This window comes from Curtobacterium sp. C2H10 (genome assembly GCF_025407985.1).
Taxonomy (GTDB): domain Bacteria; phylum Actinomycetota; class Actinomycetes; order Actinomycetales; family Microbacteriaceae; genus Curtobacterium.
Map to the genome: position 1 here is coordinate 1 of NZ_JABXGF010000013.1, position 55,897 is coordinate 55,897.

The window sequence follows — 55,897 nt, forward strand, 5'->3', positions numbered from 1 at the left end:
GGGCGCCGCCGGCGGCGGGCCGCTGCACCGAACCACGAATCCGACGTGGAACCGGGCGCGGGGGCTGGTTCGATGTCGCATCCGTGGTTCGACGCGGCTCGTCCGGTGCGGCCGACGCCGCGCGCCGCCGCCGCCGGGCGGCTCGAGCTGCCGCCGCACAAGCAAAGTCCGTCGGAACCACGCATCTGCGTGGTTCCGACGGACTTTGGTTGTGCGAGCGCGCGCGCCGAGCGCGCCGAGCGCGCGCCGCGCGCCTACGCCGCGTCGAGCGCCAGGCGCTCGCGCACCACGGCTGCGAGCTCCTCGGCGATCCGCTCGGCATCGGCCTGGGAGGCCGCCTCGACCATGACCCGCACGACGGGCTCGGTGCCGGACGGCCGGAGCAGCACGCGCCCCGCGTCGCCGAGTGCGGCGGTCGCAGCGGCGACGGCGTCCTGCACGCCCTGGTCGGCCAGGCCGTGCCGGTCCACCCCGCGCACGTTCACGAGCACCTGCGGGAACACCGTCATGCACGACGCGAGCTGCTCGAGCGTCTTGCCCGTCCGGGCCATCTCGGCGACGAGGTGCAACCCGGTGAGGATGCCGTCGCCCGTGGTCGCGAACTCGTTGAAGATGATGTGGCCGGACTGCTCGCCGCCAAGCGAGTACCCGCCCTCGGTCATCTTCTCGAGGACGTAGCGGTCGCCGACACCGGTCTCGAGCATCGTGATGCCCGCGTCCGCCATGGCCCGCTTCAGCCCGAGGTTCGACATCACCGTCGCGACGAGGGTGTCGGACGCCAGGCGCCCGCGCTCCTGCAGCGACAGCGCGAGGATCGCCATGATCTGGTCGCCGTCGATCGCGTTGCCGGCGGCGTCGACCGCGAGGCAGCGGTCCGCGTCACCGTCGTGGGCGATGCCGACGTCCGCACCGTGCGAGAGCACCGCGCGGGCGAGGTTGTCGATGTGGGTGGACCCGACACCGTCGTTGATGTTCATGCCGTCCGGGTCGGCACCGATCAGGGTCACGCGGGCCCCGGCGTTGACGAACACCTCGGGCGAGACACCCGCGGCGGCGCCGTTCGCGCAGTCGAGCACGACGTGGATGCCGTCGAGCCGGTGCGGCAGCGTGCCGAGCAGGTGGACGACGTAGCGGTCCTCGGCGTCGGCGAACCGGGTGATCCGGCCGACGTCGCCACCGGTGGGGGTCGGTGCGGAGTGGTCGTGCATGGCCGCTTCGATGCGGTCCTCGACCTCGTCCGGGAGCTTCCGGCCGCCCGTGGCGAAGAACTTGATCCCGTTGTCGGGAGCGGGGTTGTGCGACGCGGAGATCATCACGCCGAAGTCGGCGTCGATGTCCGCGACGAGGAACGCCGCAGCGGGGGTGGGGATGACCCCGGCGTCGAGCACGTCGACGCCGGCGGAGGCGAGCCCGGCCGCGACCGCGGCACCGAGGAACTCGCCGGAGACGCGCGGGTCGCGCGCGAGGACCGCACGAGGGCGCGGTCGACCGGACGCCCGGCGGGCGTCCGCGTGGTGTCCGTGTGTGAGGACGGCCGCGCTCGCCTGGGCAAGACCCAGTGCGAGCGCGGCCGTCAGCTCGCCGTTGGCGAGACCACGAACCCCGTCGGTACCGAACAGACGCGGCATTGCGATCTTCAGCCGGTGACGACTAGCGCTTCGAGAACTGCGAAGCCTTGCGGGCCTTCTTGAGACCGGCCTTCTTGCGCTCGATGACGCGGGCGTCACGGGTGAGGAAGCCGGCCTTCTTGAGGGTGGCGCGGTTGTTCTCGCGGTCGATCTCGTTCAGCGAACGGGCGATGGCGAGACGGAGCGCACCAGCCTGACCCGAGGGGCCACCACCGGTGATGCGGGCGACGACGTCGTAGGCGCCGAGCAGCTCGAGCACCTTGAACGGGTCGTTGATGAGCTGCTGGTGCAGCTTGTTCGGGAAGTAGTCCTCGAGCGAGCGGCCGTTCACGACGAACGAGCCGGAGCCCGGGACGAGACGGACGCGTGCGATGGCCTCCTTGCGGCGCCCGACGGCACCGCCCGAGACGTTGAGGATCTGACGGGGAGCGGCCTCGGAAGCGGCGGGTGCGCTCTCCGTGGTGAAGCTCTCCGGGGTCTGGTCGAGGGAGTCAGCGATCTGAGCCATGAGTTTTACCTAGTCCTTGGAAGTCGTCGTGGCCGGAACTACTGTGCGACCTGGTCGAAGGTGTACGCCTTGGGCTGCTGCGCCGAGTGCGGGTGCTCCGCGCCGGCGTAGACCTTCAGCTTCTTGAGCTGCTCGCGACCGAGGGTGTTCTTCGGGAGCATGCCGCGGATCGCCTTCTCGACGGCGCGGGTCGGGTGCTTCTCGAGCATCTCCGGGTAGGAGGTCGCCGTGAGGCCGCCCGGGTACCCCGAGTGGCGGTAGTAGACCTTCTTCGCGAGCTTCGAACCGGTCAGGGCGACCTTGTCGGCGTTCACGATGATGACGTAGTCACCCATGTCCATGTGCTGGGCGAAGGTGGCCTTGTGCTTGCCGCGCAGGAGCGCCGCGGCGTGGGTGGCGAGGCGGCCGAGGACGACGTCGGTCGCGTCGATGACGATCCAGTCGTGCTGGACGTCTGCCGGCTTCGGGGAGAACGTACGAGTCACAGTGGTGCTGCTTTCGTGTCGAGGTGAGGAGTCCGTGAATCCCGCTCCGGTGGGTGTTCACGTGGGAGAACCCGTGTGAACGGCCCGGTGGAGGGCTCATCTGACTGTCCGGCGCACAGAGCGCGCAGACCAAGGTGAGAGCCTACCCGACGCACGTGACGGCGGTCAAACGGAGACAGGACGGACGGGAGGCGCGGTGCCGGCTGGCACCGCGCCTCCCGTCCGGTGCAGCGAACGTCAGCCGAAGAGGCTCCGCAACCACGCGAGCAGGGCGGCGAGCGCCGCCAGCGCGTCCGCGACCGGACCGCCGTGGCCCGGGTTCCCGCCGTGTCCGGGGTCGCCGCCGTGGCCGGGGTCCCCGCCTCCCGGGGTGCCGACGCCCGGCAGGTCGATGCCGACCACGACCGGGTCGTGGTCGCTCGCCCGGTACACGTCGTCCTGGTACAGGTCCGTGACGTTGTAGTCGTACCGGCTGTACTCGAGGCCCACCGACTCGACCGAGTTGATGTTCCAGATGTCCACGCCGGTGACGGTCTCCAGCGCAGCAGGGGACGCGAACACGTGGTCGAGCGAGCCGCTCAGTCCGCTGAAGACGTACGACCACTCGGATGCGTCCTCGGTCGGGCCGAGGTCCGTGTAGCCGGCGTCCTCGAGGGCGACGACCGGGTCCTCCTCGCTGTAGGCGTTGAAGTCGCCGAGCATGAACACCTTGTCGGTCCGCGCCTGGCGCTGCATCGCGGTCGAGAACGTCACGAGCGCCTTCGCCTGCTCGACGCGCGAGTGGTTCGACGCACCCTGCCCGTCGCCCTGGTCGGCGTCGACGCCCTCGCCGGAGCCCTTCGACTTGAAGTGGTTCGCGATGACCAGGAAGGTGTCCTTGGCACTCGGCTTCTGCGCGCCCTTGCCCTTGCCGGGCTTCGCGACGACCGGGGCGAAGGCCTGCGCGAGCGGCTGGCGGGCGTTCGTGAACGCCGTCGAGTCGGTGAGGATCGTCGACGAGCCGACCGGCTGCACGCGGTCCTTCTTGTAGATGAGCGCGAGGCGGATGACGTCCTCGCTCGACGGGAGCTTCGACGGGGACTTCGCGTACGCCCAGGTGTCCTTGCCGGTCGCGGCGTTGAGCGCGGCCACGAGGGTCGCCACGGCCGCGTCACGGTCCTGGCCGAAGCGCGCCGAGTTCTCGATCTCCTCGAGGGAGACGACGTCGGCGCCGAGGCCGTTGATCGCCTTGACGATCTTCACCTGCTGGCGGGCGAGGTCGTCGGCGTTCGCGGCACCGCGGGCGTCGCAGCCGCCCCGGACGGTCACGGGGTCGCCGTCGCGGTCGGTGTAGTACGTGCACCCGGTGAGCTGGTCGCCGGTCGTCGGGAAGTAGTTCAGGACGTTGAACCCGGCGAGGCGGATGTCACCGCCGACGTTCTCCGGGGCTGCGGTGCGGACGTCCGAGAACGACGCCGGCAGGTCGGCAGCCGGGGTGGCGCCGGTGATCGGCGACGTCGGCTGGAACTTCCACGAGTCGTTCCGGTAGTCGAGGACGACCGGCTCGTGGAAGGTCGCCGCGGCGCCGACCGTGACCGGGCCCTGCGTGAGCCACGACACCGGGATCGACTGGTTCGCCGCGCTGAGGAAGTTCGTGCTGGCACCGTCGTCGAGGACGACCTTGCGCGCCGCGTTGTCCGCGGTCACGGCGGCGGCCTCGGCACTGCCCGGACGGGCGACCTCGGTCGGCTGGAGCAGGCGCTGCTTCCCCGATGCGAGCACGACCTCGCCGTACTGGTTCGTCGTGTAGTTGTCCGCGACGGTGTAGTCGCCCTGCGGCGCCACGAGCATGCTCTCGAGGGACTCGCGCTGTGCGTCGGTGCGCGGGAAGGTCAGCGTGGCCGGGACCGGCTGGACGACCCCCGCGGCGGGGAGCTTCGTCAGGCCGGACGCGGTGGGCACGGTCAGCTCGGTCAGGCCGTTGAACTCGGACACCGTGCCGGTGAGACGCACCGCGTCCCCGATCGCCACGCTGCCGACGGTCGCCGACGAGTAGACGAAGACGGCGTCGGAGGCGGTGTGCTTCCCGAGGTCGAGCGCGCCGCCGGTGCCGGCGGTCTGGACCGTGTAGCCGTTGAAGCCGCCGGTGGCGTACACCGCGGTGACGACGCCGTCGGTCGTGACGGTCTTCCCGGCGTACGGCGAGGCGTCGCCGGTGCCCTGCAGCTGCGCGATCGTGACCCGTTCGGCCGGGGTCGTACCGCCGTCACCGGGGTCGGTGGGGTCCGTGGGGTCGGTCGGGTCCGTCGGCTGCGTGGTCTCGCCCGCGGCGTTCTCCGGCGAGACGGTCGTCGTCACCCGGAAGTCGGCGGCGTTCGAGTCGGTGTCGGTCGTGCCCTGACGGGTGAGCGCGTCCGGGACGGCGTTCGCCGTGCCGGTCGGTGCGACCGCGGTCTCGAAGGTGTTCGACGTGCCGTAGCCGAGCAGGTCGACGACGCCGGGGGTGCCCGCCGTCACGGCGCCGGCGGGGAGTGTCAGCGCCGTCGCCTGGTCGGCGAGGACGAGGGTGCCGGTCGACCCGGAGGGGTTCAGCCCGGTGACGGCGTCCGGCTCGGGCAGCGCCTCGCCGTTCGTGCCGTTCGAGCCCATCTGCACGAGGTAGGTGCCGTGCGCGGGCACGGAGCCGGCGAGCTTGCCGACCGAGGGCGCTCCGGTACCGGTCGCCGCGCGGTACTGCACCGACCAGCCGTCGACGCTGACGGGGCTGTCGGTGGGGTTGCCGAGTTCGACGAACTTGTTCGTGAAGGGCTGGTTCGCGCTGCCGCCCTTGAGGTATGCCTCGGCGATGACGAGCCCGGAGCCCTGGGGGTTCGCGGTGGCCGTGGAGACGGAGACGAGCGGAGCGGCGACGAGCGCGGCTGCAGCGGTGGCGCACAGCAGAGTGCGCCCGACGGATCTGTGCATGGTCGCACGGTACCGACCTGCGGGGCCCCTCAGGTTTCCGGCGGGTGAACGATCCGTTCCACCCCTGATCGGGGTGCAGGCGGCGGCGGTGCGCGGTGCCCGGGGATCAGGACCCGATCGGCCGCCAGGTGGACCCGACGCGGTGCACGGCCGGCCCGTGTCCGGGGAGCAGGACGTCCGGGATCGGCAGCGCCCGCGCGGACTCGAGCGCTCGTTCCTGGTCGGCCGTGAAGAACGACGTGATCATGCGCGGCCGCGGCTCCCACGACGACGGCTGCGTGTCGTGCCGGCTGACGACGGCGTCCCCGGTGACGATCGCGTTCGCGGCGGGCAGCAGGTAGGCCGTGGACCCGTCGGTGTGCCCGGTGGCCGGCAGCGGCGCGATCGCCCGGCCGACGAAGTCCGCACCCGTGAACGCGCGGGCGGTCGGCACCGCGGTGGGTCGCAGCGCGTCGGAGCGCACTGCGCGGGCGAGCCACCGGAGGACCCGGGGCGCGGCCAGTCGTCCGCCGATCTCGGCCGGCGTCACCTGCTGCCGCGCGGGCCCGCGCACGTTGTCGAGCTCGTCGGCGTGGGCGAGCACCTCGACGTGCGGGTAGCGCTCGAGGATGCCGGGGATGCCGCCGACGTGGTCGACGTGCCCGTGCGTGACGTACACCCGGCGCAGGTCGTCGAGCTCGTGGCCGGCGTACCGCACGGTGTCGAGCACGAGGTCGGTGTCGGCCGGGTAGCCGGCGTCGATCAGTGCGACACCGTCCTCCTCGGCGAGGACCACCCAGTTCGAGACGGGCCCCTCGACGAACACCACCCCGGGTGCGACGGACACGACGGAGCGGGGTTCGCGGGAGGTCATCCCCCGACGGTACCGCCGTCGTCGGGCCCTCCGCGTCGCGCACGGGTCTGCGACGCCCGCGCCGCGAGGTCGTCGTCCGCCGGGTACCCGACCTCGGTCAGGGTGAGGCCCTTCGCCGGCGCGACCTTGAACTCGCTCGTCCGAGCCTCGGCGACCCGCAGCTCCTCGAGCCGGTCGGCGCCGAACCGGCCCTCGCCGACGGCGATCGTCGCCCCCACCATCGCGCGCACCATGGAGTGGCAGAAGGCGTCGGCCTGGAGGCGCGCCACCAGCACGCCGTCCGGCTCGCGGTCCCAGCGGAACTCCTGCAACGTCCGGATGGTCGTCGCCCCCTCGCGCGGCTTGCAGAACGTCGCGAAGTCGTGCAGCCCCAGCAGCCGCAGCGCACCGCGCTCCATGGCCGCCGGGTCCAACCGCGTCGGGTGCCAGACCGTGTGCCCCCGTCGACGTGGATCGCGCGGGGCGTCGGCGTCCGCGATCCGGTACGAGTAGCGGCGCCACAGCGGCGAGAACCGGGCGTCGAACCCCTCCGGCGCGACCGAGGCCCGGGTGACGACGACGTCCCCCTCCGGCGCCGCGATGCCGTTCACGCGCTTGACGAGCCCGTCCAGCGGCGAGCGCCCCGACCCCCGCTTGGCGGCCAGCGCGTCCCACTGCGCCGGTGTGAGGTCGAGGTGGGCGACCTGCCCGGTGGCGTGCACGCCCGCGTCGGTGCGCCCGGCCACGGTGAGCAGCGGCGGCTCGCCCCACCGGGTGAAGACGGTGGCGAGCGCGGCCTCGAGCGCGCCCTGCACGGTCCGGAGACCCGGCTGCCGGGCCCACCCGGAGAACGCGGCACCGTCGTACGCGATGTCCAGCCGCAGCCGCACGCCGCCACCGTCACCGCCGCCCTGCGGGCCTGCCGTCTCGTCCACCAGGCCACCGTACCGGGGCCGGACCGCGCCTCCTGGCCCCCGTGCTGACACGCGCCCCGCCCCGGTGTCAGTGCCACGTCAGTGCCGCGTGAGCGGGCCGCGGCACCATCGTCCTCGACATCGACGAACCACGTCGAGTCACCACGAAAGGACCTGCGCGAATGACCACCACACCGCTCGCGGTCGAGGCCACCGGCCTCGTGAAGACCTTCGGGACGAACCGCGCAGTGGACGGTGTCGACCTCCGCGTGGAGGCCGGCACGGTCTACGGCGTGCTCGGCCCCAACGGCGCCGGCAAGACCACCACCATCTCCATGCTCGCGACGCTGCTCAAGGCGGACGCCGGCGAGGCCCGCATCTTCGGGCGGGACGTCCGCCGCGAGGCGCAGGCCGTCCGCTCCCTCATCGGCGTGACCGGCCAGTACGCGAGCGTCGACGAGACGCTCAGCGCGACCGAGAACCTCGTCATCTTCTCGCGCCTGCTCGGCCTGGGCCGCGCCGAGTCGAAGCGGAAGGCCGCCGAGCTGCTCGAGCGCTTCGGGCTGACCGAGGCTGCGTCGCGTCCGTTGAAGAACTTCTCCGGCGGCATGCGTCGGCGTCTCGACCTCGCCGCGAGCCTCATCGCACAGCCGCCGCTGCTGTTCCTCGACGAGCCCACGACGGGTCTCGACCCCCGCACCCGCGCCCAGATGTGGGACACGATCCGGGAGCTCGTCGCGACCGGCTCCACCGTCCTGCTGACGACGCAGTACCTCGACGAGGCCGACCAGCTGGCCGACCGCATCGCCGTGATCGACCACGGCCGCGTCGTCGCCGAGGGCACGGGCGACGAGCTGAAGGCGTCCATCGGGTCGAGCTCGCTCCAGCTCCGGCTGGCCGACCCGCTCCGACTCGACGCTGCCCGCACCATCGTGCGGAACAGCCTCGGCGTCGACGCGGTGGCCAGCCCCGAGGGCTCGCGCCTCACCGCGCCGATGTCCGACCCGGACCGCGTGACCGACCTGCTCGTGTCGTTCCGCGACGCCGGCATCTCCCTCGCCGAGATGAGCGTGCAGAAGCCCACGCTCGACGAGGTGTTCCTGACCATCACGGGTGCCCCGGCCACCACCGACGACGACACCTCGCGCGAGCTCGAAGGGAGCATCGCATGACCACCATCGCCCCCACCCCCACATCGGCGCCGCGGGTCGCCCCTCGCCCCGGCATCGGCGGCTCCGGACTCGGCGCGACCGTCCGGCAGTCCTTCACGATGGCGTACCGCGGCCTGGTGAAGGTCCGTCGCACGCCCGAGCAGCTGTTCGACGTGACGCTCATGCCGATCGTCTTCACCGTGATGTTCACGTACATCTTCGGCGGCGCGATCGCCGGCGACGTCTCCAGCTACCTGCCCGTCATCATCCCCGGCATCCTCGTGCAGACGAACATCACGTCCTCGATCGTCACCGGTGTCCAGCTCCGCGAGGACATGGACAAGGGCGTGTTCGACCGCTTCAAGTCCCTGCCGATCGCCCGCATCGCGCCGCTCGCCGGTGCGCTGCTCGCCGACACGGTCCGGTACGCGATCGCCACCGCCATCACGTTCACGGTCGGGATCATCATGGGCCTGCGTCCCGAGGGCGGTGCCGCGGCGGTCGTGCTGGCCGGCGTGCTCGTGATCGTCGTCGCCTGGTCGATCAGCTGGATCTTCGCCTACTTCGGCGTGATCGCCCGCACCGCGTCGAGCGTCTCCGGCATCGCCAACCTGGTGCTCTTCCCGCTGACGTTCCTGTCGAACGCGTTCGTCCCCACGGACACCCTGCCCGGCTGGCTGCGCTGGTTCACCGAGGTCAACCCGATCTCGCACCTCATCACCGCCGTCCGCGAGCTGATCAACCACGGCGCCGTCACCGGTGACCTCTGGATCAGCCTGCTCGGTGCCGCCGTGGTGGTCGCCGTGTTCGCGCCGCTGACGGTCCGCGCCTACATGCGGAAGGCGTAGCGGAGGTCCTCCAGCAGCGTCCTCGCCCGCGCGACGGCCTCGGTCCGGTCCCATCCGGCCGAGACCGTCTCGGCGTCCGCGACGCGGGCCGCGCCGAGCGCGTCGACGAGGAGCGGTCGGAGCCGTCCGTGGGCGAGCACCGCGAAGTCCTGCCGGGTGCCGAACCGCATCGCGGCACCCCAGCACCGGGCCGCCTCGGCCGGACGGTCGCTGCGCGCCGCCGCGACCGCGAGTCCCGCCAGCGTCGTGCCGATGACGGGCAGGTCGAGCCACCACGGGTGGACGCGGATCATCACGAGTGCGGCCTTCCGGATGCGGCGAGCGACCGCGCGTTCGTCGGCCTGGAGGCGCGGTGCGGCTCCGTCGGGCGCGCCGAGCGCCGCCTCGTCGACCGCTGCGATCCGCGCCGCGCCCGCCATCACGGTCCAGTGCGGAGTCGCCTTCCGGTGCGGCAACACCCAGTCCCACGCCGCCGTGTACTGCGCTGCAGCGGCGTCGAGGTCGCCCTCGAACCGGAGGCACTCCGCGCCGATCGCGACGGCGAGCACGCCGATCTGGGAGCGGTCGCCGTCGAAGCCGCCCCGCCCCGCGACCGGTCGGTGCTGCAGCTCGGCGGCGATCGACCGGGCGGTGTCCACGGCGCCGGTCGCGGCCGAGCAGAGCCCGACGGTCCAGCCGATCTCGTACAGGTCGTCCTCGGCGCCGAAGCGCTCGAGCTGCTCACGGGCGCGGTCGGCGTTCGCGAGGGCGTCCGCGTACCGGCCGGTCTGGGCGAGGAGCTGCGTCATGGTGACGGCCACGGTGCCGATCGTCCACGCGTCGGCGGTGCGCTCCGCGAGGGTCTGCGCCCGGGTGGCGTACCGGAGGGCCGCCGCGAACTCGCCGTCGTTCTCGGCGAGGGGCGCGCTGAGCATGTTGGCGGTGCCGGCCACGCCCTCGTCGGGATCGTCGCGGAGGCGCGCGAGGAGCGCGGTGCCCGCCGCCGGACGCCCGAGCGTCAGGAGCAGGGCCGCCTGTGCGTCGAGCACCGGGAACCCCGTCGTCCCGACACGGCGGAGGCGCCGGAGCGTGGAGATCGCCCAGGCGGCGGTCCGGCGGTCGTCGAACGCCGAGGACGCCCCGGCGACGACGAGTCCGACGTGCACCGCGGCGACGTCCTCGGCCGCGGGCGGACCCGAGCGCAGCACCGCGACCACGTCGGACGCGATCGCGGTGACCTCGCCGTGGGCACCCCGGAGCGTCCAGTAGGCCCCGAGGGCGGCGAAGACGTGCGCGGTCGCCGAGGCGTCGTCGGCGCGGAGGCTCCAGCGGAGCAGGGTCACGAGGTTGTCGGCCTCGCGCTGGACCTCGTGGAAGCGGTCGAGCTGCTCCGGACCGGTGAGCGTGAAGAGGTTCCTGGCGGCGGCGAAGTCCCGCCCCCAGCGGATCATCGCCGTGCGCACCGCCTCGGTGGCGCCGCGTTCGTCGAGCCGTGCGGCCCCGAACTCGCGGACGGTCTCGAGCAGGCGGTAGCGGACCGGCTCCCCCTCGACCTCGACGAGCTGCACGAGGGACTGCTCGACGAGTTCGGCGAGGTCGTCGAGCGCATCGTCCCGGCGGTCCGGCGCGGCCACGGCCTCGACGGCGTCGACCGCCAGGCCGTCCGGGAACAGTGCCAGGCGGGTCAGGAGGTCCTGCGCGCCCGCGTCGAGCAGGCGCCAGCTCCACTCGATGACCGCCAGGAGCGTGCGGTGCCGCTCCGGGGCGCTGCGGTCGCCGCCGCGGAGCAGGGCGAACCGGTCGTCGAGCCGGCGCTCGATCTCGTCGACGCTCATCCCCCGGATCCGCGCCGCGGCGAGCTCGATCGCGAGCGGCGACCCGTCGAGCCGCGTGCAGATGCGGCGGACGGTGTCCACGGGCAGCACGGCCCCGGGTCGGGCGGCCCGGGCGCGCTCGGTGAACAGCCGGACCGCGGCGCCGTCGGCCTCGACCGGGAGGGGCGCGAGGGGCGCCACGACCTCGCCGGCGATCGCGAGCGGTGCGCGCGACGTCGTGAGGATCCGGAGGTCGGGGATGCTCGCGAGCAGGTCGGCGGCGAACCCGGCGACGTCGCCGACGAGGTGCTCGCAGTTGTCCAGGACGAGGACCGTCGGGGCCTCCCCGAGCGCCCGCCCCACCCGCGCACGCAGGTCGGCGACGACGACCTCCCGCAGCGCCCGGGCGGAGCGGAACTCGGCCACCCCGAGCAGGGCACCGAGCGCGGGGACGACGTCCTCGGCGGTGGCGATCGGTGCGAGCTCGAACACCACCACGCCGGTGGTCGGCGGCACACCGGCGGCGACGGCCTGCGCGAGGCGGGTCTTGCCGAGCCCACCCGCACCGAGGATCGTGACCAGCCGGTTGCGGGACAGGAGGTCCGTGACGGCGGCGAGGTCCTCCTGCCGCCCGACGAGCGTGTTCGGCGCGGCCCGCAGCCCGACCCGACGAGCACGACCGGAGTCGGCGGCGGACCGGCGGAGCAGATCGGCGTTCAGCCGCACCAGGTCGGCCGAGGGGTCCGCGCCGAGCTCGTCCGCGAGGCGGTCGCGGTGCGTCGCGAACGCGGCGAGCGCCTCGGCGTTCCGGCCGGCGGCGACCAGCGCGCGCATGCACCCGGCGACGGCGACCTCGTCGAACGGGTTCGCCTCGGACTCGGCGAGCCACAGCGCGGCCGCCTCGGCCGCGTCCCCGCGGTCGAGGAGGAGTTCGCCGAGCCGGCGTCGGAGCGCACGGCGGGCAGTTGCCGCGCGGTCGGCGAGCGCGGCGCCGAGGTCCCCGTCGACGTCCGCGCCGGGGTCGCCCCGCCAGCCGTCGAGTGCTGCCCGGACCACCGCGACGTCCTCGCTGGCAGCCGCGCGCTCGGCGGCCGTCAGGTCGACCGAGCCGGGGTCGACCCCGAGTGCGTACCCGGTGCTGGTCGACACGACGACGCCGTCGGCCGTGCTGCGCCGGAGCCGGGAGACGAGGGTCTGCAGCGCTGCCCGGGCACCCCGCGGCTGGTCGTCGCCCCAGAGCTCGTCGATGAGCGCCTCGGTCGTCACGGCGTGTCCACGCGCGAGCACGAGCGCGACGAGGAACCCGCGTGCCAGGGCACCGGGCACCGCCGTCGGCGCTCCCGTCGGATCCGCGACGGTCACTGGCCCGAGGACGGCGACGCGCGGCAGTTCGGACACGGTACGAGTCTACGGACGACCGCACGCGTCCGGCCCGGGATCACGTGACCGGGTACCGCCGCCGGAGTTCGGCGTAGCGCGCGTCCCAGTCGAAGGCCGCGATGCCGTCGAGCTCCCCGGCGAGGTCGAGTTCGAGCAGCTCGAGGTACGTGTGCCACCCCGGTGCGTAGTCCCGGCCGCCGACACGGTCGTGCTCGAGCCGGAGGGCGGCACCGTCCTCGACCGGCTCGACCGTGACGGTGATCGTCGTCTCGTGCTCGTCGCGGGCGTGCCAGGTGGTCGTGAACGTGCGCGGAGCGTCGCACGCCGTGACGGTCCCCTCGGTGAAGACCGTGCCGTCGTCGTACCGCGCGAGCCAGCGGCCGCCGAGGTGGAAGTCGCCCTCGTACGGGGCCATCCAGCGCGAGAGCCGTTCGGGGTCGGTGATGGCGTCCCAGAGGTCCTCGACGGTCGTCGGGTAGGTCTGGGCGAAGCGGATGAGGTACCCGCCGGAGGGCGAGTCCTCGACGGTGCCGTCGGTGGTGCGCATGTCAGTGCTCCTCGGGGTGGACGTCGGCGGGGGTACCCGGAGCACGTCGGCCCCGGGCGATCTCGGTCGTGAGGGCGTCGAGCCGCTGCCGCCAGAGGGCGCGGTACCGTTCGACGGCGCGGTCGAGTTCCTCGACGGCGCGGGGTTCCAGTCGGTAGACGCGTGCGGTCCCCCGCGGTGCCGCCGTGGCGAACCCGGCGTCGCGCAGGACGCGCAGGTGCCTGGAGACCGCGGGTTGGGAGATGCCGAACTCGGCCCTGATGACGTCGGTCAGCGCACCGGCCGTCCGGTCCCCCTCGGCGAGGAGTTCCGTGAGCCGGCGTCGGACGGGGTCACCGAGGACGTCGAACGCGTGCACGTCGACACTCTATAACTGCAGTGTTATGAAGTCGAGGGTCAGCCGCGGGCATTCCGGAAGGCGGACGGCCCCGTGCGGGTGTCCAGGTCGTTCGTCGCCCGGCGCTCGGACTCCACGATGCCGCGCATCGCCACGAGTGCGGCGGACGTGACCGCGACGTGCGACGGGTTCTCGCGCGATGCGTCCAGCGCCCGCTCGACCTCGGCGATCGCGTCGTCGCCCGCTTCTTCGGGGCACTCGCCGCGGACCATGCACGCGAGCTCACGGAGGGCCGTCGCGAGCGGCTCGGCGAACTCGGGGTCCGGTCGCCCGAGCCCCTCCGACACCGGACCCGACCGGGCGACGAGCTCGGTGAGGTCCGTCGTGTACCAGGCGACCCGCTCGAGGGCGCGGAAGCGGGCACCGTCCTGCTCGAGCCGTGCCCGGGACCCACGGAGTGCCCCGCGCGGGTTCAGTCGGCGGCTCTCGTGCGCGATCGACACCCGGGAGCGGACGTCGGCGATGGCACGGTCCAGTCGGTCCTGCTGACGGTCCCAGGCCTTCTCGTCGCGCTCGCCCCCTGCGAGGACCTCGGCGAGCCCGTCCAGGTGGTCTGCGAGCACCTGGTTGACCGCGTCGATCCGGTGCTCGGCGTCCCAGAAGCGCAGGGGCGGGAAGACGAGGAAGTTCACCAGGAGGCCCACCACGACCCCGACGGCCATCTGCACGAGGTACCCGAGCGAGTACCCCTCGGCGTGGGCGCCACCGACGAGCAGGACGAAGAGCGCGGCGGTGGACACCCAGGAGCTGCCCTCGCCGAGGACGCGGAACCCGCCCACGAGCACCCCGATGCCCACCGCCAGCGCGATCGCCAGGAAACCAGGGTCACCGACCCACATCGTGAACCCGGCGATGACGATGCCGAGCGCGATGCCGACGAGCGTCTGGACCCCGCTCCGGATGCCCGCGAACACCGTCGTCTGCATCGCCACGACGGCACCGAGCGGTGCGTAGTACGGGTACTCCGCCGCGACCCCGGGCATGTGTCGCGCGATGAACCACGCGAGCACGGCTGCGACGGCGGCCTTCGCGGCGTGGAGCAGGCGCGGTTGCGTCCCGGAGGTCCGGCTCCACCGCCAGACCCGGGTCCCCACACCCGCGATGTGCTCGAACTGCATCGGTCCCTCTCGTCGTGTCGGCCGGTCACGATACGGTGCCGCGCCTGTGAGACGGAGCCGGTCCGCGTTCTGCGGCTCGGCCGCCTGCGGGCCAGGAGGAACGTGGCGGGCCCGCACCGCGCCTCCAGGCCGCCCCCAGGACGCGACGAAGCCCCCGCAACGCGTGTTGCGGGGGCTTCGTCGTGGTGGGGCTGTGACTACTTGTCGTCCGACTTCTCGGCGGCGTCGGCCTCGACCTCGGCAGCTGCCTCGGTCTCGGTCTCCTCGGCGACGGGAGCGGACTCCTCGGTGGTCTCGGTCTCCTCGACCGGGGCCTCGTCGGTGGTGTCCTCGGCGGCGGGCTCCTCGACCGGAGCAGCAGCGGCCGGGGCCGCGTCGCGCTTGACCGGGGCCGGCGTGCTCGACACCGGCTCGAGGACGAGCTCGATCGACGCGAGGGGAGCGTTGTCGCCCTTGCGGAAACCGAGCTTCGTGATGCGGGTGTAGCCGCCCTGACGGTCCTCGACCTGCGGGGCGATCTCGGTGAACAGCGTGTGCACGACGGACTTGTCGCGCAGGATGCTGATCACGCGACGACGCGCGTGCAGGTCGCCACGCTTCGCGAACGTGATGAGACGCTCGGCGACGGGACGGAGGCGCTTGGCCTTCGTCTCGGTGGTCGTGATGCGACCGTGCGTGAAGAGGGCGTTGGCGAGGTTGCTCAGGAGCAGGCGCTCGTGGGCGGGGCCGCCACCGAGGCGGGGGCCCTTGGTGGGCTTCGGCATGTCAGTTCTCCAGTGGTGAAAGTGTTGCGCGCTGCGTCAGCGGCGCGCGTGCGCGTCAGCGCGAGGTCAGTTGTTGGACTCGTCCTCGTCGTACCCGCTGTAGAAGTGGGCGCCGTCGAATCCGGGGACGGTGTCCTTGAGGGACAGGCCGAGCTCGGTGAGCTTGTCCTTGACCTCGTCCACCGACTTCTGACCGAAGTTGCGGATGTTCATGAGCTGCGTCTCCGACAGGGCGACGAGCTCGGACACCGTGTTGATGCCCTCCCGCTTGAGGCAGTTGTAGCTGCGGACCGACAGGTCCAGGTCCTCGATCGGGGTCTGCAGCTCGTTCGAGAGCACGGCGTCGACCGGTGCGGGGCCGATCTCGATGCCCTCGGCCGCGGTGTTGAGCTCGCGGGCGAGCCCGAACAGCTCGACGAGCGTCCGACCTGCCGACGCGATGGCGTCGCGCGGCGTGATGGCCGGCTTCGACTCGACGTCGACGACCAGGCGGTCGAAGTCCGTGCGCTCACCGGCACGCGTCGCCTCGACGCGGTAGGTGACCTTGAGGACCGGCGAGTAGATCGAGTCGATCGGGATCTGACCGGCCTCGCTGAACTCCGAACGGTTCTGCGTCGCCGAGACGTAGCCACGGCCACGCTCGATCGTCAGCTCGAGCTCGAAGCGCGCGGTGTCGTTCAGGGTCGCGATGACGAGGTCCGGGTTGTGGATCTCGACGCCGGCCGGAGCGGAGATGTCCGCTGCGGTGACCTGACCGGCACCCTGCTTGCGCAGGTACGCCGTGATCGGCTCGTCGTGCTCGCTGGAGACGACCAGGCTCTTGATGTTGAGGATGATCTCGGTGACGTCTTCCTTGACACCGGGAACGGTGCTGAACTCGTGGAGGACGCCGTCGATGCGGATGCTGGTGACAGCCGCGCCGGGGATCGAGGAGAGGAGCGTGCGGCGCAGCGAGTTGCCGAGGGTGTAACCGAAGCCCGGCTCGAGCGGCTCGATGACGAAGCGCGAGCGGAACTCGGAGATCGTCTCCTCGGTCAGGGTGGGGCGCTGTGCAATGAGCACTGTGGGATTCCTTTCGGCGGAGTGTCCGCTATATGACACTCGGCGGTACGACGGGGCCGACCGGGCCCCGACGGGTCTGTTGAGTTGTGATCACGCGCACGCGCTTGCCAGGACGGCACGGCCTGCGCGATCGAACGACCAGGAATGGCCGCGGGCCCTGCTCGCTCCCGTCAGGGGACGAGCAGGGCGCGGCCGGTTGCTCCTCGCGTCAGACGCGACGGCGCTTGGGCGGGCGGCACCCGTTGTGCGCCTGCGGCGTGACGTCGTTGATCGAACCCACCTCGAGGCCAGCGGCCTGGAGCGAGCGGATCGCGGTCTCGCGGCCCGAACCCGGACCCTTCACGAAGACGTCGACCTTCTTGACGCCGTGCTCCTGCGCCTGACGCGCAGCGGACTCGGCGGCGAGCTGCGCCGCGAACGGCGTCGACTTGCGCGAACCCTTGAAGCCCACGGCACCCGAGGACGCCCAGCTGAGGACGGCACCCGACGGGTCGGTGATGCTGACGATCGTGTTGTTGAACGTGCTCTTGATGTGGGCCTGGCCCACGGCGACGTTCTTCTTCTCCTTGCGGCGCGGCTTGCGCGCGGCAGTCTTGGGGGTAGCCATCGGGGTCTCCTATCGAGCCTTCTTCTTGCCTGCCACGGTGCGCTTCGGTCCCTTGCGGGTACGCGCGTTGGTCTTGGTGCGCTGACCGCGCACCGGGAGACCACGACGGTGGCGAAGACCCTCGTAGCTACCGATCTCGACCTTGCGGCGGATGTCGGCTGCGACCTCACGGCGGAGGTCACCCTCCACCTTGAAGTTGCCCTCGATGAAGTCACGGAGGGCGACGAGCTGGTCGTCGGTCAGGTCCTTGACGCGGATGTCACCGGAGATACCGGTCTCGGCGAGTGCCTGGACCGCGCGGGTACGGCCGACGCCGTAGATGTACGTGAGTGCGATCTCCACGCGCTTCTCGCGCGGGATGTCGACGCCTGCTAGACGTGCCATGTGATGGCTGCTCCTGTTGTCGATGGAGGTGTGGAGCAGTACCGGTGCTCGGGCCTCCGACCCGAGGTGTCCCCGCTCGCGCGGATCTTGGTACTGCGTTCGATGTTGAGTTGTGGATCCTGCTCGCAGCCGCCCGAGGGCGATCGCGTCAGGCAGCCGGGACTAGCCCTGGCGCTGCTTGTGACGCGGGTTGCTCTTGCAGATCACCATGACGCGGCCCTTGCGGCGAATGACACGGCAGTGCTCGCAGATGGGCTTGACGCTGGGGTTGACCTTCATTGTTCTTTCCTCGTGCTCGCTGGCTTCGTGCTCGGCAGGGTTGCCGGGCCGTTCCTTTCCAGCTCGCGGATCACTTGTAGCGGTAGACGATCCGGCCGCGGGTCAGGTCGTACGGGCTCAGCTCCACGATCACGCGGTCCTCGGGGAGGATGCGGATGTAGTGCTGGCGCATCTTCCCGGAGATGTGCGCAAGGACCTTGTGTCCGTTGGTCAGCTCAACGCGGAACATCGCGTTGGGCAGAGCTTCGAGCACCGAGCCCTCGATCTCGATGACGCCGTCTTTCTTGGCCATAGCCTCACTGTCGCTTGGTTGGATTACCGGTGTGATCCCCGAGCCGGTCTGCGGGTCGGGCGCCACGCCCAGTAGGCATGACACACCAAAGATCGATCCTATGTGGTAAACCCAGGATTGCCAAGTGGAGACGGCGAAGTCCCCACGTCTGGGGCTTCACAGCGGTGTCTGAGCGTTCCACAGTGGTTTGACGGCGCGCTCCGGGGTCCCGTTGGTCACCGGCCCCTAGCGTGGCCGTCGCCCCCCCCCCCCCGCCCGTGCAGACCGCGCCGCACGGACCACCGAACGGAGACCACGTGCCCGACGCCACCCGACGCCCGTTCGCCCGCCACGGCCGCCTCCCGCGCCGCCGCGGATGGGGCACGCTCGCGTCGATCGTGGCGTCCACCCTCGCCGTCGTCCTCGTGAGCGGGACGAGCGTCGCCGCCATCGCGGGTGCGCAGCTCGCCACGGCGCCGAGGACGGTCAAGCTCAGCACGGACGACCAGAGCACCGCGCAGACGGCCGACATCACCGCGATCAAGGGCGGTGCGAACATCCTGCTCATCGGCAGCGACACCCGCATCGGACAGTTCGACTCGGACGAGGACGTCGAGGGCGCCCGCAACGACGTCACGATGCTCATCCACATCTCGCAGGACCACACCCAGCTGACCGCGGTGAGCTTCCCGCGCGACCTCATGGTGCCGATCCCGGCGTGCACGAACCCCGAGAGCGGGACCACGTACCCGGCGGCCACGTCCGCGCAGTTCAACACGGCACTCGGGAACGGCGGGGTCTCGTGCGTCGTCGACACCGTCGAGAACCTCACCGGCCTGAGCATCCCGTACGCCGGGCTCATCACGTTCGACGGCGTCATCGAGATGTCGAACGCCCTCGGCGGCGTGGACGTGTGCGTCGCGGACCCGATCAACGACTCCTACACGAACCTGCACCTGACGGCCGGCTCGCACAAGCTCGAGGGCACGGACGCGCTCGCGTTCCTCCGCACCCGGCACGGCGTCGGCGACGGGAGCGACCTCGCGCGCATCAGCTCGCAGCAGGTGTTCCTGTCGGCCCTGCTGCGCAAGGTCACCTCGGACGGGACGCTCTCGAACCCGATCACGCTCTACAAGCTCGCCGGCGCCGCGCTGTCGAACATGACGCTGTCCGACGGCCTCGCCCAGGCGCGCACGCTCGTCGGACTGGCCGGGGCCCTGCGCGGGATGAGCACGGCGAACATGCTCTTCGTGCAGTACCCGGTCGCGGACGACCCCGAGGACAGCGCGCGCGTGATCGTCGACCAGGACGCCGCCCACACCCTCAACGTCGCGCTGCAGAACGACCAGAAGACCTCGCTGAGCGACTCGAGCACGGGGCGCGCGTCGGAGGAGTCCTCCGGGTCGAGCGGGACGGCGACCGCTGCTCCGTCCACGGGGACCTCGACCGGCACCTCGTCGGCCGGTGGGTCCTCGGCCGGGACGTCCTCGGGTACCGCGGCCGGCACCGGCACGGCGTCCGGGTCGGCGTCCGGCACCGCCACGAGCGCCGCGACCGGTTCGGCGACGCCGCTGCCCTCGTCGATCACCGGACAGAGCGCGTCCGAGGAGACCTGCTCCGTCGGCAACGACTGAGACCGGCGCGCAGAGCGCGTCGCGCGGTGCCCGTTGCGCGTCGCGCGTCGCGCGCGGGTGCGCACGCTGACGACGAGTGCACGTGGTCCACACGGTGCAGACGTCGTGGACGTGCGCAGGTGCGGACCGGAGGCGCGTGGCGGGGCCGCACCGCGCCTCCTGGCCGTCCGACGGGACCGGACGCACCAGCGCTCACGCGCCGGGTCAGGCACTGCCGCCTGCGGAAGACGCGACCGACGGGAGGCGCGACCTACGGGATCGGGACCGGCGTCACACCCAGCGGGGCCAGGCCCGCGGCGCCGCCGTCGGCCGCCGTCAGCACCCAGATGCCGTCGGCATGCACCGCGATGCTGTGCTCCCAGTGCGCCGCGTCGGAACCGTCGAGCGTGCGGACGGTCCAGTCGTCGTCGTCCGTCGAGCTGTCGATCGTGCCGGCCGTGACCATCGGCTCGATCGCGACCACGAGTCCGGGCTTGACCGCCGGACCGGCACCGCGGACGCGGTAGTTGAAGACGGGCGGGTCCTCGTGCATCGAGTGGCCGATGCCGTGGCCGGTGTAGTCCTCGACGATGCCCCACGCGCCGGTCTCGTCGATGGCGTCCTCGATGACGGCGCCGACCTCGTGCAGGTGCTTCGCGTGCGCGAGCGCCGCGATGCCGTGCCAGAGCGCGCGCTCGGTGGTGTCCGAGAGCGTCTGCCGGGCCGCACTGACACCGGCGTCACCACCCGGGACGACGACCGTGAAGGCACTGTCACCGTTCCAGCCGTCGACCTCGGCACCGGCGTCGACCGACACGACGTCACCGGGCTGGAGCACACGCTCCCCCGGGATCCCGTGCACGATCTCGTCGTTCACCGACACGCAGAGCGTGTGCCGGTAGCCCGGGACGAGCTGGAAGTTCGGGACGCCGCCGCCGTCACGGATGACCCGCTCGGCGATCGCGTCGAGCTCGCCCGTGGTGATGCCCGGACGGATCGCGTCGCGGACCGCCGCCAGTGCGTCGTGGGTCAGCAGACCCGGACGCACCATGGCGCGGAGCTCGTCCGGCGTCTTGTAGATCGAGGGCTTGCGGAACCGCACCACGCTGGCGTCAGACGCCCGCGGTCAGCCCACGCGAGGACAGCGCGGCCTGGATCCGATCGCCGACCTCGTCGATGCCACCGAGGCCGTCGACGTCGACGACGAGCCCACGCTCGCCGTACGCCGCCACGATCGGAGCGGTCTGCTCGGTGTAGACCTGCTGCCGACGACGGATGGTCTCCTCGTTGTCGTCGCTGCGGCCCTGTTCCTCGGCGCGCTTCAGGAGGCGGCCGACGAGCTCGTCCTGGTCGGCGACGAGCTGCACGACCGCGTCGATGCCGGTGCCCTGCTCGGCGAGGAGCGCGTCGAGGTACTCGACCTGACCGACCGTGCGGGGGTAGCCGTCGAGCAGGAAGCCGTTCTCGGCGTCGGCCTCGTGCAGGCGGGACTTCACCAGCTCGTTCGTGAGCGAGTCGGGGACGTAGTCGCCCGCGTCCATGATCGCCTTCGCCTGGACGCCGAGCGGGGTGCCCTCTGCGACGTTCTTGCGGAAGATGTCACCCGTCGAGACGGCGGGGATCCCGAACGCGTCGGCGATGCGACCGGCCTGGGTGCCCTTCCCGGCTCCGGGAGGTCCGACGATGATGAGACGTGCGCTCAACGGAGAAGCCCTTCGTAGTGACGCTGCTGCAGCTGCGAGTCGATCTGCTTCACGGTCTCGAGGCCGACACCCACGATGATGAGGATGCTCGCGCCACCGAACGGGAAGTTCTGGTTCGCACCGAAGAACGCCAGCGCCGCCAGCGGGATCAGGGCGATGAGACCGAGGTACAGGGAGCCGGGCAACGTCACCCGGGTGAGAACGTAGTCGAGGTACTCGGCCGTCGGACGACCGGCCCGGATGCCCGGGATGAAGCCGCCGTACTTCTTCATGTTGTCGGCGACCTCTTCGGGGTTGAAGGTGATCGCGACGTAGAAGTACGTGAAGCCGACGATGAGCAGGAAGTACAGGACCATGTAGAACCAGTTGTCACCCGAGGTCAGGTTGTTCTGGATCCAGGTCACCCACGCCGCCGGCTCGCTACCGTCGGAGGGCTGGTTGAACTGCGCGACCAGGGCCGGCAGGTACAGCAGCGACGAGGCGAAGATGACGGGCACGACGCCGGCCATGTTCACCTTGATCGGGATGTACGTGTTGTTGCCGCCGTAGGTGCGGCGACCGACCATGCGCTTGGCGTACTGCACGGGGATGCGCCGCTGCGACTGCTCGACGAACACGACGGCCATCATGATGACCAGGCCGACGAGGATGACGAACAGGAACAGCTCGAAGCCGTTCGACTGCTCGATCGCCCAGAGCGCCGAGGGGAACTGCGCCGCGATGGACGTGAAGATGAGGAGCGACATGCCGTTGCCGATGCCGCGCTCGGTGACGAGCTCGCCCATCCACATGATGAGGCCGGTACCGGCGGTCAGGGTGACGACCATGAGCATGATCGCGTACCAGCTGTCGTTCGAGATGATCGACGAGCAGGAGGCCGAGGCGTTGGTGCCGAACAGGGCGCCGGAGCGGGCGACCGTGATCAGGGTGGTGGACTGCAGCACGCCGAGCGCGATGGTGAGGTAGCGCGTGTACTGCGTCAGCTTCGCCTGACCGGACTGCCCCTCCTTGTAGAGGGCGTCGAAGTGCGGGATGACCACGCGGAGCAGCTGCACGATGATCGACGACGTGATGTACGGCATGATGCCGAGCGCGAAGACCGAGAGCTTCAGCAGCGCGCCGCCGGAGAACAGGTTGATCAGGTCGTACAGGCCCTGCTGCGACGAAGCGCTGGCGAGACAGGTCTGCACGGATGCGTAGTCGACGAACGGCGCGGGGATGTACGACCCCAGGCGGAACAGCGCGATGATCGCGAGGGTGAAGCCGATCTTCTTGCGAAGATCTGGGGTGCGCATGATGCGCGCGACCGCTCTGAACACGAGGACTCCGAACTTCTGGGACCGGCGGCCCGTCGAGGGGCCGTCACCGGTGTGGTCGGCAGGACCGACCTGGCCGGCGGACGCCGACCACTGTCAAGGAAACCGTAACGGCGGCCCGTGCGCAAACGCACGGGCCGCCGACGGGGTTACTGGGAGACGGTGCCGCCAGCAGCCGCGATCTTCTCGGCGGCGGACGCCGAGACCTTGTCGACCGAGACCGTGAGCTTCACGCTGATGTCACCCTGACCGAGAACCTTGACCTTCTCGTTCTTGCGGACGGCGCCCTTGGCGACCAGGTCCGCGACGGTGACGTCGCCACCGTTGGGGTAGAGCTCCGCGATCTTGTCCAGGTTCACGACCTGGTACTCGACGCGGAACGGGTTCTTGAACCCGCGGAGCTTCGGGGTGCGCATGTGCAGCGGCATCTGCCCACCCTCGAAGCCGACCTTGACCTGGTAACGAGCCTTCTGGCCCTTGGTACCACGGCCGGCGGTCTTGCCCTTGGAGCCCTCACCACGACCGACGCGGGTGCGAGCCTTCTTGGCGCCCTCTGCCGGACGGAGGTGGTGCAGCTTCAGGACCTGCACGCGCTCGTTCTTCTCGTCGCTCATGCGTCGACCTCCTCGACCTTCACGAGGTGCGCGACCGTCGCGACGTACCCGCGGTTCTGGGCGTTGTCCTCACGCAGGACCGTACGGCCGATGCGCTTGAGACCCAGGCTGCGGAGCGTGTCGCGCTGGTACTGCTTCTCGCTGATAACGGACTTCGTCTGCGTGATCTTCAGCATCGCCATCACGCACCTGCCTTCTCGGACGCGGCACGCAGAGCAGCGGCCTCGGCCTGGAGCAGACGGTCCGGGACGACCCGGTCGACGGGGAGACCGCGACGGCTTGCGACCGCACGGGGCTCCTCGAGCTGCTGCAGCGCCGTGACGGTCGCGTGCACGATGTTGATGGTGTTCGACGAACCGAGCGACTTGCTCAGGACGTCGTGGATACCGGCGCACTCGAGGACGGCGCGGACCGGACCACCGGCGATGACACCGGTACCGGCAGCGGCCGGACGGAGGAGCACGACGCCGGCAGCGGCCTCGCCCTGCACCGGGTGCGGGATCGTGTTGCCGACGCGCGGGACGCGGAAGAAGTTCTTCTTCGCTTCCTCGACGCCCTTCGAGATGGCGGTCGGGACCTCGCGGGCCTTGCCGTAGCCGACACCCACGAGACCGTTGCCGTCACCGACGACGACGAGCGCGGTGAAGCTGAAGCGACGACCACCCTTGACGACCTTGGAGACGCGGTTGATGGTCACGACGCGCTCGAGGAACTGGCTGTCGCCACCCCGACCGTTGCGGTCGTTGCCACGGCCGCCACCCTGCTGACGGTCGCGACCGCCACCACGGCGGCCACGGTTGTCGGCGGAGTCGCGGTTGTTCGATGCCGAACCGGCTGCGGTCTCGACGGGGCGCTCGACGACGGGGACCTCGGGCTCCTTGGCCGCGGGGGCCGTGGTGCTCGTGGCCTCGGCCTCGGTCGCCTCAGCGGCCTCGGTCGTTTCGACGTTGGCGTCTTCGTTCGTGTTCGCGATGTCGCTCACAGGTTCAGCCCTCCTTCACGGGCACCATCGGCGATCGCGGCGACGCGACCGGCGTACTTGCTACCACCGCGGTCGAAGACCACGGCCTCGACGCCAGCGGCCTTCGCGCGCTCGGCGAGGAGTTCGCCGACACGACGGGCCTTGGCGGTCTTGTCGCCGTCGAACGTACGGAGGTCGGCCTCCATCGTCGACGCGCTGGCCAGCGTGTGGCCCTTGGCGTCGTCGATGACCTGGACGAACACGTGACGCGCCGAACGGGTGACAGCGAGACGCGGACGGGCCTCGGTGCCGGTGATCTTCTTGCGGAGGCGGTTGTGACGGCGCGCCTTGGCGGCCGACTTGCTCTTGCCTCGTGTCTTGAGGAGACCCATGATCACTTACCTGACTTTCCGGCCTTGCGGCGCACGATCTCGCCGGCGTAGCGGACACCCTTGCCCTTGTAGGGCTCGGGCTTGCGCAGCTTGCGGATGTTTGCAGCGACCTCGCCGACGGACTGCTTGTCGATGCCGTTGACGGTCAGCTTGTTGTTGCCCTCGACGGCGAAGCTGATGCCCGCGGGCGGCTCGACCGTGATCGGGTGGGAGTAGCCGAGCGCGAACTCGACGTTGTTGCCCTTCGCCTGCACGCGGTAACCGGTGCCGACGACCTCGAGGCCCTTGGAGTAGCCCTGGGTCACGCCGACGATGTTGTTCGCGATGAGGGTGCGGGTCAGGCCGTGCAGCGCACGCGAGCTGCGCTCGTCGTCCGGACGGGTGACGAGGACCTGGTTCTCCTCGACCTTGGCCTGGATGGGCTCGGCGACGACGAGCGCGAGCTCGCCCTTCGGGCCCTTGACCGCGACGTTCTGACCATCGATGGAGACGGTCACGCCAGCGGGGATGTCAATGGGAAGACGTCCGATACGAGACATTGTCGATCACCACACGTAGGCGAGGACTTCCCCACCCACGCCCTTCTGCTCGGCTTCACGGTCGGTGAGCAGTCCCGACGAGGTCGAGAGGATCGCCACGCCGAGGCCACCGAGGACCTGGGGGATCTCCGTCGACTTCGCGTAGACCCGGAGACCGGGCTTCGAGACGCGCTTGATGCCGGCGATCGAACGCTCGCGCTCGGGGCCGTACTTCAGGTCGATCGTGAGGGTCTCGCCCACGCGGGCGTCCTCGATCTTCCACTCGCTGATGTAACCCTCGCGCTTGAGGATCTCAGCGATGTTCTTCTTCAGCTTGGAGCTGGGAAGCGAGACGGCGTCGTGGTGCGCCGAGTTCGCGTTCCGCAATCTGGTCAGCATGTCTGCGACCGGATCGGTCATCGTCATGATGGTCGTCCATTCTTCGCCTGGTTTCGACACCCGTTCCACGAATGCCGACCTGAGCGATCGGGTGATCCTGGGGCGATTCCCCTGGATCGGTGTGTTCGTGCGTGCGGGCCGGAGGACGTGAATCCTCCGGCCCGCACCGCCCGAAGTATCTTAGACCGTCTGCTCGGCAGAACGGAACGGGAACCCGAGCTGGCGGAGCAGCGCGCGGCCCTCGTCGTCCGACTTCGCGGTGGTCACGACGGTGATGTCGAAGCCACGCACGCGGTCGATGCGGTCCTGGTCGATCTCGTGGAACACGGACTGCTCCGTGAGACCGAACGTGTAGTTGCCGTTGCCGTCGAACTGCTTGTCGCTGAGACCGCGGAAGTCGCGGATGCGGGGCAGTGCGAGGGTCACGAGACGGTCGATGAACTCCCACGCGCGGTCACCACGGAGGGTGACGTGCGCGCCGATGGCCTGGCCCTCACGCAGCTTGAACTGCGCGATGGACTTGCGGGCCTTCGTGACCTGGGGCTTCTGACCCGTGATCGCCGTGAGGTCCTTGATGGCCCCCTCGATGATCTTCGAGTCGCGAGCGGCCTCACCGACACCGGTGTTCACGACGACCTTGACCAGGCCGGGGACCTGGTTGACGTTCGCGTACCCGAACTGCTCGGTGAGGGCAGCCTTGATCTCGTTCTTGTACTTCTGCTTGAGGCGCGGCTCGACCTTGGTCGCCGGCGCGGCAGTCGTGTCGGTCATCAGAGCTTCTCACCCGACTTCTTGGCGTAGCGGACTCGGACGGTCTTCTTGACGCCGTCCTTCTCCACCTCTTCGTTGCGGAAACCGACGCGGGTCGGCTTCTTGGTCTTCGGGTCGACGATGGCGACGTTCGACACGTGGATCGGAGCCTCGTGCTGCTCGATGCCACCGGTCTTCGAGCCGCGCTGCGTCTGGCCGACGCGGACGTGCTTCGTGACGAAGTTCACGCCCTCGACGACGACGCGGTTCTTGTCCTTGAGGACCTCGATGACCTTGCCCTGCTTGCCACGGTCACCGCCGCGCTCCTGCTTGGCACCCGTGATGACCTGGACCAGGTCACCCTTCTTGATGTTCGCCATGGCTTACAGCACCTCCGGCGCGAGCGAGATGATCTTCATGAACTTCTTGTCACGGAGCTCGCGACCGACCGGACCGAAGATGCGCGTGCCGCGCGGGTCGCCGTCAGCCTTGAGGATCACTGCCGCGTTCTCGTCGAACTTGATGTAGGAGCCGTCCTGACGACGGGTCTCCTTCTTGGTGCGAACGATGACCGCCTTGACGACGTCACCCTTCTTCACGTTGCCGCCGGGGATGGCGTCCTTCACCGTGGCGACGATGACGTCACCGAGACCGGCGTAGCGACGACCCGAGCCACCGAGCACGCGGATGGTCAAGATCTCCTTGGCACCCGTGTTGTCGGCGACCTTGAGGCGGGATTCCTGCTGAATCACTGCTGTCTCCTATTCCGAAGCAGGCCGGGGCCTACTTGGCCTTCTCGAGGATCTCGACCAGGCGCCAGCGCTTGGAAGCGCTGAGGGGACGGGTCTCGCTGATCACGACGAGGTCGCCGACACCAGCGGTGCCGAGCTCGTCGTGGGCTTTCACCTTGGACGTGCGACGGATGATCTTGCCGTAGAGCGCGTGCTTCACGCGGTCCTCGACCTCGACCACGATGGTCTTGTCCATCTTGTCGCTCGTGACGTAGCCACGACGCGTCTTGCGGTAGCCGCGAGCGGAGGCGGCGGAGGTCTTCTCTTCGTTCGCCATTACTTCTCCTCGGCGGTCTCGGCCTCGGCCGACTCAGCCGGCTTCTCAGCCTTCTTGGTCGTCTTCTTGGCCTTGGGGGCGGTCTCGACGGGCGCGGGAGTGGCACGGATGCCGAGCTCGCGCTCGCGGAGGACGGTGTAGATGCGAGCGATGTCGCGCTTGACGGCACGGAGACGACCGTGGCTCTCCAGCTGGCCGGTGGCCGACTGGAAGCGGAGGTTGAAGAGCTCCTCCTTGGCCTTCTTCAGTTCGTCAGCAAGACGCTCGTTCTCGAACGTGTCGAGCTCCGTCGGACGGAGCTCCTTGGAACCGATCGCCATTATGCGTCGCCCTCCTCGCGCTTGATGATGCGTGCCTTGAGGGGCAGCTTGTGGATTGCACGGGTCAGCGCCTCACGGGCGATGTCCTCGTTGACGCCGGAGAGCTCGAAGAGCACACGGCCCGGCTTGACGTTGGCGACCCACCACTCGGGGGAACCCTTACCGGAACCCATGCGGGTCTCGGCGGGCTTCTTCGTGAGCGGACGGTCCGGGTAGATGTTGATCCACACCTTGCCGCCACGCTTGATGTGACGCGTCATGGCGATACGAGCGGACTCGATCTGACGGTTGGTCACGTAAGCGGGCGTCAGCGCCTGGATGCCGTAGTCACCGAACGACACCTTGGTGCCACCGGTGGCCTGGCCCGAACGCTTCGGGTGGTGCTGCTTGCGGTGCTTGACTCGACGGGGAATAAGCATGGTTACGCCTCAACTCCTGCGCCGGCCGGCGCGTCCTGCGGGGCCTGCTGCTGACGGCCGCCACGGTCGCCGCCACGGCGGTCGCCGCGCTCGCCACGGGGGCCGCCACGACGCTCCGGGCGCGACGAACGCTGGTTCGCCTGCTCGCGAGCGAGCTCCTTGTTCGTGATGTCGCCCTTGTAGATCCAGACCTTCACGCCGATGCGGCCGAACGTGGTCCGGGCCTCGTAGAAGCCGTAGTCGATGTTCGCGCGGAGCGTGTGCAGGGGCACGCGGCCCTCGCGGTAGAACTCCGAGCGCGACATCTCGGCGCCGCCGAGACGACCCGACACCTGGATGCGGACACCCTTGGCGCCGGCGCGCTGTGCACCCTGCAGGCCCTTGCGCATGGCGCGACGGAACGCGACACGAGCGGAGAGCTGCTCGGCGATGCCCTGCGCGACGAGCTGGGCCTCGGTCTCGGGGTTCTTGACCTCGAGGATGTTGAGCTGGATCTGCTTCTTGGTGAGCTTCTCGAGCTCGCCACGGACGCGCTCCGCCTCGGCGCCACGGCGACCGATGACGATGCCCGGACGCGCGGTGTGGATGTCCACGCGGACGCGGTCACGGGTGCGCTCGAGCTCGATGCGGGCGACGCCGGCGCGGTCGAGGGTCTTCTTCAGGTACTCGCGCACCTTGATGTCCTCGGCCACGTAGTCGGCGTAGCGCTGACCCGGCTTCGTGCTGTCGGTGAACCAGTGCGAGACGTGGTCCGTCGTGATCCCGAGACGGAAGCCGTACGGGTTGACCTTCTGGCCCATTACTTGCTCGCCTTCTTGCTCGTCGCGGCAGCCTCGACCTCATCCGGCGTCGCGAGGACGACCGTGATGTGGCTGGTGCGCTTGTTGATGCGGAAGGCGCGGCCCTGGGCGCGCGGCTGGAACCGCTTCAGGGTCGTACCTTCGTCGACGAAGACGCGGCTCACGTAGAGGTCGCGCTCGTCGAGGAAGCTGTTCGTCGAGTCCGCCTTGACCCGTGCGTTCGCGATCGCCGAGGCGACCAGCTTGTACACGGGCTCCGAAGCGCCCTGGGGGGCGAACTTCAGGATGGCGAGGGCCTCGTGGGCCTGCTTGCCGCGGATCAGCTCGATGACGCGACGGGCCTTCTGAGGCGTGACGCGGATGTGTCGCACGCGTGCGATCGACTCCACCATTTCGTTCCTCCTCTGCGTCGCCGCCTTAGCGGCGACGGCCCTTCTTGTCGTCCTTCACGTGACCACGGAAGGTGCGGGTCGGCGCGAACTCGCCGAGCTTGTGACCGACCATCGACTCGGTGACGAACACCGGGATGTGCTTGCGGCCGTCGTGCACGGCGATCGTGTGCCCGAGCATGTTCGGGATGATCATCGAGCGACGCGACCAGGTGCGGATCACGTTCTTGGTGTTGGCCTCGTTCTGCGTGACGACCTTGCGGAGCAGGTGCTCGTCGACGAAGGGGCCCTTCTTCAGACTGCGTGGCATCTTCTGAACTCCTACTTGCGCTTCTTGCCGGCGTTACGGCGACGGACGATGAGCTTGTCGCTCGGCTTGTTCGGCTTGCGCGTGCGACCCTCGGCCTGACCCCACGGGCTGACCGGGTGACGGCCACCGGAGGTCTTGCCCTCGCCACCACCGTGCGGGTGGTCGACCGGGTTCATCGCGACACCACGCACGGTCGGGCGGACGCCCTTCCAGCGCATGCGGCCGGCCTTGCCCCAGTTGATGTTCGACTGCTCGGCGTTGCCGACCTCGCCGATCGTGGCGCGGCAGCGTGCGTCGACGTTGCGGACCTCGCCCGACGGCAGACGGAGCTGCGCGTAGGGGCCGTCCTTGGCGACGAGACGCACCGAGGCGCCGGCCGAACGCGCGAGCTTGGCGCCGCCACCGGGGCGGAGCTCGATCGCGTGCACGACGGTACCCACGGGGATGTTGCGCAGCGGCAGGTTGTTGCCCGGCTTGATGTCCGCGCCGGCGCCCTGCTCGATGACGTCGCCCTGCTTGAGCTTGTTCGGCGCGATGATGTAGCGCTTCGTGCCGTCCACGTAGTGCAGGAGCGCGATGCGCGCCGTGCGGTTCGGGTCGTACTCGATGTGCGCGACCTTGGCGTCGATGCCGTCCTTGTCGTGACGACGGAAGTCGATCACGCGGTACTGACGCTTGTGGCCACCACCGATGTGACGGGTGGTGATGCGGCCGGAGCTGTTGCGGCCACCGGTCTTCGGCAGCGGACGAAGCAGCGACTTCTCCGGCGTCGAACGGGTGATCTCAGCGAAGTCGGCGACCGACGAGCCGCGACGACCGGGGGTCGTCGGCTTGTAGTTACGAATAGCCATGATTTATCCCTCTGGTCCTCAGCCGACAGCCGTGAAGATGTCGATCGAACCGGACTTGAGCGTCACGATGGCACGCTTGGTGTCCTTGCGCTTGCCCATGCCGAAGCGCGTGCGACGGGTCTTGCCCGGACGGTTCAGCGTGTTGATGCTCGCGACCTTGACGTCGAAGATCTTCTCGATGGCGAGCTTGATCTCGGTCTTGTTCGAACGGGGGTCCACGATGAACGTGTACTTGCCCTGGTCGATCAGGCCGTAGCTCTTCTCCGAGACGACCGGCGAGATGATGATGTCGCGCGGGTCCTTGTTGAAGCCGCTCATGCGGAGATCTCCTTCGCGGTCTTCGACGCGATGAAGGCGTCGAGTGCGCTCTTGCTGAAGACGAGCGCGTCGGCCTTGAGCACGTCGTAGGCGTTGAGCTGGCCGTACGAGAGCGCGTGGACGTTCGGCAGGTTGCGGATCGACTTGAGCGTGAGCTCGTCGTCCTGCTCGAGCACGACGAGCACGTGCTTGACGGGCGCGACCTTCTCGATGAGCGTGCGGGCGGTCTTGGTCGACGGCACCTCGGCCGCGACGAAGCCCTCCACAGCGGAGATGCGGCCACCGCGGGCGCGGTCCGAGAGCGAGCCGAGCAGAGCAGCGGCGATCATCTTCTTCGGGGTGCGCTGCGAGTAGTCGCGCGGGGTCGGTCCGTGGACGACGCCACCGCCGGTGTGCTCCGGAGCGCGGACCGAACCCTGACGGGAGCGGCCGGTGCCCTTCTGCTTGAACGGCTTGCGACCAGCACCGCGGACCTCGCCGCGGTTCTTGGTCTTGTGGGTGCCCTGACGCGCGGCTGCGAGCTGCGCGGTGACGACCTGGTGGATCAGCGGGACGTTGGTCTCGACGTCGAAGAGCTCGGCGGGGAGCTCGACGGTGCCGGACTTGACGCCCGATGCGTCGAGGACGTCGATCGTGGTTGCGGTCGTGGTGGCCATGATCACTTACCCTTCACGGCGGTGCGGACGAAGACGGAGCGACCGCGAGCACCGGGGATCGCGCCCTTGACGAGCAGCAGACCCTTCTCGGCGTCGACGGCGTGCACCGTGAGGTTGAGGACGGTCACACGCTCGCCACCCATGCGACCCGCCATGCGCATGCCCTTGAAGACACGCGACGGGGTCGACGAAGCACCGATCGAACCGGGCTTGCGGTGGTTGCGGTGGGCACCGTGCGAAGCGGACACACCGGCGAAGCCGTGGCGCTTCATGACACCGGCGAAGCCCTTGCCCTTGGAGGTGCCGACGACGTCGACCTTCTGGCCCGCCTCGAACGTGTCGACGGTGAGCTCCTGGCCGAGCGTGTACTCAGCGGAGTCGTTGGTGCGGATCTCCGTGAGGGTGCGGCGCGGGGTGACCCCGGCTGCCTCGAAGTGGCCGGCGGCCGGCTTGTTGACCTTGCGCGGGTCGATGGCGCCGGCGGCGATCTGGATCGCCTCGTAGCCGTCGCGCTCGACGTTGCGGATCTGGGTGACCACGTTCGGGCCGACCTCGATCACGGTGACGGGGATGAACTTGTTGTTCTCGTCCCACACCTGGGTCATCCCGAGCTTCTTGCCGAGGAGGCCCTTGACGGTCTTGGTTGAGTTCGCCATCAGTCCAGCCCCCTTACAGCTTGATCTCGATGTTGACGTCGGCCGGGAGGTCGAGTCGCATGAGCGAGTCGACGGCCTTCGGCGTCGGGTCGACGATGTCGATGACCCGCTTGTGCGTGCGCTTCTCGAAGTGCTCGCGCGAGTCCTTGTACTTGTGGGGAGAACGGATCACGGTGACCACGTTCTTCTCGGTGGGGAGCGGCACCGGGCCGACCACGGTCGCACCGGCACGGGTCACCGTGTCGACGATCTTCCGGGCCGACGTGTCGATGACCTCGTGGTCGTACGACTTGAGCCGGATGCGGATCTTCTGTCCCGCCATGTGTCTCTTTGTCCTCTCTGCGCCGCGCACCCTCGGGCCGCCTGACGCCGCCGCCACCGTGCATTCCTGCAGGGCTTGGCTGTTTTCTGTGAACCAACCGGCCGCATCCGCTGGGGATGACCGCTGTTCTCGTGTCAACCGCGCGGAGCGACCTGGGCCGTTCAGCGTGGGCATGTCGTCTCCCGCACGCTCTGGGCACAGCAGTGCCCGTCACGCTTGGTGGGGAGTCGATCGTGTTCTGCTGCCTGCGGCCCAACCCAGCCCTGCTGGACAGGGGGGTTGTGCACTGCCAGAGCAGTGATCCTGCGCACGCGAACGCGCGCGGAATTTCGGAACCGGACAAGTCTCGCATAGGCACGGCATCCGTGCAACCCGGGCGTGTCGCGAATCACGGGCGTGTCGGGATCGGCCCGCTTCCCCGGATCCACGCGGATCGAGGGCCAGGAGGCGCGGGTCGCCCCCGACGCACGACGTGCCCTCCGGAGCCGGTCCGGGGGGCACGTCGCAGGGGTCGGTCGGGACTACTCCGCGACGACCGGGGGGACGAACCACGGGGGGAAGACCGCGACCCGGGGAGCGTGTCCGCCGTGGTCCTTGAGCACGGCCTTGACCGTCTGGCGGACGCGGTCGTTGGGGACACCGATGACCGCGACGGCGGAGAACGGCACGCTCGGGCCGGCGAGCAGCTCGAGGCCGAGCATCTCCGGGTCGGTGAAGTCCGTGCGACGGATGAGGTTCGTCGCGGCCTCGGGCCCGACGGCGAACCGGACGTCCTCGGCGTCGGCGTCCTGGTCGGCGACGATGACCGACGCCCCGAAGGCCGACACCGGCACGACGAGCATGATGTACTCCGTCGCCCGGGTCCGGCGGGCCGCGTCGGACCACCGCTCGCCCTCGGCGCCGGTGCGCAGCTCGTCCCAGCGGGTCGCGTCGGGCGACAGCGTGAACGGCACGTGCGCGGCGACCGGGGAGCCGTCGGGGGCGTGTGCCTCGGCGCGGGCGGCCCGGGCAGCGGCGGAGGCGACGTCGACGACCGGCGTCACGGCGTCCGACGCGAGGATCGCACCGGACCCCACGATGTCGTCGAGGTTGTCCACGTGCGTCACGTGGTGCGCGCGGAGCGAGGCGAAGTCACGCGCCTCGGGCAGGTCGGGCACCGGGGACCGCAGCGAGGACGCCGGGGTCGCCGCCTGGCCGGGCACGGTCCGGAGCGAGGTGGTGATCCGGGTGCGGCGCGGGGTCGGGGTGGTGGGGAGTTCTGCGGCCTCGCGCTGCCGTGGCGCGCAGATGTCGCAGAGTTCGGTGGGGAATCCGTGGATGCACTCGTCAGTCACGACTGGTGGGGTCCTTCCGTGCCCGGGTGGGGGTGTTCGGGCACGAGGTCCAACGGTACGTCATCCCGGCCCCTTCCCGGTCACTGTCGGTAGAGCAGTGCGCGGACCTCCGACTCGGCCGCGTGCGTGCGGTCGGGGTCGATGGTCTCGCCGTGGTCGTAGGCGTCGAGCAGGCGCGGGTCGATGTAGCTCTGCCGGCACACCGTCGGGGTGTTGCCGAGTTCCTCGCTCGCGACCTTCACCGCGTGCGACACCGCCTTCTTCCGTTTCGCCACGGACGACTGCGGTCCGGTCGCCGCGAGGTCGACCGCGGCGGCGACGGTGCCGTGCAGGGTGCGGAAGTCCTTCGCGGTGAACTCGTCACCGGCACGTTCCTTCACGTACTCGTTGATGTCCTCGGCGGAGAGGGGCTCCCACTCGGCGCCCCGGCGCGCACGGAACGAGAGCAGCCGGGCGTTCGGTCCGCGCCGCTTCATGCCCGCGATGACGGTCGCGAGGTCGGGATCGTGGATCGAGGAGGACCACTCCTGGCCGCTCTTGCCCGGGAAGTCGAGCTCGATGTCGTCGCCGGAGACGTGGGCGTGCGCGCACAGCAGGGTGGACAGGCCACGGCTGCCGTGCTCGGTGGCGTACCGCTCCGACCCGACCCGCAGGGAACCCTGGTCGAGCATCCGGAAGGCCGCCGCGAGGGCACGCTGCCGGTCGGGCTCCGGCCGCCGGAGGTCCATGGTGACCCCGCGTCGTGCGACCGGCAGGGATTCGGCGAGCGCCAGCGCACGGTCGTACTTGATCCGGTCCATCCGTTCGCGCCAGGACGGGTGGTACATGTACTGCCGCCGACCGGCGCCGTCGACGCCGGTCGCGAGCACGTGCCCGTTGTCGTACGGCGAGATCCACACGTCGTCCCACGCAGGCGGGATGACGAGGTCCTCGAGGCGCTGCCGGACGGCGGCGTCGGTGACGGTGGTGCCGTCCGGGTCGCGGTAGGAGAAGCCGCGCCCGCTGCGGACGCGGTGGTAGCCGCGACCGTTGGTCGCGGAGCGGCGGAGACGGGTCACGCTCTCGATGCAACTCGCCACCGCCTGTGACCCGGCCCGGCGACGGACGGGAGGGACGGTGCCAGCCGGCACCGCGCCTCCCGTCCGTCAGGTGGTCACGCTCGGCGACGTCGGCGCGTCACCAGCAGGACGCCACCGGCCGCCATCGCGAGGAGCGCGATCAGCGCACCGATGCCGAGTCCGGCCGCACCCGTGAAGGCGAGCTCGCTCGCCGACTCCGGTGCGTCGCGCACCGGGGCCGGGTCGCTGGCGCGCATCGGGTCCGTCGGGCTGGCGGATCCCGCGACCGGCACCACCTGCGTCGTCGGCGACTCGACCGTGGCGACGTTCGTGATGCGGTCCGGTGCGTCCGTCGCGACCTTCGCCGTGACCTGGAACGCGACCTTCCCGTCGACGGCGAGCGGACCCGTCAGGGTGCAGGTGACGATCTTCCCGGTGGTGCAGGTCGCCGCCTTCGCGTCGTTCACGCTCACCAGGGTGAGGCCGGCTGGCAGACGGTCCGTGACGACCACGGGACCCGGGTCCTCGGTGGGGCCGTCGTTGCGCACCGTGATGGTGTACCCGACGGTCTCCCCACGGACCAGCTGCCCGGTGTGCGTCTTCGTGACTGCCAGGCTCGACGCGGGGTCGACGGCCAGCTCGTCCGAGTCGTCGTTGTCGGCGAGCGTCGTCTCGGTCGTGCTCGTCGCCACGGTCGCGCTCGGCTGCACGCCCGGGTAGGCGGCGGCCGTCGGCGTCTGGTGCACCGTGATCGCCGGGGCGAGCGCGCCCGCCGGCAGCGTGCCCGCGAGGGCGAACGACACCGTGGTCGAGCCGTCGGCGTTCTTCGTGACGGACGTGACGGTCCACGCGGGGTCGGCCTCGGCCCCGACGTACGTCAGGCCCTTCGGCAGCGTGTAGGTCGCGGTGACCGCCGCGGCGTCGGAGAGGCCGACGTTCCGGACCTGGATGGTCTCCGGCAGGTCCTTGCCGATCACCGCGGTGCCGTCGTGCCCGATCGTGATGGCCACGTTCGCCACCTCGTCGACGTCGAGGGGGCTCGTCACCGGCTCGTCGTTCGTGCCGACCGGCGGGTTGGTGCCCTGGCCGGTGATCACCGCGCGGTTCTCGATCGTGCCGGCGGTGTGGCCGGACGCGAGCTTCGTGGTGATCCACAGGCCGGGGGCGTCCGTCCCGGCGACGATCGTCGTCGGGAGCGAGCACGTCACCAGGGCCGGGTCGGTCGTGCCGTCGCAGGTCCACACCGATCCGTCGCTCGAGGCGCCGGTGAACGTCAGCCCCTCGGGCAGCTGGTCGGTGACGACCGTGGTGGGCTGCTCGTCCGACGGACCCTCGTTGCTGACCTGGAGCAACCAGGTCTGCTCGGCGCCGGCGGTGACGCGCTTCGCGGCCGTCGTCGACCCGGGCTTCTCGACCGGGGTCTTGGTCAGGCGGAGCGCAGCGTGCGTCGTCACCGTGACGTCGTCACCGGCGGTGTCGTTCGTCGGGTCCGTGTCGGGCGTCGCACTCGACACGACCGCGGTGTTGCGGAGCGTGCCGGCCGGGGTGCCGGACGCGATCGAGGCGGTCACGTGGAACACCGTGGTCGCACCGTTCGCGACCACGTCGGTCGACCAGGTCCTCGGATCCGCGCCCTGCTCCCAGGCCGTGTCGTCCGTCGTGACCTTCGTGACCGTCATCCCCGCGGGCGGGGTGTCGGTCCACGTGACGTCCTGCGCGTCCGAGGGGCCGTCGTTCGTCACGGTGACGTCGTAGGTGACGGTCGTGCCGGCGTCGGCGCTCGGGGCGCTCGTGCGCTGCTTCGTGATCGACAGGTCGGCGTGCGTGGTGACGTCGACGGTCGCCTCGTCGTGCGCGGTCGGGCCGGTGGCCGTGACGGGCGCCGCGGTCGCGGTGTTGACGATCGACGATCCCCGGAAGGACGCCGGCACGTGCACGGTCAGGACGATCGTGTTCGGGTCGGTCGCGCCCGCCGCGATCCCGTCGGCGCTCGACAGGGTGAGCACGCCGTCCTCGTTCGACTCGAGCGTCCAGTGCTGCTGGGTCGCCGCGGTCAGCCCGCGGAACTCCACGCCGGCCGGGAGGGTGTCCTGGACGCGGACGCTCGGCGAGGTGCCGTCACCGGCGGGCAGGTCGGACGGGCCGGTCGGGTTCGCGACCGTGATCGTGTAGGTGACGTCCTTCCCGGCGTCGACCGTCTCGACGTCCGCGGTCTTCGTCACCGACAGGCCGGCGGTCTGGGTGGCGTCGCTGCGGCCCTGCGCCTCGGCGGGCGCCGCGTTGTCGGCGGTCACCACGGCCGTGTTCAGCAGGGTGCCGGACATCGACGACGGGGTCGTCACCGTGATGGTGAACGACGTGCTCTTCCCGGCGGCCAGGGTGCCGTCGAGCGCACAGGTCACGTCGTTCCCGTCGGCGGCGGGTGCGGTGCAGGTCCAGGCGCCGTCCGTCTGGGTGATCGTGTCGGTCGCCTCGTCGACCGGCCCGTCGGCGCTGAGCCGCGTGCCGGACTCGAGCGTGTCCGAGACCCGGACCGTGCGTGCGTCGGCCGTGCCGGTGTTGGTGACCCGGATGGTCCAGTCCGCGGACTCGCCCGCGACCAGGGCCGCGCGGTCGGTCGCGTCCGGCGCGGTCTGCGCCGTCGAGCCGAACGCCTTGGCGATCGTCAGCGAGGTCGTGTCGTCCACGCCGGTGGTCGCCTCCGCGTCGTCGTTCGACGAGGTCGGGTCCGTCGTGCGCGTCGGGTCGACCGCGACGGCCGCGGCGTTCACGATCGACTGCGAGGCGGTGACGTCCGGGTGCACGGTCGCGGTGACGGTGATCGCGCCGGCGGTGGTGCCGTTCGCGAGGCCGTCGCGCGTGCACGTCACGGTGTCGTCGTCCGTGGCGCAGGTCCACGCGGGGTCGTCCGAGGTCGCACCCACGAGGGTCACCGTGTCGGGCAGCGTGTCCGTGACGGTCACCGTGCCCCGTGCATCCGAGACGCTCTGGGTCGTCGGGTCGGTGCGGTTCTCGACGGAGAGGTTCCACGAGATCGTCCGGCCGGCCTGCACCGTCTCGGAGGGACCGGTCTTCGTGATCGCGAGGTCGGCGATCGCGACCGGGGTCACGCTCGCGGTGTCGCTGTCGTTCCCGCTCTCCGGGTCGAAGGTCTGGCCCGTGCCCTGGTGGATCGTGGCGGTGTTGCGGACGGCGGTGAGCGGCGCGTCGGCCGGCAGCGTCAGCGCGACGTCGAGCTCGGGGAACGAGTCGCCCGCCGCGACGGTGGCGCCGTTGACGCAGGACCACGTGCCGTCGTCCGGCGTGCAGGTCCAGCCGCTGCCCGTGAAGGCCAGCGCCGAACCGGTGGCCAGGCCCGTCGGGGCGTCCACGACGGTCGTGCCGTGCGCGGCGTCGGGGCCCGTGTTGGTCACCCGGATGGTCCAGGCCTTCGCGGTGGTGGCACCGGCGACGACCTTCGACGTCGTGGCGGTCTTCGTCAGGGCGAGGTCGGCCGCCGCGATCCGTGCGGTCGCGGTGGCGTCGTCACCGCCGTTCGGGTACGAGACGAAGGAGCCCTTCGCCGAACCGGTACCGCCCGATGCGCTCGTCACCGTCGCCGTCACGTGGTTCGTGTGGGCGATCGAGGTACCGGCGCCGGGGTCCGTCGTCGCACCGGTGCCGGGGACGGCGCGGTAGTGCAGCACGAGGGACCGGTCGGCACCGAGCGCGCCGAGGTCCGCCCACGTGAGGGTCGTCCCGCCGCCGCTGCGCGTCGGGTCGGCCACGGCGGACGCGGCACCGCCGTCACGTGCGACCGTCGCGCTGCCGGACACGTACGACCAGTTCTCCGGCAGGACGTCCTGCACGCGCACCGACGCGGCAGCGCTCCCGGTGTTCGAGAACGTCACGCTGAAGTCCGAGGCAACGCCCACGTAGGAGAGCCCGCCGATCGTGTCGTTCGACTTCGTCACGGCCACGCGGGGGAACGACGGCGTGACGCTCGCGGTCGCCCGCGCTGCAGCGTAGTCCGCTCCGCCCGAGGCGAGGGAGTGGTAGACGCCGGTCGATGCCGTGTTCACCAGCGGGCTGCCGGAGAGGGTGGCGTCCTCGGCGAGCTTCGCCGCGTAGGTGTGGGTGACCGTCGCGCCGGCTCCGATGACCGCCGTCGGCCAGGTGATCCGCCCGCCGCCGCAGTCCGCGTCGGCGGCGATCTCCGCACCGTCGGCGGTGAGCGACGCGCGGTCGACCGTGATGCCGTCCGGCACGCAGTCGGTGACCGGGGTGCCGTAGGCCGGCGAGCCCGAGTTCGTCACGGTCACCCGGTAGGTGATCGTCTGGCCCGGCTCGACGTTCATCGTCGTGGACGTCTGCGAGCCCACCGTCGCGGTCTTCGCGATCGCGAGCGACGGCGCGACGACACTGCCGTTCGCAGCGTTCGACGTGACCGACGCGTCGGACGGCGCCGCGCCCTTGCTCGTGCGGTTCCACGCGAGGGTGGCGGTGTTCGCGAGCCCCGTGCCCGCGACCTGGTCGGTGCCGACCGTGACCGGGATCGACGTCGTGATCGTCACCGGGTGGTCGATGCCGGTCGGGATGTCCGACAGCCGGACCACGACGGAGGCACCGTCGACCGAGGGGGTCGCGGTCACGGCGTCGTCGGAGCTCGTCACGGTCGGCGTGCCGGTCGCGGCGGTGCCCGCGGGCAGGACGTCCGTGATCCGGGCGTCGTAGAGCGCGACGTTCGCCGGGATGGTGGTCGTGATCGTGTAGGTCGCGCCGTCACCGGGGCGGACCTGCAGCGCAGCGGTGCCCGACGGATCCGTGCTGGCGGTTCCGGTCGACGCCCCCGTCCCGGGGTTCCACGTCGGTGCCGTCAGCCGCTTGGTGACGGAGGGACCGGTGACGGTGACGTCGTCCGTGTCGCTCGCGAGCTGCACGTACGAGCTGTTCGCCGTCGCGTAGTCGGTCGTCAGGCTCGACGCCAGCACGCGCGCGGTGTTCCGGTAGGTCTGGCCGGCGGGAGCGTCCTGCTTGACCGTCGCGACGACCGTGATGGTGGCGGACGCTCCGGCGGCGAGGACGCCGTCGCTCGTCGCGTTCCACACGTGCAGCGTGGTGCCGGTCGGGCAGCTGCCGAACGCTGCGCGCTGCGCGGAGGTCGGGGTGGTCTCGGCCGCCGAGCTCGACGTGAGGGTCAACGCGTCCGGGAAGCAGTCGCCGACGAGGGTGGACCGTGCGTCCGCGCTCGTGGCCGTGTTCGTCGTCCTCAGGGTCCACGTGACGGTGTCGCCACCGGCGACCGTGCGGCCACCGAGGTCGTCGGACTTGTCGATCGCGACGGCCGGGGCCTGCACGGTCACCGTCTTCGACGCGGTCGCGGTGTACGCCGTGACGCCGGAGGGCTTCGAGGTGAAGGTGGCCGTGTTCTTCGGTGCCGCGGTCGTGAAGCCCGTGCCGTCCGACGCCGGGTACGTCCCGACGCCCGCGGTCGCGCGGAGCCCGGTGACGACGACCTCGAACTTCACCGGCGCACCGGTCGTGTTGTCGAACGTCGCCGGGAAGAGGACGGCGCCGGCGCCGTTGGCGTTGCCGGTCCCGGTGAGCGTGAACGTCTGCCCGCCGTACGTCCCGGTGACGTCGGTGCCCTGCGCACTCGCCGGCACCGTGATGGTCGTCGCGTCCGGGAAGGTGAGGGTCCACGAGGTGGCAGCCGTCCGGCCGACGCCCGTCGGCAGCGGGTCGGTCAGGGTCGCGTTCGCCGCGCTCGTGCGGTCAGCGATCGTCGCCGAGTACTTGTACCCGAGCGTCTGACCGGGGGCGGCCGCGTCACCGGACAGGTTCGTCAGCGTCGAGTCGGCGACCGCTGCCCCGGACTTCGCGACCGTGACACCGGGGATCGCGACCGAGCGGTTCGCGTCGGCCTGCGGTGCGGTGCCCTGACCGGCCGCGGGGGTGGAGGACGCGGTGGCGTTGGTCCCGCGCTTCGGGATCCACGTGGTCGTGGCACCGGAGTCCGTCGCGGTCGTGAAGGAGACGACGGAGGAGTAGTTGGGGAACGTGGTCCCGACGTAGCCCGGCGACGGGGTCTGGACGTCGTACGTCAGGCTCTTCGTCGTGCTCGCGGCGATCGACGGGATCGTCCAGGTGAGGTACTGCACACCCGTGAACTTGGTCGCCGCCCCGGTGGGCGCCGCACCGCAGGCGCCTTGGTCGGAGATGTTCGTGACCATCGCACAGGTCACCTTCGACGGAAGGGCGTCCCAGACGGTGACGCTGCCGATGGCCGACGTCGTCCCCGTGGCCGGGGTGTTGCCGACGTTCAGCCGGTAGCTGAGCACCTGGCCCTCGGTGGTGGTGGTGGGGTTGGACACCGTGGTGCTGTCCGCCTTGACGATGTCCTTCGCGAGCGTCGCGGTCGGGGTGCCGGCGACCGTGTAGCCGACCGAGGACCGCAGGCTCGTCACGGAGCCCTTCGTGTTCTGCTGCGCGAACTTCATGAGGTTGTCGACGAGGTCGACCTTCGTGCTGCTCGAGCCCTGCGTGCTGATGGTCGCCGCGACGTAGAGGACGAGGCGCACCGCCTGGCCGTCACCGTCGACGTAGGTGCCACTCGCGCCGGACATCGTGTGACCGACCGCGAACGACGCCGTGGTCGCGCTCGACGACTTCAGCGTGACGTCCGATGCGGGGACGGAGCTCTCCGACCCGTAGGTCCAGTCGGTGCCCTCCGTCCACGTCGCACCGGCCGCGGTGGTACCGACCGGGAGCATGTCCGTGATCGTCGCGTTGCGGCTCTGGACACCGGCCGGGAAGTCCACCTGCAGTCGGAAGCAGACGACGTCGCCGAGCTGGAACGGGGCGGTGGGGGTCGTCGTCTGGTACCCGGTGCGCGTCGTCGCGGTGCAGTCGGCGGAGTTCCGCACGCCGTCGCTCGAAGCGCGCGGCAGCACGGACTTCGCGATGCTCGGGGAGTTCGACACGATCGTCGCCGCGGAGTCGTCGACGACCGCCGTCGAGCCGGTGTCACCGTGGACACCGGTCGAGGTCCCCGCGATCCGGACCTTGTTCGTGAAGTCGTCGCCGGCGGCGGTCGGGCCGCCCGAGCCGGTGACCGAGTACTTGTCCCGCATGAGCGCCTTGTACGAGACCGTGACCGAACCGTCGGTGGGCAGGTCCGCGACGTGGAAGGTCATCGTGAACGTACCCGCCGCGGCGTCGTAGGCGACCTGGTCGACCGTCCCGTTCGTCATCGGCTGGTTCAGCGCGCTGACGGTGTTCGGATCGCAGTCCGCGGGGATGGTCCCGGTGGTCTTCGTCCCCGCGGGGAACGCCGGGCAGAGTCCGTCCGGGATCGTGTCGGTCAGCGTGATGCCGGCGGACGACTCGTACTCGCTCGTGCGGATCAGGAGCGAGTACGTGGCCTGCTGGCCCGCGGCGAAGACGTTCCCGTCGACGGGCGTGGTCACGGACTTCGCCACCGCGAGGTCCATCGCCTCGACGGTCATCGACGCCGTCGAGCTCTGCGCCGACGTCGCCGTTCCGTCGACCTTGCCGGTGTAGGTGCCGGCAGCGGTGACCGTGTTCGTCTGGCCGCGGCCGTTCGACGTCGTGTCCGAGGTGTTCTGCCTGGTCGACGCGCCGGTGTTGTTGTCGAGGTTCGCCGTGCTGGCCAGCGCGGCCGTGGTCGGAGCGGCGGGCGTCTGGCTGCCGGTGGCGAAGGTCATGGTGTTCTCGCGCAGCGGCACGGCGGCGAGGTACTGGATCGTCACGGGCGCGTTCGTCAGCTGGCCGAGGTTCCAGACCACCTTCGTGAACACGGCCGTCCCCTTGCCCGGGACGTTGTTCACGGTCGTGACGCTCTGGGGCGTGAGGCAGTTCGCCGGCGTCAGGGTCCCGGACGCCTTCGCCGCGGTCGCTGCCGTGAGGTCGGGCGCTCCCGCGTACTCCGGCCCGGAGGTCGTGTTGTCGACCGCGCCGCACTGCAGGAACTCGAGGCCCGCCGGCAGGTAGTCCGTGACGGTCACGCCGTTGCTCGGCGCGGTCGAGGTGTTCTGCACCGTCAGCGTGTAGACCGTCGGGTGGTCGTGGACGCCGCGGACCAGCTCGTTCTCCGGGCTGGCCTCGGCCTTCGTGACCTTGATCGCGGCGATCGCGGTCGTGGTCGACTTCGCCGTGGCGGCGTTCGTCGCGTTGGTCGCCGGGGCACCCGTCGTCGGGTCGAACGTCGGCACGTTCCGCGCGTTCCCGCTGCCGGCGACCTGGACCGTCCCGGCGAACGACGAACCCACCGGGTAGGTCGTCGTCGAGGGCTGGACCTGGAAGGTGATCGACTTCTCGTCACCCGCGACGAGGTCGGACACGTTCGAGAAGACCAGGAGCAGGCCGCCTGCCGTCGGGGTGCTCGTGGTCGGGTCCGGCAGCGCGACGCCCGATGCCTTCGCCGAACCGGCGACGTAGGTCACTCCGGCCGGCAGCAGGTAGGAGTACCCGAGGTTGTAGAGCGGTGTCCCGCCCGACGCCGGCGTGCTGTTCGTCGCCGTGAGCGTGACGTTCACCGGGTCCCCGCTCAGCGCCGTGGCCGGAGCCTTCGCGGTGACCGTCACGACCGAGTCCGCCGCCGCGGGCTGCGCGACCGCCAGGACCGCGAGGAGTCCGGCGAGGAGCGCCGTCACGACGAGCATCGCCAGGGCGCGCGGACGGGCGGGGAACAGGGCAGGACGCATCGGGTGTGCTCTCGGGTCGTCGTCGGGCGACGCCGAGCACAGCGCAGCGATGCGGCACCGTCCGGGCAGGGATCCCTGGGCGCGCGTGCGTGGGTGTTCGGGTCACCACGAGAGGCCGGGTCGGCCTCGCGACTCCACGGTATCGAGTCGCGGGAAACCGCAACAACACCCCGAGTGGGGTACATCGCGTCCCACCTTGTGGGGACAACTGCGCCGGTCCTCCCAGGAGGCCTCCGGCACGTCTACGCTGCCGCCATGGCGTCGTACACCGTACGTCCTCTCGACGCGTCCACGTGGGACGCCTTCGACGAGCTCTGCCGCACGAGCGACGGCTTCCCGAGCGGCTGCTTCTGCATCGGCTTCCACGACGAGGGGCCGACACGGGACGCCGCGTGCAACCGGGAGCGCAAGTACGCGCGCGTCCTCGCCGGCACCACGCACGCCGCGCTGGTCCTCGACGGGGATCGGTGCGTCGGCTGGTGCCAGTACGGGCCGGTCTCCGAGGTCGTCCGCATCAAGAACCGTCGCGTGTACGACCGGACGCACGTCGGTCCGGATCCCGCCTGGCGCATCGGCTGCACCTACGTCCGCGCCGGGTACCGCCGACAGGGGGTCGCCACCGAGGCGCTCGGCGGTGCGCTCGCGCTCATCGCCGCCGCCGGCGGCGGGACCGTCGAGGGCTACCCGGAACCCGCCGGGACGGTACCGGCCGGCTTCCTCTTCCACGGCGCGCTCTCGACGTTCGAGCGGTTCGGGTTCGCGCGCCAGCGCGCGATCGGCAAGCACCGCTGGGTCGTCGCCACGACGGTCGAACCGGCCTGACGATCGGGCCGGCCTGACGATCGGGCCGGGCCCGAGACGGCACTGGAGGCGCTGCGCACGTCGTGCGCAGCGCCTCCAGTCCGTCGTCGGCGTCGGACCTACTCGCCGTTGTCGCCGATCCTGTCGTCCAGGTCCTGCGCGGTCTTGTCGATCTGCTCGTCGAACTTGCCGCCCGTGACCTTCTTGATGCCGTCGGCGAGGCCGTGGATGATCTTGTCGGAGACGTCCTCCGCTTTGTCGCTCTGCAGCGCCTCCTCGATCTTGTCCTTGTTCTCGTCCACGAACGCCTTCGCCCGGTCGGTGACCTCCTCCGCCTTGGCGGAGACGTTCTTCTGGATGTCGTCGAAGCCGGCCATGCTGCCTCCCTACCGGCCGGAGGTGACCCGGCCGCTCGATGGCCGGTCGATCCGGCCGCTTGGCCCACATCGTGCTCCGATCCCCGCGATCTGTCCGCCGAACGCGAGCGAACTCCCGGGAAACGGAAAGCGGGGCCGGACCCGAAGGTCCGACCCCGCTGACGCGTGGTAACCGGAGTTACTTGACGATCTCCTCGACCGTACCGGCGCCGACCGTACGACCACCCTCACGGATGGCGAAACGGAGACCCGGCTCCATGGCGATCGGCTGGATCAGCTCGACGGCCATCGACACGGTGTCGCCGGGCATGACCATCTCGGTGCCCTCGGGCAGCGTGATGACGCCGGTGACGTCCGTGGTGCGGAAGTAGAACTGCGGACGGTAGTTCGCGTAGAACGGGTTGTGACGCCCGCCCTCTTCCTTGGTCAGGATGTAGGCGTTCGCCTTGAACTCGGTGTGCGGCGTGACCGAACCCGGCTTCACGACGACCTGGCCGCGCTCCACGTCCTCGCGCTTGAGGCCACGGATGAGCAGACCGGTGTTGTCACCAGCCTCGGCCTTGTCGAGCAGCTTGCGGAACATCTCGATGCCCGTGACCGTGGTCTTCTGCGTCGGGCGGATGCCGACGATCTCGACCTCGGAGTTGAGGTCGAGCGTGCCACGCTCGACACGACCGGTGACGACCGTGCCACGACCGGTGATCGTGAAGACGTCCTCGATCGGCATCAGGAACGGCTGGTCGGTGGCGCGCACCGGGTCCGGCACGTGCTCGTCGACCTGGGCCATGAGGTCCTGGACGGACTTGACCCACTTCTCGTCGCCCTCGAGCGCCTTGAGCGCCGAGACCTGCACGACGGGGGCGTCCTCGTCGAACTCCTGCGAGCCGAGGAGCTCACGGACCTCGAGCTCGACGAGCTCCAGGATCTCCTCGTCGTCCACCATGTCGGACTTGTTCAGCGCGACGACGATGTAGGGGACGCCGACCTGGCGGGCGAGCAGCACGTGCTCACGCGTCTGGGGCATCGGACCGTCGGTGGCGGCGACCACGAGGATCGCGCCGTCCATCTGCGCCGCACCCGTGATCATGTTCTTCACGTAGTCAGCGTGACCAGGAGCGTCGACGTGCGCGTAGTGGCGCTTCTCGGTCTGGTACTCGACGTGCGAGATGTTGATCGTGATGCCGCGCTCGCGCTCCTCGGGAGCGTTGTCGATCTGAGCGAAGTCACGGGCCTCGTTGAGGTCCGGGTACTGGTCGTGCAGAACCTTGGTGATCGCCGCCGTGAGCGTGGTCTTGCCGTGGTCGACGTGACCGATGGTTCCGATGTTGACGTGCGGCTTGGTCCGCTCGAACTTGGCCTTGGCCACTGTGGGTCCTCCTCAGGACTCGGAGAGCATGCCCCCGGTTCGTGAACCGTTGGCGTGCAGTGTGTGTCTTTACTGTACTTGGTGGCGAGGGGCCCGTCGCCGGGCACCCCCGCCTGTGGAGAGACGCTGGAGCGTCACTCCCCCGCGTTCTTCGCGATGATCTCCTCGGCGACCTTGGCCGGGACCTGGCTGTAGGTCTCGAAGGTCATCGAGTAGACCGCACGACCAGAGGTCTTCGACCGCAGGTCGCCGACGTAGCCGAACATCTCGGACAGCGGCACGCTCGCGCGGACCACCTTGACGCCCGAGGCGTCCTCCATCGAGGCGATCTGGCCACGACGGGAGTTCAGGTCACCGATGACGTCGCCCATGTACTCCTCCGGAGTACGGACCTCGACGGCCATGATCGGCTCGAGGATCGCCGGACCGGCCTTGCGGGCCGCTTCCTTGTAGGCGATCGAACCGGCGATCTTGAACGCCATCTCGGACGAGTCGACGTCGTGCGCCGCGCCGTCCTTGAGGATGGCCTTCACGCCGACGGTCGGGTACCCGGCCAGGATGCCGACCTGCATGGCGTCCTGGATACCGGCGTCGACCGACGGGATGTACTCACGCGGGACGCGACCACCGGTGACGGCGTTCTCGAACTCGTAGACCTTCTCGGCCGTGACTTCCATCGGCTCGAGGGCGATCTGCACCTTCGCGAACTGGCCGGAACCACCGGTCTGCTTCTTGTGCGTGTAGTCGTAGCGCTCGACGACCTTGGTCAGGGTCTCGCGGTAGGCCACCTGGGGCTTGCCGACCGACGCCTCGACCTTGAACTCGCGCTTCATGCGGTCGACGAGGATGTCGAGGTGGAGCTCGCCCATGCCCTTGATCGTCGTCTGACCGGTCTCGGCGTTGAGCTCGACGCGGAACGTCGGGTCCTCTTCGGCGAGCTTCTGGATGGCCGTGGAGAGCTTCTCCTGGTCGGCCTTCGTGTTCGGCTCGATGGCGACCTCGATGACCGGCTCCGGGAACGTCATCGACTCGAGGACGACCTGGTTGGTCGGGTCGCACAGGGTGTCACCGGTGGTGGTGTCCTTGAGACCGATGACCGCGTAGATGTGGCCGGCGGTCACGTTGTCGACCGGGTTCTCCTTGTTGGAGTGCATCTGGAAGATCTTCCCGATGCGCTCCTTCTTGCCCTTGGTCGAGTTGATGACCTGGGCACCCGACTCGATCGAGCCCGAGTAGACGCGGACGTAGGTGAGACGACCGAAGAAGGGGTGCACCGCGACCTTGAACGCGAGGGCCGAGAACGGCTCCGACGCGTCGGGCTTGCGGATGATCTCCTTCTCCTCGTCCTTGACGTCGTGGCCGATCATCGGCGGCACGTCGAGCGGGGACGGGAGGTAGTCGATGACGGCGTCGAGCATCGGCTGGACACCGCGGTTCTTGAAGGCCGAGCCGCACAGGACGGGGTAGACCTCGGACGCGATCGTGAGCTTGCGGATCGCAGCCTTGATCTCGTCCTTGGTGAGCTCCTCGCCGCCGAAGTACTTCTCGAGCAGGGCGTCGTCGGTCTCGGCGACGCGCTCGATCAGCTTGGCGCGGTACTCGTCCGCACGGTCCTTGAGGTCCGCGGGGATCTCCTGGACCTCGTACTGGGCGCCCATGGTGACGTCACCCTTGGAGTCGCCCGGCCAGACCTTGGCGTGCATCTCGATGAGGTCGACGATCCCGACGAAGTCGTTCTCGGCGCCGATCGGGAGCTGGAGCACGAGGGGCTCCGCGCCGAGGCGGTTGATGATGGTGTCGACCGTGAAGTAGAAGTCGGCGCCCAGCTTGTCCATCTTGTTGACGAAGCAGATGCGCGGGACGTCGTACTTGTCGGCCTGACGCCAGACGGTCTCGGACTGGGGCTCGACGCCCTCCTTGCCGTCGAAGACGGCGACCGCACCGTCGAGCACGCGGAGCGAACGCTCCACCTCGACCGTGAAGTCCACGTGACCGGGGGTGTCGATGATGTTGATCTGGTTGTTGTCCCAGAAGCAGGTCGTCGCGGCCGACGTGATCGTGATGCCGCGCTCCTGCTCCTGCGCCATCCAGTCCATCGTGGCAGCGCCGTCGTGGACCTCACCGATCTTGTGCGTGATGCCCGTGTAGAACAGGATGCGCTCGGTCGTCGTGGTCTTGCCGGCATCGATGTGCGCCATGATGCCGATGTTGCGGACCTTGTTCAGGTCGGTGAGCACGTCCTGTGCCACAGGGTTCCTCCGGAAGAGTTGTAGGAGAGGTTGGCGTCCGTGCGGGCGCCGGGGTTCATGACCACCGGCGCCCGGACGGTGCCGGGACTACCAGCGGTAGTGGGCGAAGGCCTTGTTCGACTCGGCCATCTTGTGCGTGTCCTCACGGCGCTTGACCGCGGCACCGAGACCGTTCGACGCGTCGAGGATCTCGTTCATGAGACGCTCGGTCATCGTCTTCTCGCGACGGGCCTTGGCGTACGAGGTCAGCCAGCGGAGCGCGAGGGTGTTCGCGCGGTGCGGCTTGACCTCGACCGGGACCTGGTAGGTCGAGCCACCGACGCGGCGGCTGCGGACCTCGAGGGTGGGACGGACGTTGTCGAGCGCCTTCTTGAGCGTCGCGACGGCGTCCTGCTGGTTCTTGGCGGAAACGCCTTCGAGGGCACCGTAGACGATGCGCTCGGCGAGGCCCTTCTTGCCGTCGAGCAGGATCTTGTTCACGAGCTGCGAGACGATCGGTGCGCCGTAGACCGGGTCTGCGACGACGGGACGCTTGGGGGCGGGACCCTTACGAGGCATTGGCTCAACCCTTCTTCGCGCCGTAGCGGCTACGTGCCTGCTTACGGTTCTTCACGGCCTGCGTGTCGAGCGCACCGCGGATGATCTTGTAGCGGACACCGGGGAGGTCCTTCACACGACCGCCGCGCACGAGCACCATCGAGTGCTCCTGGAGGTTGTGGCCCTCACCGGGGATGTAGGCCGTGACCTCGGTGCCGTTCGAGAGCTTGACACGAGCGACCTTGCGCAGTGCCGAGTTCGGCTTCTTCGGGGTGGTGGTGTAGACGCGGGTGCACACACCACGCTGCTGGGGGTTCGCCTTCAGGGCGGGCGCCTTGGTCTTGGTGACCTTCGGCGTACGACCCTTGCGAACCAGCTGCTGAATAGTAGGCAACTGTTCTCCTGGTTCTTCGCTCGTGTTCTCCGGCCGGCGCGGTCCGCCGACTTCCTCGTCCCACGCTGATCACCGCCTGACGGCGGATGACGAGTGGGGGACGGAGTGTTCCGGCCGACCGTTGGTCGGACCGGACTTTTCGGGCACGCCCGAAGGCGCACACCCGGAAGAGATTACCCGCGTAACCCGGCGAAATCAATCCGGGCGCGTCGCCCTGGAGGCGCGTGACGAGTGCCCTGGGCGAACAGGCGTCGCGTGGGTGGTCACGCGGGGCGCGGGGCGCTCCGCCCGGCCGGGCGCGGTGGACCGGACACACGGCCGCCGGACGGACGCGGTGGACCGGACCCACGGCCGCTGGACGGACGTGGCGGGCCGGCACCGCGCCTCCTGGACGCACCGGGCGCCGTCGTGCGCGGCGTCAGGAGCCCGTGTCGGACGAGCCATTGCCCACCGCCGAGCGGAACGTCGCCCCCGCGTCCGTGAACCCCGTGACGTACCCGCTGGCGTTGACGTTCATCGGCCCGGCGGACGCCGTGCCCACCCCACCCGCGCCGGAGATGTCCGCCGTGAACGTGGCACGGCCGAAGGACGTCGTCGTGACGAGCCACCCGTTCGACACCCAGCCGCCGATCGACACGGTGGGGCGGGTGTCCAGCGTCCACTTCTGGTTCGTGTACGTGTAGGCGGCGTCCTGCCCGTAGGCGTAGAAGCTGCACCCGGCCGGTGCCGCCTCGGTCGAGGCGATGCAGCCGTCGACCCACGCGTCCACCGCCGCCTGGGCGGACCGCTTGCCCGCTGCGGTGAGCTCCGTCGTCATCGAGACGGGGCTCGAGGCGGTGCCCCCGAACCCGGTGACCGTCGCCGTCGCGGCCTTGGCGGAGTACCACTCGCCACCGTCCACCGCGACGTCGTACGTGCCGGGGAGGGCCGTGAGCGTCGCCGTGCCGTCCTTCGACGTGACCACGGACTGCCCGGCCACCGACACCTTCGTGCCCGTGGGGCCGCGCAGGCTGACGTCCACCGCACCGAGCCGCGGTGCCTCGAGCTGCCAGACCGGGAACACGCCCCAGTCGGTGCCCGTCTTGTCGAGGGTGAAGGTGGACGAGACGTCGCGCCCCGCCTGCCGCAGGTACGCCGTCACCGTGGCGGTGTCGCCGTCCGCACGCGTGGCGGCGATCCGGTACCCCGTGACGCGGCCCTTCGCCTTCGCGTAGGCGGCCTTGGTGAGGAGCAGGTCGCGTTCGTCGTGCTCGATGCCCGCCACGTCGAGCGCGGCGCCCACCCGACCCGCCGTGAGGTCGTCGAGGAAGGCACGGACCGGCCGGTCGGCGGCGTGCGTCGACGTGCCGACCGCGTAGCCGACCACGCCCGCGACCAGGAGCAGCACGACGGCCGCGCCACCCGCGACGATGCTGACGAGCCGACCGCGACCGAGTCGACGACGGGGCCGGGGCTGCGCTCCGGACGCCCCCGCCGGTGGTGCGTCCCGCGTGCCGCGGATCGAGTCCACGGCCGGGACGGATCCCCATCCGTCGGCCTGGTGCTGGTCGGTCATCGGTCCCCCGTCGTCCTGTGGTGCTGCAGGAAGACTACCGGCGGGCACCGTCATCGCCGGGCTCCGGGCGCACCCCCGACGCGCGCGACTGGTGCCGTGCCGCGGCGATCCCGCCGACGACGCACAGGAGTGCCACGACCACCGAACCGACGACGAACGGGCCGAGTGCGTAGCCGGCCGGGAACACGAGCAGCTCGGTGAGGTCGCTCCGGACCAAGCTGTAGCCGACCGCCCCGACGCCGAGCATCACCAGGTAGCAGGTCGCCGCGGCGACGAGGCCGGTGACGCCGGGGTTGCCCTCGCGGGAGCCGACCGCGGTCGCGAGGAACACCACCACGGCACCGCCGAGCACCATCGCGGGGCCGAGGTACGGGGTGGCGTCGGGCTGGGAGATGACCTCGACGTCGGCGAGGAGGGCCTCGAAGCCGGTCACCGCGATGACGAGCGCGATGAACAGGATCGACGTCATCGTCGCGATCAACCACCGGGACATGCGGTGATCGTATCGCTGGCGGGGCTCAGGCGGGGGTGGCGTCTGCGCGCTGCGGCTCGTTCGCGTGCGTCTGCTGGTCGGCGTGGGTCGGGTCGGCGTGGGTCGGGTCGACGTGGGTCGGGTCGACGTGGGTCGCCTGGTCGGTGTGCTCCTGCGCTGCGAGCTCCTGCTGGTCGGCGTGCTCCTGCGCTGCGGCGACGAGCGCGAGGGCGATCGTGGCCGTGATGACCGGGATGGACTCGGTCATCGGCGCGGCTGCGGTCGGGGCGTCGGTCGTGCTGGTCGCGTCGGGCGTGCTTGTCGCGTGCGTCGCGTCGGTCGCGTCGGTCGCATGCGTCGCGTCGGTCGCGTGCGTCCCGTCGCCGTCGGCGTCCGGGCCCTGGAGGCGCGGCGCGGGTGCCACGGCGAGCGTCGCCTCCGCCCTGTGGTCGCGCAGCGCGGGTCCGACGATCGGCAGGACCGCCGTGGTCGCCGGCGGCTCGGCGTGGAGCACCGGCGTCTCGGTCGACGGGGCACCCCGCTTCGCCGCACGACGGGCCTTCGCCATCTTGACGAGCACGACGACCGCGACGATCGCCCAGATGCCGTTCACGATCGTCGACGGGACGGCGTGGTGCGCCGCGACGTTGATCGCCACGGCGAGCCCGCCCACGAGGTTGAACAGCTGGTACACCGGGCCGTTCGGGAGCTTGCCCATCGAGAAGAGCAGGTAACCAGCAAGGACGGTTACCGCTCCGAACCAACCGAGGAACTCCACGATTCCAGCCAACACGCGCGACTCCGGGCACGACGAGGAACGGCCGTTTCGAGCGACCGTTCGAGAGAGGGACGAGCAGCCGCGAGCGCGGGCTCAGGAGCATCGTAAGCACAGCGGGAGGCCGTGCGGAAGAGGGTGCGGCGTGGCGCGTCGGACCCCAGTTGGTGGGGGGTCGGATCAGCCGTTCGTGGCGGGGTCCGCGAGCACGTAGACGTACCCGGAGAGCGACCACGACTGGTCGGCCATCGGGTCGCCGCCCGAGTCGGAACTCGTCGCCGCGACCCCGTTCACGAGGAACAGCCGCTGACCGTTCTGCACGTTCTTCGTGAAGGCGAGTGCCTGGTCGTACGACCCCTTGACGGCCGCCGTCACGGGCACGACCACGAAGTTCGCGCTCGTGATCTGGGCGTCGCTGTGCGGGGCCGGCGCCTCGGGCGTCGCTGCGGCTGTCGGCGCTGCCGACGCGGACGCCGTCGACGACGGTGACGCACTCGCGGACGGGGCCGGTTCCGCCGCGGCCACTGGTGCGTACGCCTTCGGGTCGCCGATGGTGATCGACGTGACCGTGACGCCACTGGCAGCGCCGGCGCCGTTCAGCTGGTTCAGCAGCGAGGCGGTGTCGGTCGAGGACGGGACCGAGGCCCGCAGGGCAGCCAGCTCGGCCTTCGTCGCGTCGAGCGACGTGTACGCCTCCTCGAGGCGGTGGAGTTCGGCGCGGTTCCGGGCGTTCGTCGCATCGATGTCGGCCTGCTGGGCGCTGTTGTCGGACGCCTGTGCGAGCTGCGGCTGTGCGCCGAGGAACCACCCGCCCGCGAGGACGGCCAGCGTCGCGGCCAACGCGATGATGAGGGAGAGACGGTTCTTGTTCACTTCGATCCGTCCTTCGTGTACTTGCCGTCGAACGCCTTCGCGCCGAGGTGCGCCTGGATGGTCGCCGAGTACTGCCCTGTGTCCTCCTCGAGCGCGACCGACGTGATCGTCGAGTCGACGTAGCCACGGAGCTGCGAGAGGCGTGCGGTCCAGTCCGGGACCGAGGGGATGCTCGGGCTCTGGATCGTCAGCTGCATCGTCGCTGCGCGTGACCCCTGCAACGGGACGGTCGACTGCGCGAAGGACTCCGTGGAGTCCGCCGAGTCGATCGTCATCGCGGTGATGGAGACGCCGGCGGGGAGCACCGACTTCAGCTGCGCGAGTGTCGAACTCCAGTCGATCTCGGTGGAGCCACCGACGGACTGGGCGGCTTCGAGCAGGGCCGTGTCGTTCTCGGCCGAACGGACCTCCGAGTAGCGCTGCTGCTGCTGCAGGAGCGAGGTGGTCTCGTTCTGCGCGGACAGGTACGACTGCGCCGTGTCGAGCTGGTGTACGTACGCGCCGCCGGAGCCCAGGGCCGCGACCGCGGCGGCGACGATCACACCGAGCCAGGCGCGCCGCGCGATGGCCCGTTCGCGGCGCTCCGTGTGGACCTCGGGCGGGAGGAGGTCGACTCGCGGCTCACGCCCCGCGATCGAGGTGGACGCCGTCGTGCGCGGGCCGCGCGGAGCGCGGCCCCGTCCGGGTCCGGTGGTGTCCTCGGGCACTGCGGCCCGGATGTCGGTGGCGGTCATGCTGCTCGACTCCCCACTGCCAGCCCGTAGGCGACGGCGATCGCGTCCTCGTGGTCCGTCACGTCCTGCACCGGGATCGACCGTGCGAGGTCGACCCCCGCGAAGGCCGAGCCGCGCTGCACCGGGAGGTGGGTGTGCGCGGCGAGCGCCTCCGGCAGGCCGACGAGGCGAGCGCCACCGCCCACGAGGACGATGCGCTCGACGTGGTCGCCCGGGCGCGTGTTGACGAAGTAGCTGATCGTGTTCCGGAGGCTCGCGATGAGCTCCGTGACGGCGTCGGCGATGACCGACACGGCGCGCGCGTCGTCCGGCGTGCGAGCGCCCGTACCGATGCCGAGGTGCCGCTTCACGACCTCGGCCTGTCCGAACTCGATGTCGAGCGCTGCCGCGAGCGTCTTGGTGACGTCGTTCCCGCCCGTCGGGATGATGCGGACGAACTGGGGGACGCCGTCGCTCACGAGGACGACGGTCGTCGTGTCGGCGCCGAGCTGGACCAGCGCCGTGGTGCCGTGCAGCCCCGGCCGGCCGACGAGGACGCGGGTCAGGGCGAATGGGATGAGGTCGACGCCGACCGGGTTGAGGCCAGCGAGCTGCGCGGCCTTGACGTTCGCGAGCACCGCGTCCTTGATCGCCGCGACGAGCAGGCCGTGCACGACGGGTCCGTTGTCACTCATCGCCTCGGCGGTCGGGTAGAAGTCGAGGATCGCGTCGCCGACGGGAACGGGGAGCATGTCCTGCACCTGGAACGGCAGGCTCTCGCGGATCTGCGCCAACGGTGCGGCCGGCACGGTCAGGTCGCGGGAGAGCACGCGTTGGTTGCCCATGCCGAGCACGACGTCCTTCGAGCGGAACCGGCCGATGGACCACAGGGAACGCAGCGCCGACGCGACCGTGTTGGGCTCGAGCACCTCGCCACGGCTGACGGCGTCCGGCGGGGTCGGGACCTCGGCGAACCGCAGGACGGTCGGGCGTGCGCGGTCGGCGTTCGCGACCTCGACCGCGCGGATCGAGGATCCCGCGATGTCGATGCCCACGATGCTCTTGCCCATGTTGCTGCTTTCGTCGAGAAGTGGTCGGTGGAGGAGGCGTCAGGCGAGTCCGAGGACCCCGAGGTAGGCGGTCCAGAGAGCGTGTCCGAAGACGATGCCGATCCACGCGCCGATCAGCATCGACGGCCCGAACGGCACGCCACCGCGCCATCGCGCACGTCGTGTGGTGACCAGCGCGATCGCGACGGTACCTCCGACCACGAAGGCGCCGAAAGCACCCACTGCGAGGGGTCCCCATCCGAGGTACGCGAGGACGAGCCCGAGGACGACGGCGAGTTTCACGTCGCCGAGCCCCATCCCGCCCGGGACCGCGACGGCCAGCGCGAGGTAGGCGCCGCCCAGGACCACCGCCCCGATCCCGGCCCGGCCGAGGGCCGCGAAGTCTCCGCTCAGCACCGAGACGACGACCAGGAGGACGACGAGGACCACGGCGGACGGGTAGACGATCGCGTTCGGCAGGGTGTGCGTCTCGAGGTCGATCAGCGCGAGGGCGACGGAGACCGCCATGAGGTAGAGCAGGGCCGCGAGGAGGACCGCCTGGGCTGCAGGGACACGGACGGGTCCGATCACCACGGGTCCGGAGACCGCGACGGCCGCGACCGCGACGAACAGCAGTGCGGTCGACAGCTCGACGATCGGGTACCGAGGCGAGATCGGCTCCGCGCAGTCCCGGCACCGTCCGCGCAGGAGCACCCAGGAGAGCACTGGCACGTTGTCCCGACGCCGGATGGCGTGTCCGCACCCGGGGCAGGAGCTCGGCGGCGACACCACCGAGAGGCCGGCGGGGACGCGGTGCACGACGACGTTCAGGAAGGAGCCGACGAGCAGGCCGAGCACGCCGGCGAGGACGACGACGATCGGCAGGACCTCGCCCACGCCGATCACCTGCACGCCCCCGTGCTGGTCGTCGCGCACGAGCCGTCCGCCTTGAAGGCCGCCTGCACCTCCACCTGCGTGGTCACGCCGTAGGAGGTCGACACGGGTTGGAGGAACTTCGGCGGCGCGGTGGTCAGCAGGCGCTGGTCGTAGACGTAGTTCTTCGAGAACCCCGTGCTGCCCGTGGTCGCGACGGGTCCACGCCAGTTCTGCGCGATGGAGCCGATGACCTTGAGCACACCCAGCTTCGACCCGATGTCGTAGTTCTGGTTCCAGAACGTCCCCGCGTTGCTCGCGATCGCCGCGCTGATCGTCAGGGACTCGCCGCCGGTCCGGTTGAGGAGTCGGACGCCGCTCTGGTTGCAGCGTGTGGTGTCGGTGACGTTGCCGACGCCCCACTGGTAGACGGTCGGGTAGGAGGTGCAGCGTGCGGGGTTGTAGACCTCGACGGCGTTC

Annotated in this window: 59 protein-coding genes (1 of these 59 cut by a window edge); 4 read left to right on the plus strand and 55 right to left on the minus strand. The window is 70.3% G+C overall.

Annotated features, from left to right (window positions below):
- Nucleotides 1–254 precede the first annotated feature (254 nt).
- The 6 genes from glmM to HWD93_RS07435 form a co-directional block, all read right to left on the minus strand.
- Complete coding sequence (gene glmM, locus HWD93_RS07410; protein ID WP_070417698.1) at nt 255–1,628, minus strand: phosphoglucosamine mutase; 1,374 nt, start codon at nt 1,626–1,628, stop codon at nt 255–257.
- A 22-nt stretch (nt 1,629–1,650) separates the two neighbouring features.
- Nucleotides 1,651–2,136 (minus strand): 30S ribosomal protein S9, encoded by a 486-nt coding sequence (rpsI, locus tag HWD93_RS07415; RefSeq protein WP_022906971.1) that lies wholly within the window; start codon nt 2,134–2,136, stop codon nt 1,651–1,653.
- 38 nt (nt 2,137–2,174) lie between these two features.
- The gene (gene rplM / locus HWD93_RS07420) at nt 2,175–2,621 is read right to left on the minus strand and encodes a 50S ribosomal protein L13 (RefSeq protein ID WP_022906970.1); all 447 of its coding nucleotides are present in this window, start codon (nt 2,619–2,621) and stop codon (nt 2,175–2,177) included.
- 237 nt (nt 2,622–2,858) lie between these two features.
- Nucleotides 2,859–5,564, minus strand: coding sequence for an ExeM/NucH family extracellular endonuclease (locus HWD93_RS07425; RefSeq protein ID WP_261646480.1), 2,706 nt, complete (start codon nt 5,562–5,564; stop codon nt 2,859–2,861).
- A gap of 106 nt (nt 5,565–5,670) precedes the next feature.
- The gene (locus HWD93_RS07430; protein ID WP_071302495.1) at nt 5,671–6,417 is read right to left on the minus strand and encodes an MBL fold metallo-hydrolase; all 747 of its coding nucleotides are present in this window, start codon (nt 6,415–6,417) and stop codon (nt 5,671–5,673) included.
- Nucleotides 6,414–7,331: a tRNA pseudouridine synthase A gene (locus tag HWD93_RS07435; protein ID WP_261646481.1), complete on the minus strand. Its 918-nt coding sequence runs from the start codon at nt 7,329–7,331 to the stop codon at nt 6,414–6,416. Before HWD93_RS07435 ends, HWD93_RS07430 begins: the two co-directional genes overlap by 4 nt.
- A gap of 161 nt (nt 7,332–7,492) precedes the next feature.
- Between HWD93_RS07435 and HWD93_RS07440 the strand changes: the two genes are divergently transcribed.
- Nucleotides 7,493–8,482 (plus strand): ATP-binding cassette domain-containing protein, encoded by a 990-nt coding sequence (locus HWD93_RS07440; RefSeq protein WP_261646482.1) that lies wholly within the window; start codon nt 7,493–7,495, stop codon nt 8,480–8,482.
- Nucleotides 8,479–9,309 carry an ABC transporter permease gene (locus HWD93_RS07445; protein WP_092385277.1) on the plus strand — a complete coding sequence of 277 codons (831 nt, stop codon included), beginning with the start codon at nt 8,479–8,481 and terminating at the stop codon, nt 9,307–9,309. The genes HWD93_RS07440 and HWD93_RS07445 overlap by 4 nt, the downstream gene beginning before the upstream one ends.
- Here HWD93_RS07445 and HWD93_RS07450 read toward each other — a convergent pair.
- From HWD93_RS07450 to infA, 10 genes are all read right to left on the minus strand, one after another.
- Nucleotides 9,291–12,500: a BTAD domain-containing putative transcriptional regulator gene (locus HWD93_RS07450; RefSeq protein WP_261646483.1), complete on the minus strand. Its 3,210-nt coding sequence runs from the start codon at nt 12,498–12,500 to the stop codon at nt 9,291–9,293. The two genes, HWD93_RS07445 and HWD93_RS07450, sit on opposite strands and share 19 nt — an antisense overlap.
- A gap of 40 nt (nt 12,501–12,540) precedes the next feature.
- Nucleotides 12,541–13,029 (minus strand): SRPBCC family protein, encoded by a 489-nt coding sequence (locus HWD93_RS07455; protein ID WP_261646484.1) that lies wholly within the window; start codon nt 13,027–13,029, stop codon nt 12,541–12,543.
- A gap of 1 nt (nt 13,030) precedes the next feature.
- A complete protein-coding gene (locus tag HWD93_RS07460) occupies nt 13,031–13,387 on the minus strand; it encodes a metalloregulator ArsR/SmtB family transcription factor (RefSeq protein ID WP_261646485.1) in 357 nt (118 codons plus the stop codon).
- Between the two features lie 38 nt (nt 13,388–13,425).
- Entirely contained in the window at nt 13,426–14,544 is a 1,119-nt protein-coding gene (locus tag HWD93_RS07465) for an aromatic acid exporter family protein (RefSeq protein ID WP_071295212.1), read from the minus strand.
- A 197-nt stretch (nt 14,545–14,741) separates the two neighbouring features.
- Complete coding sequence (gene rplQ / locus HWD93_RS07470) at nt 14,742–15,308, minus strand: 50S ribosomal protein L17 (RefSeq protein ID WP_070417691.1); 567 nt, start codon at nt 15,306–15,308, stop codon at nt 14,742–14,744.
- 66 nt (nt 15,309–15,374) lie between these two features.
- Nucleotides 15,375–16,370, minus strand: coding sequence for a DNA-directed RNA polymerase subunit alpha (locus HWD93_RS07475; RefSeq protein ID WP_022906362.1), 996 nt, complete (start codon nt 16,368–16,370; stop codon nt 15,375–15,377).
- 208 nt (nt 16,371–16,578) lie between these two features.
- Nucleotides 16,579–16,977 (minus strand): 30S ribosomal protein S11, encoded by a 399-nt coding sequence (gene rpsK, locus HWD93_RS07480; protein ID WP_017885507.1) that lies wholly within the window; start codon nt 16,975–16,977, stop codon nt 16,579–16,581.
- 9 nt (nt 16,978–16,986) lie between these two features.
- On the minus strand, nt 16,987–17,361 hold the full coding sequence (gene rpsM, locus HWD93_RS07485; RefSeq protein ID WP_058728274.1) for a 30S ribosomal protein S13: 375 nt from the start codon (nt 17,359–17,361) through the stop codon (nt 16,987–16,989).
- Nucleotides 17,362–17,523: 162 nt separating this feature from the next.
- Complete coding sequence (rpmJ, locus tag HWD93_RS07490) at nt 17,524–17,640, minus strand: 50S ribosomal protein L36 (RefSeq protein ID WP_022903266.1); 117 nt, start codon at nt 17,638–17,640, stop codon at nt 17,524–17,526.
- A 70-nt stretch (nt 17,641–17,710) separates the two neighbouring features.
- Nucleotides 17,711–17,932: a translation initiation factor IF-1 gene (gene infA / locus HWD93_RS07495; RefSeq protein ID WP_017885509.1), complete on the minus strand. Its 222-nt coding sequence runs from the start codon at nt 17,930–17,932 to the stop codon at nt 17,711–17,713.
- 296 nt (nt 17,933–18,228) lie between these two features.
- Between infA and HWD93_RS07500 the strand changes: the two genes are divergently transcribed.
- The gene (locus tag HWD93_RS07500) at nt 18,229–19,545 is read left to right on the plus strand and encodes an LCP family protein (protein WP_070417690.1); all 1,317 of its coding nucleotides are present in this window, start codon (nt 18,229–18,231) and stop codon (nt 19,543–19,545) included.
- Between the two features lie 250 nt (nt 19,546–19,795).
- Here HWD93_RS07500 and map read toward each other — a convergent pair whose 3' ends face one another.
- From map to HWD93_RS07630, 26 genes are all read right to left on the minus strand, one after another.
- Complete coding sequence (gene map / locus HWD93_RS07505; RefSeq protein WP_374115151.1) at nt 19,796–20,575, minus strand: type I methionyl aminopeptidase; 780 nt, start codon at nt 20,573–20,575, stop codon at nt 19,796–19,798.
- 61 nt (nt 20,576–20,636) lie between these two features.
- Nucleotides 20,637–21,227 (minus strand): adenylate kinase, encoded by a 591-nt coding sequence (locus HWD93_RS07510; protein ID WP_070417689.1) that lies wholly within the window; start codon nt 21,225–21,227, stop codon nt 20,637–20,639.
- Nucleotides 21,224–22,546, minus strand: a complete 1,323-nt coding sequence (gene secY, locus HWD93_RS07515; RefSeq protein ID WP_022906357.1) for a preprotein translocase subunit SecY — start codon at nt 22,544–22,546, stop codon at nt 21,224–21,226. Before secY ends, HWD93_RS07510 begins: the two co-directional genes overlap by 4 nt.
- Before the next feature lie 146 nt (nt 22,547–22,692).
- On the minus strand, nt 22,693–23,157 hold the full coding sequence (gene rplO, locus HWD93_RS07520) for a 50S ribosomal protein L15 (RefSeq protein ID WP_022906356.1): 465 nt from the start codon (nt 23,155–23,157) through the stop codon (nt 22,693–22,695).
- Nucleotides 23,154–23,339 carry a 50S ribosomal protein L30 gene (gene rpmD, locus HWD93_RS07525; protein ID WP_022906355.1) on the minus strand — a complete coding sequence of 62 codons (186 nt, stop codon included), beginning with the start codon at nt 23,337–23,339 and terminating at the stop codon, nt 23,154–23,156. Before rpmD ends, rplO begins: the two co-directional genes overlap by 4 nt.
- Nucleotides 23,339–24,139, minus strand: coding sequence for a 30S ribosomal protein S5 (gene rpsE, locus HWD93_RS07530; protein WP_070417687.1), 801 nt, complete (start codon nt 24,137–24,139; stop codon nt 23,339–23,341). The genes rpmD and rpsE overlap by 1 nt, the downstream gene beginning before the upstream one ends.
- Nucleotides 24,136–24,510 (minus strand): 50S ribosomal protein L18, encoded by a 375-nt coding sequence (rplR, locus tag HWD93_RS07535; RefSeq protein WP_031261773.1) that lies wholly within the window; start codon nt 24,508–24,510, stop codon nt 24,136–24,138. Before rplR ends, rpsE begins: the two co-directional genes overlap by 4 nt.
- Nucleotides 24,511–24,512: 2 nt before the next feature.
- Nucleotides 24,513–25,049 (minus strand): 50S ribosomal protein L6, encoded by a 537-nt coding sequence (gene rplF / locus HWD93_RS07540; RefSeq protein WP_031261772.1) that lies wholly within the window; start codon nt 25,047–25,049, stop codon nt 24,513–24,515.
- Between the two features lie 6 nt (nt 25,050–25,055).
- Nucleotides 25,056–25,454: a 30S ribosomal protein S8 gene (rpsH, locus tag HWD93_RS07545; protein ID WP_022906351.1), complete on the minus strand. Its 399-nt coding sequence runs from the start codon at nt 25,452–25,454 to the stop codon at nt 25,056–25,058.
- Between the two features lie 153 nt (nt 25,455–25,607).
- Nucleotides 25,608–26,198, minus strand: coding sequence for a 50S ribosomal protein L5 (rplE, locus tag HWD93_RS07550; RefSeq protein WP_022906350.1), 591 nt, complete (start codon nt 26,196–26,198; stop codon nt 25,608–25,610).
- Nucleotides 26,198–26,557 carry a 50S ribosomal protein L24 gene (gene rplX, locus HWD93_RS07555; protein WP_022906349.1) on the minus strand — a complete coding sequence of 120 codons (360 nt, stop codon included), beginning with the start codon at nt 26,555–26,557 and terminating at the stop codon, nt 26,198–26,200. Before rplX ends, rplE begins: the two co-directional genes overlap by 1 nt.
- A gap of 3 nt (nt 26,558–26,560) precedes the next feature.
- Nucleotides 26,561–26,929: a 50S ribosomal protein L14 gene (rplN, locus tag HWD93_RS07560; RefSeq protein WP_017885523.1), complete on the minus strand. Its 369-nt coding sequence runs from the start codon at nt 26,927–26,929 to the stop codon at nt 26,561–26,563.
- 31 nt (nt 26,930–26,960) lie between these two features.
- Nucleotides 26,961–27,245 (minus strand): 30S ribosomal protein S17, encoded by a 285-nt coding sequence (rpsQ, locus tag HWD93_RS07565; protein ID WP_022906348.1) that lies wholly within the window; start codon nt 27,243–27,245, stop codon nt 26,961–26,963.
- Nucleotides 27,245–27,565, minus strand: coding sequence for a 50S ribosomal protein L29 (rpmC, locus tag HWD93_RS07570; RefSeq protein ID WP_022906347.1), 321 nt, complete (start codon nt 27,563–27,565; stop codon nt 27,245–27,247). The genes rpsQ and rpmC overlap by 1 nt, the downstream gene beginning before the upstream one ends.
- Nucleotides 27,565–27,984 carry a 50S ribosomal protein L16 gene (rplP, locus tag HWD93_RS07575; RefSeq protein WP_022906346.1) on the minus strand — a complete coding sequence of 140 codons (420 nt, stop codon included), beginning with the start codon at nt 27,982–27,984 and terminating at the stop codon, nt 27,565–27,567. The genes rpmC and rplP overlap by 1 nt, the downstream gene beginning before the upstream one ends.
- A gap of 2 nt (nt 27,985–27,986) precedes the next feature.
- Nucleotides 27,987–28,784 carry a 30S ribosomal protein S3 gene (gene rpsC / locus HWD93_RS07580; protein ID WP_022906345.1) on the minus strand — a complete coding sequence of 266 codons (798 nt, stop codon included), beginning with the start codon at nt 28,782–28,784 and terminating at the stop codon, nt 27,987–27,989.
- Nucleotides 28,784–29,176 carry a 50S ribosomal protein L22 gene (rplV, locus tag HWD93_RS07585; protein ID WP_022906344.1) on the minus strand — a complete coding sequence of 131 codons (393 nt, stop codon included), beginning with the start codon at nt 29,174–29,176 and terminating at the stop codon, nt 28,784–28,786. The genes rpsC and rplV overlap by 1 nt, the downstream gene beginning before the upstream one ends.
- A 25-nt stretch (nt 29,177–29,201) precedes the next feature.
- On the minus strand, nt 29,202–29,483 hold the full coding sequence (gene rpsS, locus HWD93_RS07590; protein WP_022906343.1) for a 30S ribosomal protein S19: 282 nt from the start codon (nt 29,481–29,483) through the stop codon (nt 29,202–29,204).
- An 11-nt stretch (nt 29,484–29,494) separates the two neighbouring features.
- Entirely contained in the window at nt 29,495–30,334 is an 840-nt protein-coding gene (gene rplB, locus HWD93_RS07595; RefSeq protein WP_070417686.1) for a 50S ribosomal protein L2, read from the minus strand.
- Between the two features lie 18 nt (nt 30,335–30,352).
- Nucleotides 30,353–30,652 (minus strand): 50S ribosomal protein L23, encoded by a 300-nt coding sequence (rplW, locus tag HWD93_RS07600; RefSeq protein ID WP_022903283.1) that lies wholly within the window; start codon nt 30,650–30,652, stop codon nt 30,353–30,355.
- A complete protein-coding gene (gene rplD, locus HWD93_RS07605; protein WP_070417685.1) occupies nt 30,649–31,308 on the minus strand; it encodes a 50S ribosomal protein L4 in 660 nt (219 codons plus the stop codon). The genes rplW and rplD overlap by 4 nt, the downstream gene beginning before the upstream one ends.
- Nucleotides 31,309–31,310: 2 nt before the next feature.
- Entirely contained in the window at nt 31,311–31,964 is a 654-nt protein-coding gene (gene rplC / locus HWD93_RS07610; protein WP_070417684.1) for a 50S ribosomal protein L3, read from the minus strand.
- Between the two features lie 13 nt (nt 31,965–31,977).
- Entirely contained in the window at nt 31,978–32,286 is a 309-nt protein-coding gene (gene rpsJ / locus HWD93_RS07615) for a 30S ribosomal protein S10 (RefSeq protein ID WP_022903286.1), read from the minus strand.
- A gap of 521 nt (nt 32,287–32,807) precedes the next feature.
- Nucleotides 32,808–33,620 (minus strand): DarT ssDNA thymidine ADP-ribosyltransferase family protein, encoded by an 813-nt coding sequence (locus tag HWD93_RS07620; RefSeq protein ID WP_070417683.1) that lies wholly within the window; start codon nt 33,618–33,620, stop codon nt 32,808–32,810.
- Between the two features lie 80 nt (nt 33,621–33,700).
- Nucleotides 33,701–34,678: a DNA topoisomerase IB gene (locus tag HWD93_RS07625; protein WP_071295234.1), complete on the minus strand. Its 978-nt coding sequence runs from the start codon at nt 34,676–34,678 to the stop codon at nt 33,701–33,703.
- A 95-nt stretch (nt 34,679–34,773) separates the two neighbouring features.
- Nucleotides 34,774–43,383, minus strand: a complete 8,610-nt coding sequence (locus tag HWD93_RS07630) for an isopeptide-forming domain-containing fimbrial protein (protein WP_261646487.1) — start codon at nt 43,381–43,383, stop codon at nt 34,774–34,776.
- 255 nt (nt 43,384–43,638) lie between these two features.
- On the opposite strand from HWD93_RS07630, the gene HWD93_RS07635 reads away from it, so the two are divergent.
- On the plus strand, nt 43,639–44,205 hold the full coding sequence (locus HWD93_RS07635) for a GNAT family N-acetyltransferase (protein ID WP_229085544.1): 567 nt from the start codon (nt 43,639–43,641) through the stop codon (nt 44,203–44,205).
- A gap of 98 nt (nt 44,206–44,303) precedes the next feature.
- Here HWD93_RS07635 and HWD93_RS07640 read toward each other — a convergent pair whose 3' ends face one another.
- The 13 genes from HWD93_RS07640 to HWD93_RS07700 form a co-directional block, all read right to left on the minus strand.
- Nucleotides 44,304–44,561 (minus strand): Rv0909 family putative TA system antitoxin, encoded by a 258-nt coding sequence (locus HWD93_RS07640; RefSeq protein WP_229085545.1) that lies wholly within the window; start codon nt 44,559–44,561, stop codon nt 44,304–44,306.
- 178 nt (nt 44,562–44,739) lie between these two features.
- Nucleotides 44,740–45,927, minus strand: a complete 1,188-nt coding sequence (gene tuf / locus HWD93_RS07645) for an elongation factor Tu (RefSeq protein WP_070417678.1) — start codon at nt 45,925–45,927, stop codon at nt 44,740–44,742.
- A 134-nt stretch (nt 45,928–46,061) separates the two neighbouring features.
- Nucleotides 46,062–48,176 carry an elongation factor G gene (gene fusA, locus HWD93_RS07650; protein WP_070417677.1) on the minus strand — a complete coding sequence of 705 codons (2,115 nt, stop codon included), beginning with the start codon at nt 48,174–48,176 and terminating at the stop codon, nt 46,062–46,064.
- An 87-nt stretch (nt 48,177–48,263) separates the two neighbouring features.
- Nucleotides 48,264–48,734 (minus strand): 30S ribosomal protein S7, encoded by a 471-nt coding sequence (gene rpsG / locus HWD93_RS07655; RefSeq protein ID WP_022903294.1) that lies wholly within the window; start codon nt 48,732–48,734, stop codon nt 48,264–48,266.
- Between the two features lie 4 nt (nt 48,735–48,738).
- On the minus strand, nt 48,739–49,107 hold the full coding sequence (gene rpsL, locus HWD93_RS07660; protein WP_017885540.1) for a 30S ribosomal protein S12: 369 nt from the start codon (nt 49,105–49,107) through the stop codon (nt 48,739–48,741).
- A 418-nt stretch (nt 49,108–49,525) separates the two neighbouring features.
- A complete protein-coding gene (locus tag HWD93_RS07665) occupies nt 49,526–50,662 on the minus strand; it encodes a hypothetical protein (protein WP_261646488.1) in 1,137 nt (378 codons plus the stop codon).
- A 34-nt stretch (nt 50,663–50,696) separates the two neighbouring features.
- The gene (locus HWD93_RS07670) at nt 50,697–51,155 is read right to left on the minus strand and encodes a DUF6121 family protein (RefSeq protein ID WP_070417675.1); all 459 of its coding nucleotides are present in this window, start codon (nt 51,153–51,155) and stop codon (nt 50,697–50,699) included.
- Between the two features lie 25 nt (nt 51,156–51,180).
- The gene (locus HWD93_RS07675; protein ID WP_261646489.1) at nt 51,181–51,912 is read right to left on the minus strand and encodes a hypothetical protein; all 732 of its coding nucleotides are present in this window, start codon (nt 51,910–51,912) and stop codon (nt 51,181–51,183) included.
- A 177-nt stretch (nt 51,913–52,089) separates the two neighbouring features.
- Nucleotides 52,090–52,782, minus strand: coding sequence for a type 4a pilus biogenesis protein PilO (gene pilO / locus HWD93_RS07680; RefSeq protein WP_071295206.1), 693 nt, complete (start codon nt 52,780–52,782; stop codon nt 52,090–52,092).
- On the minus strand, nt 52,779–53,516 hold the full coding sequence (locus HWD93_RS07685) for a hypothetical protein (RefSeq protein ID WP_261646490.1): 738 nt from the start codon (nt 53,514–53,516) through the stop codon (nt 52,779–52,781). Before HWD93_RS07685 ends, pilO begins: the two co-directional genes overlap by 4 nt.
- Nucleotides 53,513–54,565 carry a type IV pilus assembly protein PilM gene (pilM, locus tag HWD93_RS07690; protein ID WP_070417672.1) on the minus strand — a complete coding sequence of 351 codons (1,053 nt, stop codon included), beginning with the start codon at nt 54,563–54,565 and terminating at the stop codon, nt 53,513–53,515. The genes HWD93_RS07685 and pilM overlap by 4 nt, the downstream gene beginning before the upstream one ends.
- A gap of 39 nt (nt 54,566–54,604) precedes the next feature.
- Entirely contained in the window at nt 54,605–55,480 is an 876-nt protein-coding gene (locus tag HWD93_RS07695; RefSeq protein WP_261646491.1) for an A24 family peptidase, read from the minus strand.
- Nucleotides 55,447–55,897, minus strand: partial view of a hypothetical protein gene (locus tag HWD93_RS07700; protein WP_139199264.1) — the final stretch only. It continues 1,379 nt past the right edge of the window; the window shows 451 of its 1,830 coding nt (coding positions 1,380–1,830); its start codon lies off the right edge, out of view — the gene reads right to left on this strand; the stop codon is at nt 55,447–55,449. The genes HWD93_RS07695 and HWD93_RS07700 overlap by 34 nt, the downstream gene beginning before the upstream one ends.

What these genes read in the sequence shown, in the direction of transcription:
- glmM (WP_070417698.1), bottom strand. Translation starts at nt 1,628, where the DNA reads ATGCCGCGTCTGTTCGGTACCGACGGGGTTCGTGGTCTCGCCAACGGC.
- rpsI (WP_022906971.1), bottom strand. Translation starts at nt 2,136, where the DNA reads ATGGCTCAGATCGCTGACTCCCTCGACCAGACCCCGGAGAGCTTCACC.
- HWD93_RS07425 (WP_261646480.1), bottom strand. Translation starts at nt 5,564, where the DNA reads ATGCACAGATCCGTCGGGCGCACTCTGCTGTGCGCCACCGCTGCAGCC.
- HWD93_RS07430 (WP_071302495.1), bottom strand. Translation starts at nt 6,417, where the DNA reads ATGACCTCCCGCGAACCCCGCTCCGTCGTGTCCGTCGCACCCGGGGTG.
- HWD93_RS07440 (WP_261646482.1), top strand. Translation starts at nt 7,493, where the DNA reads ATGACCACCACACCGCTCGCGGTCGAGGCCACCGGCCTCGTGAAGACC.
- HWD93_RS07445 (WP_092385277.1), top strand. Translation starts at nt 8,479, where the DNA reads ATGACCACCATCGCCCCCACCCCCACATCGGCGCCGCGGGTCGCCCCT.
- HWD93_RS07455 (WP_261646484.1), bottom strand. Translation starts at nt 13,029, where the DNA reads ATGCGCACCACCGACGGCACCGTCGAGGACTCGCCCTCCGGCGGGTAC.
- HWD93_RS07465 (WP_071295212.1), bottom strand. Translation starts at nt 14,544, where the DNA reads ATGCAGTTCGAGCACATCGCGGGTGTGGGGACCCGGGTCTGGCGGTGG.
- rplQ (WP_070417691.1), bottom strand. Translation starts at nt 15,308, where the DNA reads ATGCCGAAGCCCACCAAGGGCCCCCGCCTCGGTGGCGGCCCCGCCCAC.
- rpsK (WP_017885507.1), bottom strand. Translation starts at nt 16,977, where the DNA reads ATGGCTACCCCCAAGACTGCCGCGCGCAAGCCGCGCCGCAAGGAGAAG.
- rpsM (WP_058728274.1), bottom strand. Translation starts at nt 17,361, where the DNA reads ATGGCACGTCTAGCAGGCGTCGACATCCCGCGCGAGAAGCGCGTGGAG.
- rpmJ (WP_022903266.1), bottom strand. Translation starts at nt 17,640, where the DNA reads ATGAAGGTCAACCCCAGCGTCAAGCCCATCTGCGAGCACTGCCGTGTC.
- infA (WP_017885509.1), bottom strand. Translation starts at nt 17,932, where the DNA reads ATGGCCAAGAAAGACGGCGTCATCGAGATCGAGGGCTCGGTGCTCGAA.
- map (WP_374115151.1), bottom strand. Translation starts at nt 20,575, where the DNA reads ATGGTGCGTCCGGGTCTGCTGACCCACGACGCACTGGCGGCGGTCCGC.
- rplO (WP_022906356.1), bottom strand. Translation starts at nt 23,157, where the DNA reads ATGAGCGACGAGAAGAACGAGCGCGTGCAGGTCCTGAAGCTGCACCAC.
- rpmD (WP_022906355.1), bottom strand. Translation starts at nt 23,339, where the DNA reads ATGGCGATGCTGAAGATCACGCAGACGAAGTCCGTTATCAGCGAGAAG.
- rplR (WP_031261773.1), bottom strand. Translation starts at nt 24,510, where the DNA reads ATGGGTCTCCTCAAGACACGAGGCAAGAGCAAGTCGGCCGCCAAGGCG.
- rplF (WP_031261772.1), bottom strand. Translation starts at nt 25,049, where the DNA reads ATGTCTCGTATCGGACGTCTTCCCATTGACATCCCCGCTGGCGTGACC.
- rpsH (WP_022906351.1), bottom strand. Translation starts at nt 25,454, where the DNA reads ATGACGATGACCGATCCGGTCGCAGACATGCTGACCAGATTGCGGAAC.
- rplE (WP_022906350.1), bottom strand. Translation starts at nt 26,198, where the DNA reads ATGACCGACACGACTGCCGCGCCGGCGACCAAGGTCGAGCCGCGCCTC.
- rplX (WP_022906349.1), bottom strand. Translation starts at nt 26,557, where the DNA reads ATGGCGAACATCAAGAAGGGTGACCTGGTCCAGGTCATCACGGGTGCC.
- rpsQ (WP_022906348.1), bottom strand. Translation starts at nt 27,245, where the DNA reads ATGGCGAACGAAGAGAAGACCTCCGCCGCCTCCGCTCGCGGCTACCGC.
- rpmC (WP_022906347.1), bottom strand. Translation starts at nt 27,565, where the DNA reads ATGGCGATCGGTTCCAAGGAGCTCCGTCCGACGGAGCTCGACACGTTC.
- rplP (WP_022906346.1), bottom strand. Translation starts at nt 27,984, where the DNA reads ATGCTTATTCCCCGTCGAGTCAAGCACCGCAAGCAGCACCACCCGAAG.
- rpsC (WP_022906345.1), bottom strand. Translation starts at nt 28,784, where the DNA reads ATGGGCCAGAAGGTCAACCCGTACGGCTTCCGTCTCGGGATCACGACG.
- rplV (WP_022906344.1), bottom strand. Translation starts at nt 29,176, where the DNA reads ATGGTGGAGTCGATCGCACGCGTGCGACACATCCGCGTCACGCCTCAG.
- rpsS (WP_022906343.1), bottom strand. Translation starts at nt 29,483, where the DNA reads ATGCCACGCAGTCTGAAGAAGGGCCCCTTCGTCGACGAGCACCTGCTC.
- rplB (WP_070417686.1), bottom strand. Translation starts at nt 30,334, where the DNA reads ATGGCTATTCGTAACTACAAGCCGACGACCCCCGGTCGTCGCGGCTCG.
- rplW (WP_022903283.1), bottom strand. Translation starts at nt 30,652, where the DNA reads ATGAGCGGCTTCAACAAGGACCCGCGCGACATCATCATCTCGCCGGTC.
- rplD (WP_070417685.1), bottom strand. Translation starts at nt 31,308, where the DNA reads ATGGCCACCACGACCGCAACCACGATCGACGTCCTCGACGCATCGGGC.
- rplC (WP_070417684.1), bottom strand. Translation starts at nt 31,964, where the DNA reads ATGGCGAACTCAACCAAGACCGTCAAGGGCCTCCTCGGCAAGAAGCTC.
- rpsJ (WP_022903286.1), bottom strand. Translation starts at nt 32,286, where the DNA reads ATGGCGGGACAGAAGATCCGCATCCGGCTCAAGTCGTACGACCACGAG.
- HWD93_RS07630 (WP_261646487.1), bottom strand. Translation starts at nt 43,383, where the DNA reads ATGCGTCCTGCCCTGTTCCCCGCCCGTCCGCGCGCCCTGGCGATGCTC.
- HWD93_RS07635 (WP_229085544.1), top strand. Translation starts at nt 43,639, where the DNA reads ATGGCGTCGTACACCGTACGTCCTCTCGACGCGTCCACGTGGGACGCC.
- HWD93_RS07640 (WP_229085545.1), bottom strand. Translation starts at nt 44,561, where the DNA reads ATGGCCGGCTTCGACGACATCCAGAAGAACGTCTCCGCCAAGGCGGAG.
- rpsG (WP_022903294.1), bottom strand. Translation starts at nt 48,734, where the DNA reads ATGCCTCGTAAGGGTCCCGCCCCCAAGCGTCCCGTCGTCGCAGACCCG.
- HWD93_RS07665 (WP_261646488.1), bottom strand. Translation starts at nt 50,662, where the DNA reads ATGACCGACCAGCACCAGGCCGACGGATGGGGATCCGTCCCGGCCGTG.
- HWD93_RS07670 (WP_070417675.1), bottom strand. Translation starts at nt 51,155, where the DNA reads ATGTCCCGGTGGTTGATCGCGACGATGACGTCGATCCTGTTCATCGCG.
- HWD93_RS07685 (WP_261646490.1), bottom strand. Translation starts at nt 53,516, where the DNA reads ATGACCGCCACCGACATCCGGGCCGCAGTGCCCGAGGACACCACCGGA.
- pilM (WP_070417672.1), bottom strand. Translation starts at nt 54,565, where the DNA reads ATGGGCAAGAGCATCGTGGGCATCGACATCGCGGGATCCTCGATCCGC.